Raw genomic sequence first — 57,671 nt, forward strand, 5'->3', positions numbered from 1 at the left:
TGAAAAAGTTACAGTATATGAAGAAAAGAATGGCTGGCTAAGAATTGGAACAGGTCAGTGGATTTATTATGACTCTAGTTATATCGACTATAAAAGACTAAATAGTTAAAAGAACAGATCATATTTGGATATATAACTTACTCTCAGGTTGTGAAGAAGACTTTCTCCACAACCTGTTTTTGTGCCTAGCCCCCTCTTTACCTTCCAATACTGATAAAAAGAGGAAAAGGAAAGATTTATTATGATGCTGTTATCGGAAAATCATGGTAATTACCGTGTATACAATTAAAGGTTAATGTTTTTCTGATAATTAAGTAGAGGTCACCGTACATACCCATCCAGTTAACATTTTGAAATACTCCAAAACGAAAGAATGAGCTGTATTGTTACTAGCCATAACACCCATCGTTTTAATCACTTGTATCAGTTCTTTTACCTCCGCATTTGGATTAGGATGATTGAGCTGTTTCATCCAATAATAGTACGTACTACGAGTAATATTAACGAGTTGAAGTAACTCCTTGACAGGAAATTCATGCCTTAATCCATAAAAGAATAGTTATTTTATGCAGTATTGCGAAAAGAGGAAGAAGGTCGTATTTCCTTTCAGCAAGGGTTTAAAGAGTTTTTTATTATGATTGTCTGTTTTTGGTTTATTATGTTTCTCATGTATGGTGAAAGCCTGTTACAATAGTAAAGAATAAATTGGGTAAAAATTGATAATGAAATGGGGAAATATGCTGGATGAAAGCAACCGGAGTAACTAGAAAAGTGGATGAATTAGGGCGTATAGTGATTCCAAAGGAACTTAGAAATACGCTTGGGATTAAAGAAAAATCACCATTAGAGATTTTTGTAGAAGGGGAAGACATCATTTTACAGAAGTATCAGCCTGGTCATGTTTGTGCAATAACAGGAGAAGTGTCAAATCGTAACATGGCATTAGCAAATGGTAAGATCTCATTAAGTCCAGAAGGTGCAGAACTATTAATAAAAGAAATAGAACAGTACCTTGTCAAATAAGTGCTCCTTTCAAGGGGCTTTTTTTTATGCTTAGCATAATAATTTCACATACTGTAATACTTTAAAAAACTAAAACAATACAATAATAGTCTACATTTAATCTTGTGTAGACTTAATCAGCTAAATGGAGAATATATTGTATATATTTTGGATAGATTTCTTGCGAAATATGTACCTAGAGCAGTATTTCGATTTAAATGTGATACGATAGTGATATATTCGTTTTGCTAGTAAAAGGGGATGAGTGTCGATGAAAAACCACATAAAAGTAAATGGAAAAATCCTTCAAACAAATAAAAAATGGTCACATCTCAAGCAAAGACAAAGACAACATATTTCTAATTGGTTACGTAGAGAATATACACAGTTTGTAAAAACACATTATAGAAAACCTAGAAAGTATGAACATGATGAGATTCTTCATGAAGTGATGAATCAAATACAGGAACGTGAAATTTGGATTCCTAATGGTGAAATAAAAAGATATTATCTAAGCAAAATAGGAAAATGGTTTAGAAAAATAGAAAGTGAATGGGAATCACAAATATCCAACAGTGAAAAGCAGCAGGTATTAGAAGAAAAGTAAATACAAAGAAACAAGGGGAGTTACATTAATTTTAAAGAATGGCGTTCCAGTACGTGGGAAGATTCTTGCAACAGATAAATTTACCATCCTAATGATGATTCGTAATAAACAACAATTAATCTACAAACAAGCAATTTCTACACTTGCTATTTAATGGGTACCGCAGCATTTCGGCTGATCTAGTAACAAACCTAAAACCTAAAACCGTACTAGGAATGTATTAAAAATTGCATAGATTGATAGAACAAAAAAGGAGGTTCCCTTGTAAGACTAGGGTTTCTCCTTTTTCCTTGCTACCGATAATGAGACGTTATGTGAACTAGAAATGAATAGAGTATTCATTAAAAAAACTTTAATACAAATAAGCTTTACCATGATAATCTAATCTTATAAATACATAAAAAGAGAGGACTGGCTATGTTGAACAGTCAAAATTGGATTAATAACTGGAACGAAACGTTTCATCAAATAGAAAAAATTAAAGGGGATATTGAATCTTTCGTTGTTGAAAAATCAGCAACAGAAGAAATTAAATTAACAGAACAACAATTAGGCTATCCTCTCCCTATTAGCTTCAAAGAAGTTTTAGTGAAATTTTCAAAGCAAGTAGAGCTTAGATGGTCCTTTCCAGATGAACTTTCTATACCAGCTGAATTTGATGATATCTTTGCAGGTGAACTATGTTGGAATTTAGATTCGATTGAGGACTTAGCAGAAGTTGCAGATAGCTTAAAGGATGTAGGAGATAATTATGGTGAAAATTTACGACAAAAATTAGCATTCTATACCGTTCCCAACGGTGATTATCTTGCTTTAGATTTGAATTCTAATAACGAAGATGCAGCTGTTGTTTACTGGGACCATGAAGAAGATTCAGTCACTTATGTAGCAGATAATTTTATTGAGTTTATTGAAAAGTTTACTGATTTGCATTTAATTGGGGCTGAGATCTGGCAATGGGAAACCTTCATAGATTCTAAGGGTATAAATACAGATAGTGAAATAGCACAAAAATGGAAAAAACTCTTCACAGAACTTTAAAACATAGGCACTTTTAACTTCCAATAACGAAAACTAAAGACCCAAGAACTAATTAATAAAATATAACTTTTTCTAATAAGTCAACAACCAGTTCCTTAACATATAAGGAACTGGTTAATTTATATACAAAATATGTATAAATGTCTAATTTACTTTATTTACACTTGCGTACTTATTTGAGTATGGTGCTGAATTAATTTTACTTGTATGCGACTATTATCCCGATAATGAGCAATTCACAGTTGTACATCTAATAAAGAAAGAATAATGTTTGTTTCAAGTGACATCTTGATTACCTCTTTCTTTTTAGTGTTATTATGCACATAAATTATCGCATGCTCCTGAAGCTGATATGAAGTAAAGATAATTTTCCTATGAAGTTTTTATGTCTCCACATAAACTCCAGATAGCAAGGTTATAATGACTACCAAAGAAAAGCTCTCTTTGTAGAAAAATTTCACCGTATTTTTTGTACAAAAACCTCATATATTTAAGCATAATTTATTGGGAGGTTGATATGAGCATGTATTTAAAAATACAAGAAAGTGCGAAGCGTATAAATGAATTAACTAACCATCAAAAGAAACTAGAACGCGAAAAAAATATATTAAAAAGTGAGTTTTATAGATTGTTGAAAGAAAATAAAAAATACAAAGATACTCCCGAAGAGATAAGAACATTGGATAATTAATCTCAATTTAAAGTTTCATTTAAATTTTAGTCAACTGCAGAAGTATGAAAATAGTTTAACTTCAGTACTTGGTTACCTATAAGTATTTTGATACTATATTTATTCGTAAATTTGACACAGCCTTTTATGATATATACATGCTATACTTAATTGCATAGTAAATAAATTGTATCCCAGTACATTACTTACTATTACTAGTACCCGAAAAACCTTAATATGATACGGTAAAAGGCCTCTTTTCAACGAGAAAAGAGGCCTTTTTTCATTAATATTTAGTTAAGTATATGCTATGAATTAAAAAGGAAACTTAATATTAATTTACATTTCTTTCATAGAGTTAAGATAAGGATCATATATTATAACAACATGTTACATTGAAAGGGTGAATATATGATTTCATCGTATTCGGTAAGTTATATTTTAGTCACGGGTAATACTGCTATAAAAAAGGTAGCTAAAGTTCATGCATCCTCAGAAGTTTTTGCTGTTAATAAGATTAAAAGAGAATTAGAACGTAGGTTTTCAAAGCCAACAAAAATTGAAGTTTTTCCGGTTTAATAAAACGGTATAAAAAGAGGAATCACTCTTTGTTTTCTTATTAATTAATTTGTAATTATTATGGATTAAACCTCATATTTTTTAATTAAATTTCCAACTACATTTAAAAAGAGTTCTTTTATTTTATTTCCATCAAGCTAACACTTTGATTATCAGTTTACCTATAAATTAGCCGTAGGTTAATTATTAACCCATAAACTTTGCCAGGAATTTTAATAAGAAGCATAAAGGTAACTAGAATTAAGGTGTTTTATGCTAATAAAATTAGAATATCAATAAAACCTTCACTGAAAGATAGCGCCAACAAAAACCAAATTTCTTTCGCTAATCCTATAAATAAAAAGTCGATTTCCTGTACGTTAAGAAATCGACTTTTTAGTGAGTAACTTAATTTCTTTATTAGACACGAGCTTGGTTAAAGTAAATTCAAAATATCTTTTGGTTTATTTAATACAAAATCAGCTTTTTCAAAACCTTCTCACCTGAAATTGATTTTACATAATCTTAGCTTAATAGCTATGTGGCGCTACCCCTAATATAATGTGCTTCACTACGTTACGTTTGAAAAATTCATATTTGATTACCAAACACACTAAATGCTTAAATAGGTCTACGTCCACTCGCTAATAAAAATACATAGAGTTACATCACTTTGTTAAATAAAGTTAGTACCCTTATTTAGAAAACTCTTCAATACTTTCGTAAGCAATTAATACTCTTTTACTTTTTGCCAATCAAAATCATTGCATTTCCTAATACTTTTTTATTTAATAAAAGCTTTGGTAATTTCATTTCTTCAGCAAGCTTGTAGCTATTCAATTTAGATATATCGAGTTTCTCTAGGTTATATAATAACTCTTCTGTATCCCCAAATATTTTTTCATCCATAAATAAATCTAAGAAGATAAATTCACCACCAGGTTTTAATACTCTTATAGCCTCTTTAATTAATTCTATTTTATTGTTTGTATCTTTCACTTCATGAAATGTTAGGCAACTTACAACTATATCAAATGCATCATCCTGCAAAGGGAGCGCAGCGGCACTTGCTTTTAAAAAATTAACCCTATCAGATACACCTTCTATTTTAGCATTCTGTTGACATTGATCTTGTGAGTATTCCCAATTCTTCCCCCAATAATCAATTCCAGTTAAAAAGGATTTAGGGAAAGTCATTGCAAGTTTAATAATCAATGACCCACTACCTGTTCCAATATCTAATATTTTTCCTTCTCCATCCCAATTCACTTTTTTAACAATTAAATCATGTATTTTTGATTGGTAATCCTCTCCGAATGCTGCGAATTGGTAAGTAGAATAAGAAAGTATAAACGTTATATAAATAAAAGGCATCGCTATAACCCCTGATAGGATTCGCAGATAGAAAGTAATAGGCAATAATGTTATCAATAGAAGAATTATTGAGCTTATCAAAAATACAATCAGTTTTTTCATTCGAATCCAAGTCTGATATTTAGTTTTTTTTCTCATTAGCACCATTCCTAGATATTTTTCACATATGGTTTATTCGTTATAAGATACTTTTATCTATCCCCTCCTATAAGATTATTTTTTAGCTATTAACAAATAATTGGTTATAGGTATTAAGCAATGCTAAAGCCACTTCAACTCATTTTCATAGCTCTATATGTTGTCTGGACTTGAGCTCTGCTGAATTTATTTATATTTTCATAGCATTTTATATTATAAATGATATCATCATAATTTAGATTATCCAAAAATTCAACCCAAAAAGAAATTTGCAAATTAGCCCTAGATTGTAACTAAATCTAAAAATCTTTGTACAAGAATTACCTATTTACACAATGGCTGAGTGAATATATATGAAATTGGCTGGTTTCTATTCTAAATATATAATTTATTATATAGATAAATACAAGTGAAATAGGGAGTTACTAGAAATATGAAAGAGATAGAAATTATAAAATCAATAGAAAAAATAACCATTACATGGCAAAGCGCAACAATAAGTATTCCATTAGAAGATATAATTGAGATTAATAATAATAATACGTGTAAGGGTACTAACAAAGCAGTGGAAATCGGTAATAAGTTTAAGCATTCAGAAACTATCTTTATTAGAACAAAAAAATTGGATTATATATTATTTACTACTGATAAATTAACGCTTCTAAATAAAATCGCACCATAAACTTATGATAAGTTATGGTGCGATTTTTTCTAAGTATTTTATAATAGTGCCTGCAAAGATTTCTGAAAATATCACCTATTTATAGGAAACCTTTTCGAATAACTAATGAATGGATATGAGAAAGGTAAAAATAAATAGAAGGTAAATCGTTTTTAATTGTATAAAAAATACATAACTATAAATAGCAACATTCAACTTATTTAACATTAAATTATGAAGGGACAATTTAAAATTCATCTTCTAAAATTAAATTACCGGCATCATTATCTTTCGTCAATCGCTGATTTAGGTAATTTTCTTTTGTAGTTCTATCATTTTTATGACCTACTGCAGCTGCAATAACATGAGGTGGTAATCTCTTGTAATCATACAAGTACTGCACATAAAAATGTCTAAAGAAGTGGGGAGTAATTCCAATATTTACTGTAAAGGATAGCTGGGTATCCTTAATGATTTTAGAAATATATTGTGACAAATAATTCTCTCTATAAGGAGTATGGTTTTTAGTTTGAAATACTCTTCCACCATTTCTATTCCCAATGTCTATAGGTAATCTTCGCCGAATTCGAAATGCTACAATCCGATTAAAAATCTCCTTATTAATAGAAACGATCCGTTCATTATCCCCCTTTGTATCAACCTTTAAATAGTATCGACCTCGTATAGCATCATACTCAAGATCTTCCCATTTTGCATGTGCTACTTCTGCAACACGTAACCCTGTAGTAGCTAGAACTGACAATAAAGCGTAATTGATTTCATTATCCTTGTAGTAATGAAGTAACTGTTTTACTTCCTCATATGATAATTCACGTTTAGGTTTATGTTGTTTATGTACAGTTGTACTTAGTATTTCAACATGTAGAGGATCCTGAATATATTGGATTTCATATAGCCATTTCAAATATGAACGAATAACACCAAGCTTTCTACTAATTGTAGATGGTTTGTATTTATCTTTTGACTGATAGGAGATTGCCTCTTGAGATAACCATTTTTGATAATTACGGATATGCCGTTTTCTAAGGTTTCTCCATACTTGACCAAATTTATAATTCTTTACATCTTTCTGTAGAAATTCCTCACTTTGTTTAATAAAGAAATAAAACTGACTTAAATCACGTGCATATAGGATTCTTGATGCATCCTTGATTCTTTTTCCTTGGTCAAAATGTGTTTGTCGATTCAAGTAGTAGTACAGTATTTCTTCATCTGAAAATCCTTCATATGTATATGAATCTTCTCTTTCGTTATTTTCCTTTTTTAATTCCGCTTCATTTATATAATCAGGGTTCCATAATGCAATTAAATTTGTAAAATTTTGTTTTTGTTTCTCAATGTTATTTAAAGAAGTCTCACTATGAATAATATCTAATTCAAATTTCAATGTAATTCAACCCCTTATAAATTCCTTTTATATTAAATATTATAACGTAATCAATTATAAATTAAATTACATATTAAAATTAAATTTTATGAAGTAATAAGTAAATAGTAACTATAGAAAATCTCCCATTTTCTATGGTTATTATTTAATTTTTAATACAGTATTTATGTTATATAATTTAATCATTAATAAAATCTAATTTTAAAAGAAAATTAAATCAAACGTTATTGTAAATTACAATCTAATGTATGTATTAATATATGATATAATTTATTTAAAATGTAAATACTACAAATTCTAATTTACATAATATTATTATGTAAATCATGAGGTGTGAGGAGGAATTAGAATGATTAGCGTATATGAAATGACTATGACTACAAATGAAGTAAAAGATTATTTAGATATAAGTCACTTTATTTTTAATAATTTAATGAAGCAAGGAAAGCTAACACCAATAAATAAGGATACGTGGCGTTTAGATGGTAGTTTTTTATTTAGTAGAGAAGAAGTAGAAAAGGTAAAAGAAGAACGTAAAATTGAGGGAATTACTTTATACCAAGCAAGTAAAGAGTATCATATTAGTATGAATCAGCTTGAAAAATGGATAGAAGAAGGAAAGTTAGTTTATTCTTTAATAGAATATCGTAATCGACAAACGAAATTTGTGAAGGAGGAGGATGTTCATGAACTTGTTCAACAAGTAGAACAAGCTAATCATATATATACATTTTCGCAGAAATATAATGTAGTATTATTTCAAAAGTTTGTTAAGGGCAATACATTGGCACGTGTTATTTCTATTCCAAAACGTGGTAATATTATAGTTCTTGATGAATTTGGAACTAATATGACACTTAGTGAGGCATTAAAAGCAGGATATGAGTCCGCTTATAAACTGTCGGATAAACCTAGAAGTCATCATCAAAGGTTTGTTAAGTTTCGTTTTCCTAAATCTGCGCAATTACGAAACAACATTTTTCACATAATCGATAATATATTGCAGTACGTATCTCCCAGAAATATAAAGATTTTAGAAGAAGAGACATTTTGGTATTTCGAGATTCGTCAATCATTAATTACATTGCCACCAGGAATTCAAATGGAATGGATTGAAGAGTTAACGCCTTATATAATAGAAGGGAAAATTGTTCCAAGAATGAATCATAGCGTATATTTGGATAGTAATACTGTAACGAAGTCTGTCATTCTTACAAGTAAGGAGTACAAATACTTGAAAGAAATTACAAATGAAACAAATAGCTCTATTGAAGAATTTATAGCCATTGCTATTAGAGACAAGATTAATCAGCACTTACTTAAGTGAAATCGAATTTTTTAACGAATTAAAGCTGGATCTAGGTATTTTTTCTTTTACTTTTATTAAAACGCTTTAGTTGAAACGGAATAATGCTAAAAGTTCCTATTACTAAAATAATAGTTTTGATATAAAAATTAAATATATAGTTTTTATATATTTAATACTTCCTATAAAGTCTGTTATCAGACTTTCGGAAGTATAGAGTAGAGAAAGAAAAAATTCAAAAATAGTTGTATGAATAATGTAGCGACAAATTCTCTCTGTATGTATTATGTAAAAATATCTATTGTGTATGTGAAATAAATTTATATGTATGTTTTAATCATTAATGTTAGAAAATTACCCTATATATTTTGATATTATTTATATTTTTGTTTTAATCCAAACTGCATTACGGCCTTTTGATATTAGTTTAATTAATTTTTCTTCTTGTAAACAAGCAAATGCTTTATTGATTGTACTTGGTGAAACATCTGAAAATACCATTCGTATTGCTTCTTTTGTAAAAGGTAGTTCTTGTTTTAATATATACTCTTTAATTTTATAGGTTTTGTTCCCTTTTAGTTGGTAACTTGTAATATGTACGTCTAGTTCTTTATATGCTTCTAGAATAATATGTAATAGACATTTTAATATAAAGGATACATTGTGTTCTTGAAAATGCCAATTTGCTGAAGATTTATATAAGGCATCATAATAATCTCTCTCGTATTTTTTTATTATTTTATCTAGTGAAATATATTTCACTAGTGAATGTTTACTTTGTAATAGTAATAAAGATATAAGTAGACGTACCATTCTTCCATTTCCAGATTCAAAAGGAAAAATACATATAAAATTAAGTACAAAATTACAAATTAAAAGTAGCGGATCAATCTCTTTTTGATTTAATAAAGAATTGTATTCTTCACATAAATTTTTTACTGCTTTTGGGATTTCTTTAATCGTTAAAGGACGATAGCAATAAAATGAGAAATTAAGTTGCGTATGTTCTTCAAGTAAGATGTCCTGTTTTCTCCACGTTCCACTATCCGAAGTAGCATATTTAAAAAGTTGAAAATGTATTTCTAAGATTGTGTTTGGATCAATAGTAAGCCTTTCATAATTATTATGAATGAGTGATAGCGCATCTACGTAACAAGATATTTCATCTTCAATCATTGTTTTTGGCGACAAATCATATGTAATTAATTCTTTTAACCTTTTATTTGTTATTTTTAAGTTTTTATACATTGCAACAAAATCTTTGGTATGTTGAAGCTGAGTAGATTTTTGCAACTTTTCTAATGTACATGGAAACTCCTTTTCATAGACCTCCAATCTTCCTTGATATTGTTTTATTTTTCCAATTAGGCTAGCCACATCTAAATTTATCAATAAATTTGTGAATTTTTCGCCAAAATACGACATATTTTACCCCTCCTATCATATAAAACTATACATTAATTTAATGGATTTAAAGTGTTTTTTTGTATAATTTTCTTTAAAAAACTAAAAATATTGTTTTTTGTGTGTGAAAATTACAATAATTAGGGTCTTTTTGCCTTATTTTGTGACAAGATTTAACATCAGATTAAATAGTTACATGTTAAAAGATCGAGTTTTATATTGTGTAATTGTTTTTTATTAATAAGTACGTAACTGCATATGGGGAAGGGGGAAGTCCTTACTAATGAAGACTATTGCTTTTTACTTACCACAATTTCATGAAATACCTGAAAACGATTTATGGTGGGGGAAGGGTTTTACAGAATGGACCAATGTAAAAAAAGCAAAACCACGTTTTCTGGGACACTATCAGCCTAGGGCTCCATTACGGGATTATTATTACAACTTGTTAAATTTAGATGTTCATAAGTGGCAGATAAACTTAGCAAAACAGTATGGTTTAGATGGTTTTTGCTATTATCACTATTGGTTCAAAGGGAAAAAATTACTAGAAAAACCACTAGAACTAAGAAATCAATGTAAAGAAATTGATTTCCCATATTGCTTATGTTGGGCAAATGAATCTTGGACAAGATCTTGGGATGGGAAAGACCGAGAAGTATTAATGCGACAAGAATATGGGGATGAGTCTGATTGGAAAGAACATTTTAATTATCTTTTGCCATTCTTTAAAAACAAGAACTATTTAAATATTAATGATAAACCGATATTTGTAATTTACCGACCAGCTTCTATACCAAACTTAAATAAAATGTTGGGTCTATGGAATAAATGGGCTCAATATGAAGGGTTGCTAGGGATACACTTTGTAGAAATGTTAACAATTTTTGAAGATAAATCAGATTTTCCTTTTGATGCTGCTATAGAGTTTGAACCTATGTACACTTTAAAAAAACTAATAGGTAATACAAATTCACTACACCAAGAAAAAAAAGATTTTCACTTAAGTTATGATTTTGTGTGGAAAAGAATATTAAACCGTCAAATTAAAGAACGTGAAAACATATATAAAGGGGCTTTTGTAGATTGGGATAACTCTCCAAGGAAAAAAGAAAGCGCTTTAATTATGGAGGGGGCTAGTCCCGATAAGTTTAAGAAGTATCTTTTACAACATAGTAAGGACACTGACTTTTTATTTATTAATGCTTGGAATGAGTGGGCAGAAGGCACATATCTAGAACCTGATGAAAAGTATGGATATAAATACCTTGAAGCTTTAATGGAGATAAAGAAGAGTCACTTCTAATAAATTGTAACAGCAAGAAGAAGGGGGAAACATTATGACTGATATAAATACTATGATTTCCATTCAAAACATTAAGAAATCATATGGAGATTATACAGTTATTAAGAATTTAAGCATTGATATCCGTAAAGGTGAAATTATAGGATTACTAGGACCAAATGGAGCTGGGAAGACAACACTTATATCGATTCTATCTACCCTTACTCTGCCAGATGAAGGGCATGGTTCAGTATGTAACTACGACTTGTATACTGAACGGAATAAGATTAAAAAAAATGTAAGTGTAGTACCTCAAGATTTAGCGCTATACCCGACTTTAACTGCATATGATAACTTATCTTTTTATGCCGATTTATATGGATTAAAGGGAAATAGGAAAAAAAGACGCATAAAAGAAGCTTTGCAATTCGCACAGCTTGAGGATTGGGCACATAAGAGAATTGATACATTTTCAGGTGGTATGAAAAGAAGAATTAATTTAGTGATCGGTTTGTTAAATAAGCCAAAAGTTATTTTCTTAGACGAACCAACAGTGGGAATTGATCCACAATCAAGAAACCATATTTTTAATTGTATTCGCCATCTCGTAGAAGAACTAGGAATCACTGTCATATATACAACGCATCATATGGAAGAAGCAGAAATGTTATGCCATCGTGTAGCAATTTATGATAAGGGTGAAATATTAGATATTGATACCCCAAAAAATTTAATAACAAAGTATGGGGAAAATTATTTAGAGGTTGTAATATCAAATATTCCAGAAGAATTTATACATAAAACAAAAATGATTGCTGATGTGAAATCCTGCACTTTGGTAGATAAAAAAGTCATTATTCAATGCGTAGATAGCTTTAATGTTACAAGAGAAGTTATGAAATTAATTCAAAAGTATAATTTGAAAATCGAATTATTTAATGTTAAAAATTCTAATTTAGAAAATGTATTTTTACATTTAACTGGGAAAAATTTAAGGTCTTAAATGAAAGGAGATGGTAAAAATGAAAGGTTGGTATATAGCTAAGAAGGATCTACTTATTCTTTTAAAGGATATCCCTGGTCTAATCTATTTATTTATTACACCTATTATAGTTATTGCAGTTGCTAGTTTTGCATTATCAAATGTATTTGATAGTAAGACAGAAAAATTCAAGATTCCTATAGTAGTAAATGATAATGGAGAACTTTCTAAAAGGGTTATTGAGGAATTGAAAAAAATCCCTGCCCTTGAGATAGAAGAAACTTATGAACTAAATGGTAAAAAGAAAGCATATACAGAAGAACAGGTAAAAAAGGAAGTTCAAACTAAAAAAGCGGCAATCGTCATCCCTAAGGATTTCACACAAAATGTATATTCAGGGACAGAGGCCAAAGTCATCATCATAGAAGATGAAGTTGATCGCATTATTCCAAGTGTTGTTTCAAATGCTGTAACTCAAATTGTGTCAGAAATACAAAGAGATATGACTAAAGAGATTGTAAAACAAGCCTCTGCCCAAATGGAAGTAAATGTGAAAGTAGAGTTTAAAGAATTAGCATCAGATAATGAACATAAACCTACTCCATTTGAATCTAATGTACCGGGATATGCCGTAATGTTTGTACTTTTAGGTACTGCTGCAGCTGCAGGTGCATTAGTAGAAGAGAGAGAGAATGGAACGTTAAGAAAAATTCTTACTTTACCTATTAATACATTATCAATCATTTTTGGAAAGATGCTCTCATGCTTTATAACAGCTATTGTTCAATGTGCAGTCCTTTTTAGCGTAGGACATTTTGTATTTGGAATGTGGCTAGGGAAAAGTGTATTAGGAATTATATTGCTAGTGATATGTACTGCATTTGCAGCTTCAAGCCTAGCAATTTTATTAGCCTCTATATGTCAAACAAGATCCCAAGCAAATGGTATTTCAATTTTAATCGTGTTAACTATGTCTGCTTTAGGTGGATCTTGGTGGCCACTTTATATAGAGCCTGAATGGATGCAAAACCTAGCGCATATTACGATCACAGCTTGGGCAATGGGAGGCTTTAACGATTTATTAGTATATAACAAAGAATTCTCCTCTGTTCTTATTCCATCGGCTGCATTAATTGGTATGGGAATTCTATTTTTAACAATCTCCATACAAAAATTTCGACGCTCTTATGAAAAGTAGGTGAAATAAGTGTACTTAGTAAAAAATGAGGTGAATGTACGTTTTGGGGAATGCGATCCTATGGGAATTGCTCACCATTCTCATTATTTTCATTGGTTTGAGCTGGGTAGGTTTCAAATGCTAGATAAGACTGGTATAAACCAGTATTTAAAACAGGAAAAATTGTATTTTCCAATTATTGATATAAGATGTACCTACAAAAAATCAGCTCGTTTTCAAGACGACTTAATTGTAGAAACCTATCTTAAGAATGAAAGTAAAATTTATATAGAATTTGTTTATAAATTATTCCGCAAGAGATGCCGAGTTTTGCTAGCGGAAGGATTTTCAAAACATGTTTTAACACGGTCGAATAATCAATTAATTAGTAGATTACCAGAAGAAATTTTAGAAAAGATTCAATTTGAAAATAGCGGGGGTGTCATATGATTACATTTATTTTTCCAGGACAAGGGTCCCAATCAGTAGGGATGTGTAAAGGGTATTTAGATAAATACCCAGACATATTTGTACCATTATTTGAAGAAGCAAATGATACGCTTGGATTTGATTTAAAGCAATTATGTTTATATGGGCCAAGTGAAAAATTAATAGAAACAAGTGTTACACAACCAGCTATTCTCACGGTAAGCACAGGAATATCAAGGCTTTTACATTTGAACGGTATAAGACCATCTAAAGTGGCCGGTCATAGCTTAGGACAATTTTCTGCCCTAGTAGAAGTAGGTTCTTTACAATTTTCAGATGCGCTATCCATTGTTCGAAAGCGCGGTCAACTTATGAGTAATGTAAAGAGAGAGGGATGCATGTTAGGGGTTGTGTCGAATACTTATCAAACATTATTTGAAGTTATAGAGGAATCTAAACAATATGAAATTGATATTGCTGCCTATAATTCCCCTACACAGGTTATTTTTTCTGGAGAGAGTAAGAGCATTCTTAGGTTTCAAAAGGTATTAGATCAAAAAAATGGTATAAAAACTAAAATACTCTCAACTAGTCATGCATTTCATTCGCGTTTAATGGAAGAAATGGTTCTTGAGTTTAAGGAGTATTTAAATTTATTTTCGTTAAAAAGTGCCCAAATACCAATTGTTTTAAACTGTTCAGGAAAACCAACTACAGATAGAATCAATATTTTACAAGATATAAAAAGACAATGTGTAGATCCAGTTATGTGGCAAGATACTATCTATACTTTATTGAATAATGGTACGAAACACTTTATAGAAGTAGGTCCCGGAAATACGTTAACCAAGTTATGTCGCTCCTTTAAACAGAACATATCTGTATCCTCTACAGAAACACCGATGTATTTAAAAAGAAGTCTTACTATGATAGAGAAAGAATTTAAGGAGGAACAGGTTTATGTTTAATGGAAACGAAGTGGCATTAGTTATCGGAGGATCAAGAGGCATTGGTAAAGCAATAACAATGGACCTAGCCAATCAGGGCTTAACTGTTTACTTTACGTTTCAAAGTAATCAAAAATCAGCAAATGAAATAGCCAACACTATAGAAGCAAAAGGTGGAAAGGCATTTCCTATGCATGTAGATATTACAAATGAAGATTCTATTCATAAATTGTTTCAACACATACGCTCAAAGGAAAAAAGAATAGATATTTTAGTAAATAATGCAGGAGTTATTAATGATGGATTTGCTGCAATGATGAGCGAGGAAAAGTGGGATCATGTGGTTGATTTAAATTTAAAAGGAACCTTTCTTTGTTGTCGACAAGCATTAAGAATCATGATGAGACAGAAAAGAGGTTCTATAGTAAATATCACGTCGACAAGTGGAATAACGGGTGCAAGGGGGCAATGTAATTACTCTGCTTCAAAGGGTGGGGTTATTTCTTTAACCAAGACCTTAGCATTAGAAGGTGGGGAATTCGGCATTAGGGTTAATGCAGTTGCACCTGGTTTTATACAAACAGATATGACAAAAGGAATGGATCAACAAACATTAAAAAGGATGTTAGAACTAGTGCCGCTTGGCAGAATTGGGGAACCTAAAGAGGTAGCACATCTAACAACATTTTTATCCTCTAATTATGCAAGTTATATCACTGGGAAAGTTTTTACAGTGGATGGTGGATTAGTTAATGGCTAAACAATAGATGATTAAATGACGAATTTTGAGTTAAACAAGGAAATGGGGAAAACAGATGTTTACGTATGTAGAAACAAAAATTATTGCTGCAAAAAGAAAACAATTAACTACTAGAATTAAAGAAATTATTACTGAGAGATTAGATTTAGAAATCGAACCGCATTTCATTACTGATGATCAGCCATTATTCGGAAGAGGCTTAGGAGTGGATTCCTTGGATGCATTAGAGCTATTTCTGGCAATTGAAGAGGAATTTGGAGTTGCAGTGTATGACGAGAATATGGCAGTACTGGGTTCCATTAATAAAATTGCTGATTTTATTGAAGAAAATAGGGAGGATGATGTGAAGTGAGACCGGTATTAAATGCAGATCAAATCCGAAATATCTTACCACATAAATGGCCATTCCTTTTCTTAGATAAAGTTATTCAACTTGAGCCAGGAAAGAGTGGAATTGGTATTAAAAATGTAACAATAAGTGAACCCTTTTTTGAAGGGCACTTTCCAAATGAATCAATTATGCCTGGAGTGTTAATTATTGAGGCTTTGGCACAAATGACGGCTGTTGTTTATGTTACAGGAGAACTAGCAAAAATAGATGCACATGGCGCATGTTCACCTAAAATAGATCCCAGTTCATATGTGGGTTATTTAGTTTCTGTACGTAATATGAAATTTTTAAAACCTGTAGTACCAGGAGACCAGCTAGAATTACATGTCCAAATTGGAAGATCACTTGGGGTAATCTCACAAGTAGAAATCACGGCTTATGTAGATAAAAAGAAAGTTGCTACTGGTAGTATTCAAGTTTCTAAAAGAGTTGAGGAAATATGATCCATGGTATAGATGTTCAAGTTCGTGAGTGTACAGAGGCAGATAGTGAAAAGTTAGCTCACTTTTATAATAAATATCAATATGGACCTATTAAATATGGGTATCCTTTAAATAAGCAAGACATCAAGCAATTATTTCGAGAGCGGAAGATACAGTTATATTTAATTGCTGAATATGAAAATGAAATTATAGCCACCTTATTATTTTCTAGTTTGTCAGGTCAAAGAGCAGCAGTTTCAGATGGAACCTGGGCAGGATTCTTTTTAATCCATCCAGAATTTCGTTCGGGAAATATACCAGATAAATTATTTGCTTATGCAATTAAAAATCTTATCCAACAAGATATTAAGTATATTGACACAGAAGTGAATCCGGAAGATAAAGTAGCCATGGCACTCTATAAAAGAGTGGGGTTATATCAAACAAGTAGGTCGTATATAGACTATGATGGCTACTTGAATTTAAGGAGCTATTTACCTTATGTTATTAGTTATCTATTAGATGCATTTAAACCGATTATTTCAAAAAGTGACCAAGATATATGGTTATCTAGAGGTTGGAAAACAGTTAGGGGATTGAAATCCTTACGTTCTATTCAGAGTAACGCCATAACAAAAAATGGAATTGAAGTTGTAAAATATGCTATTAATCTTGGAGCAAAAGATGTGAATTGTTGGGTCGATATAAAAAGTGAAAAGATTACTGAGGTAGAAACAGAACAAGTACGATTCACTAGTTATATTTTAGAAGGAAACAATTTAATCGTTGGAGAGAAGATTCACATCTGTTATGTATATGAACACCATTTTCCGAATCCTCTTGAAGCTAGTATTTCATCGAAGATAGGGAAAGATTACTTAATTGATTTAAAGAAAACTTTTTATCCAAATAAAAAGTACGAGTGGGAAGAAGTTATAACAGTAAATAAGGAAATAGAGGGAGAGCTTGTTACTAAGTTAAAAGCAAAAGAACTAGAATTATCTGTTCATTTTGGAGTAACCATAGCAAATCCGTTAGAAGTAAATGTTGCTAATTATCCTAAGTTAATTAATGGAAAAGAATCTGCATGTATCGTTAATGTAAAAAATAATTCTTTAGATAGATTAATTTACAAACTACTTATTCAACAAGAAAACTCGAAAATACTAGATTTCATACCGCTAGAAAAACACCAAATCTGTATCATAGAGCCGGGTGAAATAAAGGATCACATTATTGTATTGAATCCTAAAAAAATTGGTATCACTAATATGACATTTTCGGCTGTTAGTCATCAAAATAAAAATATTGGGGCATTAAAGGCAATAATTCCGATTCATGCGCATGGGAAAAATCATGTTTATGAAACAAAAGAATACTTAGTTCTAGAAAATATGTATATAACTGTACAAATAAGTAAAAGTACTGGTTGTTTATATATATATGACCTTAGAAAGCAGCAATTATTGGCAAAAGAAGCATGGCCAGATCTAGATTATCCATTTTTAAATGCAGTAAAAGAACCGAAAGTAAATGAGCTGTCATGGGAAATAACATCTGATTCATGTTTTGAAATTACTCATAAGGTCACAAGATTAAAGAGAAGCATTTGTTTTTTGTCAGATAAGATAGTTCAAATAAATGATTTCGCACAGGAAGGAAAATATATAAAAATATATCCTTGGTGCATGTTATATGATGCGAAAATGACGGTACCACTAAAGAGTGGGCTAGTTTCTAAACCTATGGTATATGGTGAGTATCCATATGCACTACATGACTATGAATTTGTAAATCAATTTGATCTACCTAGTCATCCAAACATGTATGAGCGAAATTATACATTGTTTGAATCGCAAAATATTAATATTGGATTTATATGGAAAGGAAATATAGAGCGTATCCTATTTGGATTAAGATGGATGCCAGCGGTAATATTTAAACGGAATGATAAAGAAAAATGTATAACAAAAACGCACTATTATACTTTATGTTCCCATGATAGCAAAGATGAAGTGGAAGAAATCTATAACGATATTACTAGTCATACATCCAAATTCATATCTAATAAGATTCCGTACTCAATTGAGACTGACCAATTTCATATTATAAATGAAAACGGGGAATTTCATATTCATGGAAGTCTAAAAAACTTATTTTCTTCCATATTAAAGGGGAAATTAACATTGTTTTTCCCTCAGACATCTTACGAACAACAATTGTTTATACAAGACATAGAATCTATAAGCAATTTTAATTTTGAATTTAGTGGAAAGGTTAATTGGTCAAAAGCTCATTATGCCGTACTTACGTATCAAGATGAATTAAATAGAAATGCGATAACTAAAAAAATATATCTTTTCCTTAAAGGAAGAAATAAATTAACATATAGCGAAAAAAAACAAGAATATCTAGTTCAAAATAATGTACTAAATTTAAAGATTAAAGTAAACCAAAGTAGTAAAATAACGGAATTCATGTATAAAGATAAAGAGATTTTAAAAGAAAACTCAGTATTAAGTTCTTATAATTTTTTACCCGGTGTAATGATACCAACAGCTAACTCTTATACTCCAGATTGTAGGAAAGATTTGAGCATTAATTCAATATATCTCAATAAAAGTAATCATTCAGTAGTAGCAACGGAAAATACATATAAGGAATTTATTAATCAGATTTTCTGTCAATCTGATGAGTGGAAAGTTAAATATACAACTGTATATGATCTACCTGTTTTACAAATACAATTGAAAAGCCTACAGAAAGATAAAATAAAAACTAGTGTCTTTCACTTATTCTGGGAGAAAAAAGGAAAAACAAAAATTAAAAAGATGTATTATTGGCAGAATGGAGAGCAAAACACGTTAATACCAAATGGCAAACAAAGAAAGATTTATTTAGATAATAAGGTAATTCTCGAATTATCTAATGGGTTATTTGTATCTATTTTAGCATTATCACATAGTACAAAATGTTTTATATACGAATGGCCCAAAAAAGGGATACAAATCGGAATATATGGTAATCAGAATGAATTTAATGATGGAGATATTCGCTTTAATATTGCAGTTGGAGAAACTTTACTTGATAGTGAATACTTTTCGCAAATTTTAGTAGAGGGGAATAAGACATGAAAGTATTGTTTATTGCACCTAGTCATTTTAGCATTGGTGAGTTGCATAATGCCTTATGTCTAGCTAAACAAATTCAAAAAGATGGGGAAGTTTATTTTTTAACAAGTGAAAAATTCTCATGGTATGCCAGTAAATCTGTAGCCAATGTTACATCACTAACAAAGGGGCTAAAACAAAAAGAGGTTATTAAACAGATAATTAATTCTTTTCAGCCTGATGCAATTGTTTTAGCTGATTACCATAATTTATTTTTAGAGTCTCCAATTATTGATCTTGATTATCTATTAAACCTACACATACCTTGTTTCTCTATTGATTCTTTAGCTTGGGGTAGTGAGGACAGATTATTAGAAAATAAACTATTTAAAAATGCAAACTACAATAGCTTAAAGAAAAGGTCAGTGATTGAACTGCCTAAAATCCCGTCTCAATTTAAGCTAATTAGAACGTGTCCAGTGAATAGTCATAAACAAGATAATAAGGAGATTGTTTCTGTCAAGTTGTATAAAGAAGCTTTAGAAGTAGATGAAGAGAGAAAAATGAAAATACGAGCACAACTTGGTTGTAGAGAACAAGATAAATTAATTATGATTGCAAAATCATCATGGGCCAACTTATTAGTAAAAATGAGGCTCATGGAGAAGAAACAGTACAATGATGCAAAGTTTAGCTATGAATTTGTATTACAAGAACTATTAAGTCTATACCTTCAGGACTTTCCGAGTGATACATGTATTAAATTTATTGGGGTTTCAGATGAGACTAAATTTGTTTCTATGAAAAATGGAGGGAAAATAGAATTTGTTTCACTACCATTTCTTCATTTGGAAGAATACGAGCAACTAATATTATCGTGTGATTTATTTATCACCGATAATATTACATCCTGCTCAATGGGAAAAGCGGTATTTGGAAAAATACCTGTGATTAGTCTTGTAAACCATATGGGAAATGAAGAGTTAAGGGCTCAAAGAGATAGCTTTAGCCCTACCTTAAGAGGCATTATAGACAAATGGAATTATATAATACCTAATGGACTTTATCCATTTCTTGTATTTCCAAATGGATGGCATAAAGAATTAGCTCCATTGATGGAGCAAAATGATTATTTTAAATGTGTGTATACTTGTGAAATTTTTGATTTAAAGGAAACCAATCAAACAATATTTAATATGCTGTATAGCAAAACTGAGATTGAGAAATTAAAGAAAATGCAACAACTATATATAGATAATGTCTGTAATTTACCGACAATAAATGATGTGATAAAGAGAGAATTGGGGGCACTTAATCATGAGTAATCAAATTAATATACAAAAAGAAAAAAATGAAGCATATGATGCAGTACGTAGCGGAATAGGTGTAATAGATTTATCGGAAACAGGAAGAATTGTTGTAAAAGGGGAGGACCATGTAGAGTTCCTAGATCGTTTAGTTACGAAAGATATTATGTTTATGGAAGAAGAAACTACACTCTTTACCTTATTGTTACAAGAAGATGGGTCTGTAATCGATATAATTAATCTATTTAAAAATGAGGATTCTATTACAGTTATTACTACACCGAATAAAAAGGACACTGTACTAGCTTGGTTAGAAAATCAAAAGACAAATGGCATTGAGATTATAGATATAAGTCAAACACATTCTCTCCTTGGATTTGAAGGCCCTTATGCATGGAGATTAGCTCAACAATTTTTAGATTTCGAAATATCATCACTACCATTTCAATCATTTGTGTTAAATCAATTATTTGGAAAGGAAATTCTATTGGCAAGAACAGGTGTAACAGCAGAGTATGGTTATCAATTATTGTTTGAAAAATACTTAGAACCAATAGTCGTTGAAACCATAAATTCTTTTAATGATGACGATATTAACTTAAAAAAAGTGGATTGGGAAACATTAGAGACGTTAATGTTAGAAATTCGACATCCATATTTTGAATTTAAACATTTAGAAGAACTAAATATTTTCGAAGCTAGTTTAGAATGGTTTATTGATTTTTATAAAGATGAATTTTACGGAAGAGAATCCTTAGAACAGCAATCGGAAGCTGGAGTAAATAAAAGAATTGTGGGATTCACGACAGGAATAGAGAGTCAAATTACAGTTAATGATGAGATTTTTATAGAAGAACAATTAATTGGTAAAGTTATTGAACTTAAAGAAAGTCCTGTATTAAACATGAGACTCGGGGTTGCTTTATTAGAGGAACCATTTGCTGTTTCAGGAATTGGATTTTATGTAAAGAATAAAGAAAATGCGTTGTATGAGGCACATACTCAATCTTCACCATATATTCTACCTAAATCATGGTCAATCAAAATACTGTAAAGGTGATGGCATATGAACATAAATAATCAACGAATCGTCGTGACTGGCATGGGAATTATTTGTTCAAACGGAAATAGTGTAAAGGAATTTTGGGACAATATTAAATCTGGGAAATCTGGTATTAAAGTAATCCAAAATATCGATATGGCTGAAATGGTAACTGATTATGGCGGAGAGATTGAAAACCTTCAGGTAGATGATTACTTCTTTAAAGATGAAACAAAGGATATGGATCGATGTGGAAAATTAGGTGTCATGGCGGCAAGGGAAGCCGTTGAAAACGCAAAATTAAAAATAGAAAACTTAAATCCATACCGAGTTGGAATATCATTAGGCACATCTTTAGGAGGCATGTTGAGCGGAGAAGAATTTCATGAACAGTGGATCAAAGATGGAATTGAAAAAGCAGATGAAACGTTACTTTTTAAGTATCCAATCCATACCCCTTGTGACAATATTACTCGAGACTTAAAAATAAAAGGACCAAAAATGATTATTTCCAATGCATGTGCCGCGGGTACAAATTCAATTGGTTTTGCGCTGGATACAATTCGAAATAACAAAGCAGATATTATGATAACCGGTGGTGTAGATCCTTTATCTAAATTGTCAATGAGTGGTTTTAATAGTTTACAAGCACTAGCACCAACGCCACCATCGCCCTATAGCAAGAGTAATGGCGTGGTAATCGGAGAAGGTGCAGCCATTCTTGTTTTGGAATCATTAGATCATGCGGTTGAAAGAGGTGCAAATATCCTTGCTGAAGTAGTGGATTACGATTTATCTTCAGATGCATATCATCAGACGGCCCCAGATCCAGGTGGGGAAGGTGCTTTGAGATCCATGCGAGGTGCTTTAAAAAAAGCCAACATAGATGCGAAGGACGTAAGCTATATTAATGGACATGGTACAGGTACACCAGCAAATGATGTATCAGAGCCAAAAGCAATTCGCACATTGATTACTGAAAATAAGACACCAGTTTCTTCAACTAAATCAATGATAGGACATATGTTAGGAGCCGCAGGGGCGGCGGAAGCAGTAACAAGTATCCTTGCTATTCAACATGGATACTTACCCCCAACTATAAACTTTGAAGTTGAAAATCAAAAGTTTAATCTAGATTTTGTACCTAACGTAGGTAGAGTAAGTGATTTGAGTTATGTACTATCAAATTCATTTGCTTTTGGTGGGAACAATGCAAGTATTTTATTCAGTAAGTACAATGAGAACCACGAGTTATCAGCGGAAAAGGAAACGATAATTAAAGAAAAAAAAGTCGTAATTACTGGTGTAGGGGGACTTGCTGGAAATTCTTCAAATCTTAAAGAAATTAAAGATTGTATGTTTAAAGGGAAAAGTGGTACCTCAAAGATTAAAAAGTGGAATGACAATCCTAAGTGCATACAAGCTGGGAAAATACCAGAACAAAACTATCGAAAGCTAATCCATCCTAATTTATTAAGGAAGATGGATTCAATTAGCAAACATGCAGTATTGTCAGTGAAAATGGCGATAGAAAACGGAAACTTAAAGATAGATAAAAATAATAGGGACAAGATAGGAATTATTTTTGCTACAGGTACAGGACCAGTTGGAACGGTAGAATCATTTAACCGGATTATTATCCAAGAGGGTGTTAAGGCTGCCAATGCTAAATTATTTCCAAACACAGTTATGAACGCAGCAGCTGGACATATTTCATTAAACTTTAAAATAAAAGGGCCTACTTCAACTATTTCATGTGGCGGGGTTTCTGGTATTAGTGCACTATACTATGCCTATGCCATGATTCAATCTAGTGATTATGACACATTCATTGTGGTAACGGCAGATGAAGTAAATAATCCAATAATAGAGGGACACTCAAAAATAAAAAGATACTTAACAACTGAGAATATAAGTCCTTTTGATTGTAATAATAGCGGTACCATACTTGGTGAAGGGAGCGTTGCCTTTATTGTAGAAAGTGAGGAGGCAGCGTTAAAAAGAAATGGTAATATTTTAGCTGAAATTAAAGGTTTTGGGTTAACATCTGATGATAGTAAGATAGGGGATTTAAATCATCTAGGAAAGGCATGGGAGGAATCTATGCGTTTAGCAATGAAAGAGGCGATGATTTCTCCAGGAGAGATAGAATATATTTGTGCAGCTGCCAATGGTCATACATATTTTGACCGTATTGAAGAGAGAGTTATAGAACGTATATTCGGAAATGGAGCTCCTGTTAGTGCCACAAAATCTATCTTTGGGGAAACTCATGCAACTGCAGGCCTTCTTTCTCTCATTAGTGTAATATGTGCATTTGATGGTGAAATACCAGCTACGCAAAATGTAAAGAGTCATAGAGGCAGAATAGATCTCGTCACAGAAAATCCTCGTAAGGCTCTGGTGAGCAATGCTTTAATTAGTACATATTCTTATGGTGGTAATTATAATTCTGTTGTAATAGGAAAATATTTAAATTAATTATTTATGTAGGAGGCCACTTTTATTAAGTATGTATCGGTCTCCTGCAAAATAAGCTATATAGTTTTTAAAGCTTAGGCTCTTAATTGAGCATATCAGAAAAATTATGAAGGAGCACAATGCCATGAAAGGTATCATTCTTGCAGGTGGGAGCGGTACTAGATTGTACCCCCTTACCCAAATTGTATCAAAGCAATTATTACCTATCTATGATAAACCCATGATTTATTATCCTTTATCAGTACTAATGTTGGCGGGGATAAGAGAGATACTAATTATTTCAACACCACAAGATATTAATAAATTTGAGCAAATGTTAGGTGATGGTTCAAAATATGGAATTACTCTTTCATATACTGTTCAGCCTTATCCAGAAGGTATAGCACAAGCATTTATAATCGCTGAGGAGTTTATTGGAAATGATAATGTAGCTTTAATTCTTGGCGATAATATCTTTTATGGTCATGGACTAACAGAATTACTAGAAAAGGCTGTTAAGAAGAAAAGGGGAGCTACAGTTTTTGGTTATTATGTCAATGATCCAGAGCGTTTTGGAGTAGTAGAGTTTGATTCTAAAAAGCATGTAATTAATATCATGGAAAAGCCAAAGGAACCAAAATCAAACTATGCAGTAACTGGTCTGTATTTTTATGATAAACGTGTGATAGAAATAGCAAAAACCATAAAACCGTCTAGTCGTGGAGAATTAGAGATAACAGATATAAACAAAGAATATCTTAAGATGGGAGAATTAGAAGTTGAATTATTGGGAAGAGGCTATGCATGGCTGGATACAGGCACACACGAATCATTATTAGAAGCAGCACAATTTATAGAAACGATTGAGAAAAGACAGAGTTTAAAAGTAGCCTGTTTAGAAGAAATTGCATTTAAAAAGAAATATATAACCAAGCCACAACTATTAAAAATAGCAAATTCGGTAAAGGAAAATCAATACAGCCGATATTTATTAAGGGTTGCCCATCAATAGCATTTAAATGAATGGAGAGAGAAGAATGCGTAAAATTCATACAGCATTAGATGGTGTTTTTATTATAGAGCTTGATAAATGCAGTGACAAACGTGGTTACTTCATAGAAACATATAATAAGAAAAAATTTGAACTTTTAGATTTACAGGGAGAATTTGTACAAGATAATCAATCATTATCTGTTCACACAGGCACGATACGTGGGCTGCATTATCAGTTGAATCCTAAAGCCCAAATGAAGGTAGTGAGCTGCATTTCTGGTTCTATTTACGATGTAGTGGTAGATATTCGAAAGGGATCCCCTACGTACGGGCAATGGTTCGGAACAATTTTAAGTGAGTATAATAACCGTCTACTTACCGTTCCTAAAGGGTTTGCACATGGTTTTTGTACAATAGAACCTAATACTATCGTCCAGTATAAAGTAGATGAGTATTATTCCCCTAACCATGAAGAGGGAATTCTATGGAATGATGAAACGATAGGAATATTTTGGCCAACTAATCAACCAATTTTATCAGAAAAAGATAGAAAACTGCCTAGATTAAAAGATACTAATATCAACTTTGTTTATGGGGATGATTTTAATTGAAATTATTAATAACGGGTGGGGCAGGTTTTATTGGTAGTAATTTTATTCGTTACATTTTAAAGAAATATCCTCAATACCAAATTGTAAATGTAGATTTATTAACATATGCAGGAAATTTATCTAATCTCAAGGAAATATCATCAAATCAGAATTATAAATTTATTAAAGGGGATATTTCAAATGAAATATTCATAGATAAGTTATTTAAAAAAGAGAAATTTGATTATGTATTAAATTTTGCAGCAGAATCTCACGTTGATAGAAGTATTAAAAATCCCCATATCTTTGTTCAAACTAACATATTAGGTACACAAGCCTTATTACAATCAGCATATAAAACAAAAGTGAAAAAGTTTGTACAAATTTCTACAGATGAAGTATATGGAACATTATCTCAAACAGGTGCGTTTACAGAGCATTCAATAATAGCTCCTAATAGTCCTTATAGTGCAAGTAAAGCTAGTGCGGACTTAATGGTACGAGCGTATCATGAGACATTCGGTTTACCTATGAATATAACTCGTTGTTCCAATAATTATGGTCCCTATCAGTTCACGGAAAAATTAATACCATTAACAATAACTCATGCGTTAAATAATAAAGATATTCCTCTATACGGTGATGGATTACATATAAGAGATTGGCTTCATGTAGAGGATCACTGTGTAGCTATTGATTTAGTTCTTCATGGTGGAGCAGATGGGCACATTTATAACATCGGAGGAGATAATGAATATACAAATCTAGATATTGTACAAAAAATAATCAAATTCCTAAATAAAGATCAATCGCAAATTACATTTATCTCAGATCGCTTAGGACATGATCGACGTTACGCCATGGATGCTACTAAGCTGAAAGAAGAATTAGGTTGGAAACCAAACTATCTATTTGATGCTGGACTCACTCAAACAATTAAGTGGTATATAGATAACCCTACTTGGTGGGAATGAATTTTATTAACTAAAAATTACATAAGTTAAACGAGGAATTTTAAAATGAAGATACTGATAACGGGAGTAGATGGACAACTAGGACAAACTTTAATGCAAGTACTCAGCAGAACACATCATGAGCTATATGGTGTGAATCGAACCACGTTAGATATTACAAATAAAATAAAAGTTAGCTCTTATCTTGATAGGTTAAAGCCAGATGTAATTGTACACTGTGCAGCATTTACAAATGTAGATGGGGCAGAGAAAAATAAAGGGCTGGTATATGAAGTGAATGTATTAGGTACCAAGTATATTGCTGAAGCTGCAGGGAGAATAAAATGTAAATTTGTATATATTAGTACGGATTATGTATTTGATGGCGAAAAGCATACACCATACAATCTTGAAGATCGTCCTAATCCATTAAATATATATGGAGAAACGAAATTGGCTGGAGAACATTTCGTAAAAAAATACACGAAGAAACATTTTATTATTAGAACGTCCTGGATATTTGGAAAGGGCGATGGTCACTTTATTGCTAAGATAGGAAAAATAGCAAGTCTATATGGTGAAGTACGTGTAGTATCAGACCAATTTGGCTCACCTACCTATGCAATAGATTTAGCAAACTTTATTGAGGAGTTAGTAGAGACGGATCAATTTGGATTATATCATGCGACAAATGAAGGAGTATGTTCGTGGTATGAGTTTGCAGTTGAATTTTTTAAAGACTTCAATACAGATATCAATATAATTCCTTTAGCGACGGAAGAATTCCCGCAAACAGCCAATAGACCTAAATATTCAGTGTTAAGCAAAGAATGCATTATCTTGAATGGATTAAAACCATTAAGACATTGGAAAGAAGCATTAAATGAGTATAAGGATCAATTAAATAGTAGATAATCATTTTAATTTATATAAAATCAGCAAGTAAATATATTTTTATTTTTTTAGTAAGTTTCATTTTAATTATTTTGAAACTTTTCGTTTATAAAGTATTAACTGTAAAATAAAAAACCACTCCTTTAAGTAGTGGTTTTTTATTTTACAACTATGCATTAAATCGTAACAAAAGCCATTATACATTCGCTGAAAGATTAACAGTACATTTACTATTTTAACATATTAACATTCAAATAAATGTTCCAATCTAGTGAACTTTAAAATTTTGCTTACTTTGATATAAAAGCTTTTTATGGTATGAAATAAGTTCATCACGGAGGAAATTTAAATTATAAGTCTTTCTTTGCATATATTTTCAGAGATAGTAGCATTGATATAAGACCAATAACAATTGAAATAAAACAAGGCATCCATGTTAGGACAGTTGGTGAGAATGGAAAGATGATTTTAAAATCGATTTGACTTAATTGTAGACCCCGTATAAGAGTAGGAGCAACAAAAGGTATTAAAAAGGCAGTTAAAAGTGATATGATTTTTTTTTTGTCATAACCAAATTTAAATTGAACAGGAAGGAGCAATGATATTTTTCATTTCTTTCAATGTTAATTCATCATAAAAATATCCCTCATCTAGCACAATACCAATTTTGTTTTTGGACTTTCTTTCATGCTCATCCATATCGTTTCCTAAAAAATTAATTTTTCCAGAATCTTTTAAAATTAGACCAAGGATTGCTTTAATTGTAGTGGTTTTCCCAGAACCATTGGTACCGATAAATCCTGTTATACAGTCGTTATTAATTCTAAAGGTAACATCTTTTAACGAGAAATTTTCATAACATTTATTTAAATTATTCACTTCTAACATAACATTCATTTTTTATTCTCCTCCTCCATATACAAAAAGCATAAAAGATTACAAACAGGTCAAACTCTATATTAATTAAAAACGTTAAGATATTAGAAAGAAGCACTAAAAGAGAATAAGGAGTAAATAATTATTTAAATTAGTTCAATTTCAATTTATTGTAACTCTATAGTTTTTAAATTATTAACTTCAAAACAAAAAAGCCCCTTACTTTAGTGGCTTTTTTGTGGGTAATGAAGATCAAACACTAAATTGAAACACAATCCGTTACGCATTCACTGAAAGGTTGACCGCTTACATTAATTATTTTAGCATAGTTGGATTCAATTGAATGTTCCAATCTGGTGAACTTTCAAATTTGAATTAATTTAAAATATAGCATGGTTTTGTATTTTAAAGGAGCAAAAGTAGGGAAAGGTATGTCTCTAAAAAAGTAATAAATTTACTTATACCAACTTAGATACAAGTAAGTTTAGTTTATGGAGTTATTATTAAATTATTTAATCAAAAATTTAATAATAGTAGCTTATTGAAAATGTGACCAGATCCTCTTTTAGAATTAAGAAGCCTTATATAGAATTTGGTTAATTGACTTTTCTCTGAAAGGGGTCCTGCCGCATCGCTATCAAGCTAAAGAAGTAGGTCACCCCAAAAAAGAGAAAATACGTTAAATTCTCATAGATAACTATCTTATATTAATTACATAATTTAGTGTGATATAATGATATAAAGATATTGTATTTAAAAGGGGGATTCAAATTGGTTAAAAACTTACCTTTACTAATAGTGATTTTACTACTAGGTATCAGTTCTTCTACATTAAGCACGAACGGATACTTTTCTCCAGTTATAGAATGGTCTTTAATGATTATAAGTATTATTTTGAACATTACTGCAGTGATAGGTTTATCATTACACGTCCTTGTATATCAACCTATGAAAAGATTTGATAAAAATTTAAAAGAGACCTTCAAATAAAATAATTATATTTGAGGTAACACCACATCGCTATCGAGCTAAAAAAATGTATCCATAAAAAGAAAAAAACGCTATTCTTTCTGTAGAATCATAGGAAAGAATAGCGTTTTTTTTTCATTTGAAGGGAAAACTTTGTTTTATTAGTTTGATAGCGATTGAGTAGCACCAAAGCGTATAAGAATAAAACTGTACAACAGTTACTTGTTAAGTATTCTATATTTCAGTTAAAAAGAATTTTTAAAAATCAGTACGTTTATAAATTCTCACCGTTAAGAAGTAAGAACCGATAAATATAAGCATGGTAACGATTGAAGCAAGTGCAATTAGTTGATTAATAGTAAATTGTGTAGTAACACTATATACAAGGTCAGTAATATGCACATATGCCTCAAGTGGTCTCCATAAAACAACACATACAGGGAAAATGATGGTGACAGCAGCCATCAAATATTTATTGGTGAAGCGATAGAAAAATGGTAAGTAGATAGACGTAAACAACATGACAGTAAGAATACTAACCATAATTGTCTGTGGAGTTTCAATTTCAACTCCATAATTCGGGGATGCAACTTGAATTACTGCTTGAATCAATAATGAAAATAGAACTACTAGAATTGTAAACAACACTGTACCGATATATTTTGACATAATAATTTTATTTCTACTATAAGGTAGGCTATTAATAAATTTGTGACTATTATTCTTTTCGTCGTAATAATGTAGATTTATCATATAAGAACCAGCCACCAAAACGACTATGAACCCAAAACTTCCAAACGTCCCTATAAAAAAGCATATACCAAGTAGATAGAATAAGATCATTAATTTTTGCAATCGAAAATCCTTTAATATTAAATTATACATATTGAATATTCCCCTTTTTTGTATAGTACATAATATCTTCTAATGTCGCTTCTTCAATTAATACATCATTTCCTAATTGCGTACGTAAACGGCTGGCGTTACTTGTGAGTGCTTCAAATCCCACGTTTGTTTCACGAATCCCGATTAATTGTTCTCTGATTTTCGGCGTAAGCAAGGATTTATCCCCTTTTACAGTTGCATATTCTTCAGAAATACTATGTATATCTTTTTCAAACACAATCTCTCCATTATGAATAAATACAATATAATCAGCAATACGATCTAAATCAGTGGTAATATGTGTGGAGAAAAAAATTGTTTTATCTTGATCGACCATTAAATCATAAAGGATGTCTAAAAGTTCTCTTCGAAATACAGGATCGAGTCCAGATGTCGGTTCATCCATAAGTATAAATTCGGCATGGTGTGAAAGTGCAAACGCTAGGGAAGTCTTCATTTTCATCCCTGTAGACATCTCTTTCATTTTTATGTTAGTTGGTAACTCAAAGCGTTGTAAGTAGGATTGGAACTGATTTTCATCCCATTTTTTATACGCTGGAGCAATGAATTTTTTTAGTTGATGAATTGTCATATCTCCATAATAGATATTGTCATCGTATACGAATCCAATACGCTCTTTAATAGAAACTTGGTCCTTTTGATGATCTTTACCAAACACTGTGATTTCTCCACTATCCTTGCTAATAAGATCCATAATAAGTTTAATTGTCGTACTTTTCCCAGCACCATTTGCGCCAATAAATCCCGTTACAAACCCCTTTTTGATGTTGAACGATGCATTTTTTAAAGAAAATCCCTTATATGTTTTTGAAACATTTTTCACTTCTACAATGTTCTCCATTTTTATTCCTCCTCATAAATATGATTAATAATTTGTATTAACTCATCCCTTAATAAATGATTAGCCTTACTCTCTCGAACGATTGTACTGAACTTTTCACGTATTGGATCACTTGGTTCATCCGCACGTTGTTTCTTTATTTGTTTTGCAACAAACGAGCCTTTCCCTACTATAGAGTAGATGTAACCCGCTTTTTCAAGTTCTTCGTACGCTCTTTTTGAAGTAATAACACTTACCTTCAAGTCTCTTGCTAATGAACGCATAGAAGGTAACGAATCATCTACTTTCAATGTTTTATTTGATATTTGTAATATAATCTGATCAATGATTTGTTGATAAATAGGCGACTTAGACTTATTAGATAGTAAGATTTTCATGATTCAACTCCTTGCCTCTTAAATGCTTATGAACACATTATACACAATGTGTACAATATATACAATATATACATTTGGAACGATGTTAATTTTTCATATAGGATACATTCATATTGATATAAAGGCGTTATCCTTTCCTATGATTTCTCAGAAAGAATAACGCCTTTTTCATTTTAGGGGGGATATTGTCTTGTTAGCTTGATAGCGATGTGGTGCTACCCCATTTATAAAAAAATAGTAGGAAAAAGATTAGAAGAATTAAAAAGTCAGCCATTAGAAATTGATGTAGAAACAATTAAAAGTAATAAAGATAGTCGCTTTCTATTCGAAGGAAAGTTAGTCACTATTAGTAATCCTTTCAATGTTAAACTTGTTAGCCATCAAGGAACACAGGGTGCTAACAGGGGAGAAAAAATTAGTGTAATGGCAAAACGTAATCATGCACTTGTTGCTGTGAATGCAAGTGGATTTGCTGATGAAACAGGAAGGGGTGGAGGAAATGTTACAACTGGCATAGTAACAGAAAATGGGAAAGCTATTGATACGAATATGGATAGAAATACCCCTACAATTATTACGGGTTTAACAAAGTTTGGGCAAATGATAACAGGAAATTATTCTACCCAACAACTTCTGGATAAACAAATCGTTTCAGCAGCAGGATTTATGCCACAGTTAATTGTAAATGGAGAAAAAATGATTACAGAAGGAGACGGTGGTTGGGGTTCTGCTCCGCGAAGTATTATGGCCCAAAAAGAAGATGGTACAATTATGTTTCTAGTCATTGACGGTAGACAGACGCATAGTATAGGGGCTACGTTAAAAGAGTGTCAAGATATTCTATATGAAAAAGGAGCAGTAAATGCAATGGCTATGGATGGAGGTTCTTCTGCTACGCTATATTTAGGAGGAAAGGTTATAAATTCACCTTCTACATTATCACATGAAGATCGTTATTTACCGAATGCTTGGGTGGTAACAGCAAATCCGAAACAAAAAATAAGGATGACAATAGATGGAAAACAGATAAATGCCAATACACTAGATGAATATGATATTAATATTTCAACGGGTGTATGAATTTCTTGAATAAATGAATATTTAATTTAAGTAAAAACTAACATGGTAATAAAACAGAATACTTATTCATGTAAAAAGCAATGAAGAAATGCGTATAAAGAAACTATTTCATATGAATAATTACAAAAAATATACAAATGCAAATACATCGGATTAGAATTTATAACACAAATAATCATATTTAATTATATAAAAAATACATAATTAAATATGATTATTTTTTTGTTTGTAAAGTTAATGATAAGAGATGCCAAGAGGAAAATAATTTAGTATTTATAACTTCTAAAATAGCATTTAGTTAATTATAAGATATTAAGCTCAAGGATGATTTAAAGGGGAAAATACAAGTAGATATCTTAATAAAATTAATACTTCCTCTTCACAATAAGTTTAATTCCTTTTAATGTATGGGAGTGAAGTAGTAATAGAATCCCTTATAGGAAAGGCGATTTTCTTAGGGTTTTTTATTCCTCAAAATATAGTACTGGGGTACATTAGATAGTTAAGATTAAAGTATTAAATTTAAAGAAAAATGTTGGAAAGCTCCTTATTATTATACATAAATATTAACGCTAAAAATTATGCAATTTTGCATAAACTCTTATATTTCTCTAATAGAAATTCTGGTAATTTTAGGTGTAATCATTATCCTTATATTTACGCAGTTAAAAATCACCTTATATAAAAGTAATGAGGTTTTATGGGTAGTGTTATAGAGAATAATGAATAGAAAGGGGTTAGAGAAAAATATTTATTAGGAGTGCGACAACTTTATTCTAAAGGTATTGAGTCTTAATATTTTATGTATGCCTTGTTTAAAATAAAAATATCTTTACATTGGTTACCTGCAACGATTAATGGAAAGATATCTAAGCTGTTGCAGCCTATATTCGTAAGATATATGTTTTCGACTATATAAAAATTACTTGTTTTGTTACAATATCTTTGTAAGATTTTAATAATAAATAAATAAATTGGAGGATTTGAAATGTACAAACATATAATTTGGGATTTTGATGGTACTCTTTTTGATACATATCCAGTGATGGCAAAAATATTTAAAGAATTGCTTAAGAGAGAAGGAATAGACGAGCCATTAAGTGAAATTGTAAAACAAATGAGGGTATCTATGTCATCAGCTTTAAAATACTATGAAAATAAGTATCAAATAGAAAAAGACTTTATAACAAAATATCAATTGCAAAGAAAAGAAATGGAGCTTGAACTATCAAAACCATTTGAAGGAATTGTAGAAATTTGCAAGCATATTCATTCAACTAATAGAAAAAATTATTTGTATACTCATAGAGGAGAATCTTCTATTAAGTTATTGGAAATTTATGGTTTATATGAATATTTTTCTGATTTTATAACATCTCAACAAGGATTTGAGAGAAAACCAAGTCCTGATGCAATTAATTATTTAATTAACAAATATGGCATGATTCATTCAGAAACTATAATGATTGGAGATCGGGATTTGGACCTATTAGCAGCGAAAAACGCGGGAATAAGTGCTTGCTATTTTACTGATGAAAATGAAAAAAATGATAATTCTGATTACAAAATCAATAATTTCAAACAATTATGTTCTATTGTTTGAACATAGATAGGAAATTGAAGTTAGCCAGTATTAATTCAATTAAACTTTACTGTACAGAATTTAATTAGGTAAAATGGGATTAAATACATCAATCTTTCGTTACACTTATGAATTAGCGTAACATTAAGAAAAAAATTTTAGCTTTCAGGATGTTTTTTAGTTAGGTAATAGCGGAGTTTTTTAATGATATTAAGTAATTTGAACAAACAAGGATTTCAATATAAATAAATTATACGAAGAATATATGAATTTTTAGGGGGTGATTATTTTCAGTTAATTCTAACATTAATTGAAAACAATAATATTAAATACTGTTTCTAAACAAAAAGCAGGGAAAATCCCTGCCTTTTTGTTTAGAAAATAGGCATACATGAGGAATTCTATAGTATTGTAAACTAAAGAACAGAAACCTTATTATATCTCTTTCGTTTTAAGATGAGCAATCAATTATTAGCCTTTAATTGATACCTTTCTCCAACAGTATGAATTTTATTAACCTACTTTATCGGTACTATATTCTATTTCTTTTCGTGCATAAATATGTGGAAGTAACAGACATAATAGTACAGCTCCTAAAATTCCTGTCAACCAAATTAGTAACGAAGAGACCCATGCTGAGCTAATACTGACAAGATAGATAATTCCTGTAGAAATTAAAATACTTCCACGATTTGCAAATTTATTAATAGCCATGTAAGAACTTCTTAATGGTTTTTTAGCTAGATCCCCTAAGTAAGTTTGAAAAATAGGTGCAAATAAAATTTCGCCTAAGGTTGCTACAAACATCATAATAATTAATAGAAACGGATTTAAATTAGTTGCTATCAATCCATAACCTATTACAAAAAGTACCAATCCGGAAACAAATGGGATTCTTTCGCGTTTTATTTTAGTTATCTTTTTAGAAAATAAAATTGAGAGGAATACAACACAAATAGTATTTTCTAAAACTAAATTTCCATATAGTTGAGTTCCCGTTAGTTGTATATCAAAAATCTTAAAATCGTAATCTTTAAGCTTAATAGCTATGTACCTAGTGAGATGAGCTTCAAGAGAGAATAACAACATACTGGACACTACAAAAATAATAAAAATGCGATCTTTAAAGACCTCAATGTAATTTTTAATATAACCTTTATCTTTTTTATTTGGTAAACCTGAATTATCTGGAAAATAAGTTTCTTTTATCCCAAATAACGTAACTAAAAATAGCATTAAACTCACAGCAGCAAGAATTGTAAATAAATAAATTAAGTTTGTTTCAAAAAAATAAGTCCCAATTCCAGCACCAATAGCCAAAGACAAATTGTTTATCCAATAGATTATATTATACGTATACTTTCTTTCTACAGTCGTAGTAACATCTAGTAACATAGCTTCAGCAGCAGGACTGTATAACCCATTAAAAAAGCTTCGTAGCAAGAAACATAATACCGTTAGAAGCGGCCAATAATAGGAAGGGGAAGTCCCAAGTAAAAATCCAAAAAAGATTAGTACTTTCACCCCTTCGGATAATACCATTATAAATTTCCTACCATGTTTATCAGCATATCCTCCACCATACAGATTTCCTAGTAATGTTAATATAATAGATGCAGTGAGAACTAAGCTAGTTGCTTTTAGACCAATATGTTTTGCAAAGTATATACTCATGAAAGGAAAAATCATATTTGATGTTAGATTATTAAAAAAGATTATTAATATTCTAAGTTGTATGTTCCGATGTAATCTAAATAAATTCATATATTTTTATCCTTTTATATTGTTAATGTTTTAATATCCCAGATAATATTATTTTCAAGCCATTCGTTAATAATATTGAATCTTTCTTGAACTTGATGCTCGTCTTTACCTTTGATTATAAGTGACATAATTGCTGAAACGCTTGTGTCACCGCCGGAGAATGTTTTTCCAATTTTTTCATCTCTAACTATACAATGTATTATCCAATCAAAAGGGAAGTCGGTATTGATAGACAGTAATGTTCCTTTTTTAGGAGGGATGAGCATCCATCCATATGTCTCACTATCATTTCGAATTTTTAGATTTTTGTGATTGTAATCTTTATCACACTGTGCACGAACACATTCCGAAAGTAAATTTACACCTGTCTTCTGCAAAAAGGTATTATTTATTTTCCCTCCACCTACACGGGAGGCGATTTCACAGAAAACGATTTCATCCTGAGAAGTATAGAAAAATTCAGCATGGAAAGGTATTACATGATTTGGAGTAGGTAAGTTACGTAATACCTTAAGAACGCTCTTATTTAATCTTTCAAATAAAGGATGTGTTTCAGACAACATGACTGATCCCAAATATTTTTCCTCACGGTATGCTAAACAACCATTTATGTAGATAGAGGGTTGGGATATAATTAATTGATTATTGATATAAAGACCATCTACGTGGTACATATCTCCCTCAATAAATTCTTCTGCAATATAAGGGAAATCTGTATATTCTTCAAGGATTTTCTTGAATTCAGATTCATTCGAAATAATTGAAAAACCTGCAGACCCAGCTCCATCTACCGGCTTAATAATAAAAGGGAATCCATTAATTTCTTTAAAAGAAATTAAATCCATTTGTTCTTTAATCTCTAAATACTTTGGAGTTCTTACAGCTTCTTTTACCATATTTTTCATCAAGACTTTATTTCTAAAACCTTGGGCACTATCTTCTGTCTGACCAGGGATATTTAATAAATCTCTTATCTTACCTACTTCTTCCAAGTCAAACTCGTGAGTTGCAACTATTGATGTAACAGGTTTTTTCTTGTGAAGTTCTTGAATATAAAGACGAATATTATCATCTTCATGAAAATGATTAATTATTTTCCTATTAGGAAATAATTCACGAAATACATTTTTGTGCTTTTCTCTTGTAATTAAGATGTATTCTCCATCTATTCCACTTAAAGCTTCTTCATAATTTATAGTATTTTCTGAAAAACGGTTAATAATGATTATACACATGGTGTTCACTCCTTTGTTTTGAATAACACTAGTTCGTTCTTGAAATAATGTTCTGTAAATCTACAAAGATTTATATCCGGAAATCTCCCTAAATGAATTTACAGATTGATTTAATATATATAATTTTCAAAAATTTATTCAGATATAACCCATCATCATACCTCCTTAATTCAAAACTTTATATAAATTAAGTTATCTATTTAGTCCCTTTAGTCAAAGAGTCTATCTTTATTGAATAAATACAAGTAATAACATGTCTAAATCCACTGAAGGGACTAAAGATAAAAATAAGATTACACCAAAAATATACAATTGTGCAATGTTTTTTGAGAATAAAAATTTTATTTGACAAAATTATCGTACAATTGTATATTTTCTAATACAGTGTTGACATTTTGTTCCATAGGTACTATCGTATGGAAATAGGTTGGCCTTTTAAGAAAATAAATAATATTAAGTTTAGTTTCTTGAAAAAAGGTAAACTCAACATGTTATGAATCATGACAGCAATGAAATAATACATAAAATATATAATTTGTTAAATGTTTAAGAAAAAATAGACCTAAAATATCAGAATAATTAAAAATATAATCATTTTATTAAAGGTCAAATGATTAGAAATGCGATGATGTAAAAAAAGATATGAAAAGTTTGATGTTTTAATCCAATAGTATTGAATGGGTTTTAGATGTACTGTTCATAATGGTTACATTGGAATCGATAACATCATATTTTGCGGTAATTTAATATAAAAGATGTTTATCGCACTAAAGAAGGATACAGGTTTTTATCCCTTAACATATGAGGATACAGATATGTTGCTCATAATAAGTATGATGAAATCGATATCATTCGACTTGTGTAATATGCTCGCGTATATGCATTTTAGAGACAAGTTATTTTGAGTGGGTATGAAAAATGTCATTATGTTAAATATTTCATGACTTTGTGTGCCGAGAAATGAAAGGGGTATATTTATGTAAAGATTTCCTTATGAAAGTAATCCTTTGAGGAAGAAAAGGTAATTAAATGAACACTTAAATTCTTTGAAATGTAACCATTATGAACAAGTTTTGGGTATGTAAAAGTTTTATTGTTCGAAGTTAGGAGAGAATAACATGGAATTTTACTGTAATAATAATAGGGATTTTGAAAAAAATAAGAACAGGAATGATGATTACCTCAGGTCAAATGAGATAATCAACGAAGAACAATACTGGTTAGATGTATATAAAGATGAGATTCCAGTATTGAACATGCCTACAGATTATGTACGGCCAAGTATACAAAGTTATGAAGAGAAATTGGTGAATTTAAAGATTGCTGAAAATATAGTATTAGATTTAAAAAAACTTGCGATAGATACCGAAACTACAATGGATACACTTTTAATTTCGGCGTTTTACATACTACTTTCAAAATATACTGGTCAAGAAGACATTATAATTGGTGTTCCAATTTTTGATAGTGCTTCTATAGGAATTCAAGTAGGAATAGATTTGAGTGAAAATATACTTGCTATAAGAAATCAACCAGAGGGTAGCCTAACATACTTAGAATTTTTAGAAGCAGTAAAAGCTAACCTATTAAAAGCATATAGGAACCAGAATTATCAGTTTGAGCAGTTAATAGACAAGCTAAAAATGAAACGAGATATGAGCAGACATCCGTTATTTGATGTAGCATTTAACAGTATTGATAGATCTAATGAAGAAAATATCAATGTAGATGATTTGGCATTAGAAAAGGTTGTTTGTAAAGATAACATCCCAAAGTGTGATTTAATATTTAATGCTATTAGTAACAATAATAACGGTTTAAGCATTGTTATTAATTATAATTCAAACTTATTTACTCATCAAACAATTGAACGTTTTAGTTGTCACTTGGTTCAAATCTTAAAAAGTATAACTAAAAACAAAAAAAATTATATATCTGATATAAACGTAATGACAGAAGAAGAAATAAATCAAATATTATTTGATTTTAATAAAACAGACTATACATATCCGAAAATCAACACAATTTGTGAATTATTTGAAGCACAGGTTAAAAAAAATCCAACTAAAATAGCAGTTGTATTTGAGGATAACACTTTGACGTATATGGAATTAAATAAGAAGGCTAATAGTTTGGCAAGAAATTTAAGAGAACAAGGAGTTAGACCTGATTCTATTGTTAGTTTATTAGTAGAGAAGTCTATAGAGATGGTAGTAGGGATCTTAGGCGTGTTAAAAGCTGGAGGTGCATATTTACCTATAGACCCTAGTTATCCGAAAGATAGAATAGAATATATTCTTAAAGATAGTCGAAGTGAAGTATTACTAACAAACATTAAGTTAAATAATAAGATTGATTTTAAATACAAGATTATTGACTTATTGGATGAAGAATTATACGGACGAGAAACAGAAGATTTAGATAAATTACACACCTCAAGAAATTTGGCCTATGTAATTTATACATCTGGTACAACTGGAGAACCAAAAGGGGTTATGGTTGAACACAAAGGAGTTATAAACTTAATTAATTCATCAAAGAAAAAATTCAATTTAAATAGTAATAAAAAAATATTACAATTTGCTAGCATTGCATTTGATGCATCGGCTTGGGAAATATACATGGGTATTTTACTTGGGGCTGAAGTGCATGTCATATCCAAGAATCTTGCAATGGATATATGTAAACTAAACACTTATATAAAACGAAACGAAATTAACATAACTTTATTACCGCCATTTGTTGCTAACGAAATAGAAATTGAGGATACAGAGCTAGAAGTAATTATAACTGGAGGTAGTGAGTCTAATAGATCTTTGGCTAGCAGAGTTGGAAAAAAACTCAATTATGTAAATGCATATGGGCCAACGGAGAATAGCATCTGTACTACCATGTGGAAGTATGAAGGAACCATAAACAAGAGCGTTCCAATAGGAAAAGCGGTAGATAATAATAAAATATATATCTTAGATAAGTTGAATAATATATTACCGATTGGTATAGCGGGTGAATTATGTATAAGTGGAGATGGTTTAGCCAGGGGCTATCTTAATAAAAATGAATTGACATGCCAAAAGTTTATTGACAATCCATTTGAGGCTGGAACAAAGATGTATAAAACAGGTGACTTAGCAAGATGGTTACCCGATGGTAATATTGAGTACTTGGGAAGAAAAGATAATCAAGTAAAAATAAGAGGTTACCGCATTGAACTTGGTGAAATAGAAAATAAGTTATTAGAAAACAATAACATAAAAGAAGCTGTGGTTTTAGTAAAAGAAAATAAAAGAAAGTATTTATGTGCTTATATTGTAAGTGATAAAACTGTAGAAGAGCTGGACATTAAAGAATATTTGAAAAAAAAGTTACCAGAGTATATGATACCAGCACATTTTGTGTTACTTAAGAGTATGCCTTTAACTCCGAACGGAAAAATTAATAACAGATTACTTCCAGAACCTGACACAAATAATTTGAATGCTAATTATCAAGCACCTAGAAATGAAATAGAGAAAACAATAGCAGAAATTTGGGGTAAGGCATTAGAAATTGAGAAAATAGGAGTTTCGGAAAACTTTTTTGATTTGGGGGGTGATTCTTTATCAATAGTAATTATGCTACATTTACTCAATAGAGAATTTGGTAAAGAAATATTCTTAGATGACTTTTTAAGGAATCCAACCATATCATATTTAGCTACTTTGATAGCAGCAGAGAAAAATAAAGAAGATTTGTTAAAGGAAATTGAAGAATCGCTTCAAGAAAAACTTAAAATAAATGTCAAGTTGCGAATACATGATTACAATTTTAGAAGTGTGATTGTTTTATTTACAAATAGTAATCATGATGAGATCAAGAGGATTATTTTAGACAATTACTCAGAAGCTCTCATACCAGATTATATAGTACCATTAAATGATTTTAAAAATTATAATGAACGAGGAATTTTAGATATATTTGATTCTATTTCTATGAATAGTGAGATAGAGGATAAAATTAATGATGCTTTAAGAGAACAGTATAGAGAAATTAATAAGAAAATAGCACTTAATAAAGTAATAAATCAGTTTCCATGTAGTAGTTCCCAGAATAAATTTTTAATGAAAAAAAGATTTTCAAATATTGTATGTACTATCCCTTTTGATAAAATCATAAGTTCATCAGCTATAGAATATGCCTTAATAAATACGATAAACCAAAATTCTATGTTACGTAGCAAGATAGGTTATGCTGAGGGGCGATATTATAATTTTGAAAGTGATAGAATTCATAATCTGGAAATAAATGTTATAGATTTGAGTAGTTATGACGATGCATCAATTAATCTAGTAAAAAAATATATACAAAGAAATATGGAAAGTATGAATTTTGGCACAGATATAATTGATAAGGTCTTATATAGTTTTATATTAATCAAAGTGAGTGAAAAAAAATATGAATTATTAATGATGTTTAATCATATGATTTTTGATGGTGCAAGTATGTTTATTTTAAAACGGCAGATATATTCACATTTAAATTCATATTTATTCAATAAAAAAACAAAGAATTCCAACGTGAAACCGATAGATTATTTAGAATATGTAGATGAACAAATGAAAAATACAAATAAGGAAAAGATTATTCAATATAAAGAGGGACTGGAATTTAAAGAAATATATGACTTTATCCTGAAGAGAAAAATAGATATAAATGATAACTCGGAATACCTGGTTGATTATTTCTTTGAATATAGTATACAAGAGAATCATGATTATGGAATTATAGTATCAGAAAGAATGGAATGTTTATCGTTTTGGATTGCATTACAAATGTGCAAAATAATATTTGACCGTAACCAATTTGTTTTAAGAATGACTAGAAATGCTAGAAATATTGGAGGAAAAGATTTCGGTGATGTAATTGGGGATTTCCATATTAGTATCCCAGTAAAAGTAGATGCAGATGATCAAGATATTAATACAAGCTATAACAAAGTCGAAAATAGTTACAAGAAAAACTACATTGAAGATAAAGTATTTATTGACAATATTGCATATGGTGAATATGAAGACAAGGAACTTGGAAGGGATATTAAAAAGGTATATGATAGTTTGGATTTTGGCTTTAATTATACGGGAGAGTATTCTGAAAGCGAATATGATAATATCCGCACCATAATTTCTTCAAAGTTTAAAAAACATAAAAGGTATTTTATCACTGCGTTTTCGTACAAAAACAAAATGTGTTTTATTTGTAGGTTACCTAAAAATTACGATTTAAATAAATTACAGAAAATTAAAGAAGTTCAAATGTTATTAAAGTAAGTAAATAACTAACTAAATAAGTATATTTAATTACCTTGGCATGATCTTGAAGTCCAAGAAATCTATTTATTATTATAAATAGAAATAAGGATTAAATCATGCCAGGTAATTAAATTAGTTTTTATAAAATAATTGGAATGGGTAGGCGAAAATGATGAAATTAACAGAAAAATCTTTAAAGTGGATTAAAAATCATATCAATAATCAGGAGTTTATTGATTTACCGATTGAAGCATATTATAAGGCACCTATAGCTTTATACTTGGGTGGAGAAAGTATAGATGCTCAAAGAATTTTATCAAAAATGAAGAATATTGGGGATCTTTATCATTATTCTGATAAACATACTGTTGGAAGAAAATGTGATAATTATTATAACTACTGGCTATTTTTATACCAATATTTTGCGAAAGACCCTAATAAAAAGGAGATATATGAAATAATTAAGGAAAGTTATTCAGAAAAAACTGGCGGCTTTACATCGATAAAAAATGCAGAAGTTTACGAGTTAAGAGCTACAGCCTTTGGAGGAATATGTGCTTTCTTAATGAAAGATTATCAGGTAGGAAAGAGCACAGCAGATTTTATAGTAAACTTATTTAAAAAGAATGAGTTTATAGGGGATCATTTTTATTTAATTCAAGATGAAAATAATGAATTAATTACTAATTACTCAGAAGAGAATCAACGATTTTATAATTATTATGTAAAGAATAGTAAACCTTTATACTATTCAGTGTCTTTAGCAATTGTGAATTTGTGTTTGGCTTACATGGCGTCAGGAGAAGAAATATACATAGAATGTGCAAAGGAATATTATGATATTTTAATTAAAAGCGGCAAAGAGGCAATATTCAATAATTATATAGGGAAATTTGGTATTGCTAGTGTCTTATTGTATATCAATACAAAAGATGAGTTATATGGAGATTATTATAAACGAGTAAACGAATACCTAGCTCAAACACAGAAAGAATTCGGTTTTTGGGAGGACAGTGCTTCGAATTTAACACTTGCTCTTGATAGAACATCTGAATTTACTGCTTCAATATATATTATGAATTATTTAACGTCTCAATTCTCAAATTATAATAGTATTAAAACAGAAAGCTACATGGTTGCATCAAATTAATATATAGGGAAAGATTGTTGGAGGTGGATATACTGAAAAATATAAAGAGAAAATTTATTAGTAACTATGATTTGGGAGATGTTATTGAGACGGAAATTAATAAAGTAGGTTGGGGTACTAACTATATATTTAAGACAAAATTAGGTAAGTTTTTTGTGAAAATTTTTGAATTAAACAAATCGAATAATAATAGCTTACATGAAATATTAATTTGTAATTACTTAAGGGAAAAGGGATATCCAGTTTCAAAATTTGTTAAAAATAGAAAGGGTGAATATATAAGTAAATTAGATTTAAAAAAATCATTTCATGTTCAAGAATTTATTGAAGGTGATATTTGGAAAAAAAACACTGCTCCCAATTGGTTGTTAGAACAAGGATGTAATTATATTGGGAGAATTCATAATGAATTACAACAGTTTGATTTAAATCTTCGACCATCTATAAAACTATTAAATGATAAAAACTATCATATTAAACGTATTGAGGGAATAATAAATCAAATAAAAAAAATGCAAGTATCAGAGGATACTAAGCTCTTTATAGAAGATCTGGAAAACAGACGTGATGTCATAAGTAACAGTGAGATTATTGATATGTCAAAACTTACATTCGTTAATGGGCATTCAGATTATTCGGTAACACAAATTATAACTTCTAATAATAATATAACCGGAATCATTGATATGACGGAAGTTTCTAAAATACCCGCAATATGGGAATTAATGCGATTTTACTTAAATTCTATAAAAGAACGTAATGACGGCAGGATTTGTGTTAATGAGTTAAGTTGGTTCTTGGAAAACTATATGAATATATGTTCTTTATCAAAATATGATTTGCTTATGATGTATAAGTTAAATTATTTATATATGTGTCAAGCCGTATCGGTTTATGAAAAATTTATTTGCACAAAAGATGTTAAATTTGCTAACAGAGCGAAATTAAGAATAAACAAAATAAATAAATTTAAAAATTGTCAAGATGATCTACACAATATAATTAGTAAGTTGAATCACTACTGCAGTAACTAAAGAAATGGAGATATCAAATGAATAAGGCTGCTGTAATTTGGGATTTAGATGGAACATTAATTGATTCATATGAGGTTATTGTTTGTAGTATTTACGAGGTAACTAGTAAATATAAAATACCGTATGATAAAATTACAATTTTGAATTATATTAAGAATAAATCAGTTCAGGAATTTCTTATAATGATTTCAATGGAAAATAATATTGATTATAAAAAAATTAAAAAAGAATATTCAAATCTAAGTAATATGAGAACGTATGAATTAAAACCTTTGTTGAACGCAGAAAAAATACTTAAAGTAGTATTAGAAAAAGATATGATGAATTTTATATATACTCACAAGGGAATCACTACTTTAGAAGTGCTAAAAAATAATGGATTGATTGACTATTTTGATGAAATAATTACCAGTGATAACGGTTTTAAGAGAAAACCGAGTCCTGAAGCACTTAGGTATTTAATTGATAAATATTCATTAAAAAAAGAATCCACCTATTATATTGGCGATAGAAGTATAGATATAGAGTGTGCAAAAAATGCTGGAGTAAAGTCAGTTTTGATAAGTACTGACGAAGAAGAAAATATTGATGCTGAATACGTTGTAGGTGATTTGTTAGAAATTCAGAATATTATTTCACAGCACTAGTAATCTTGTATTATATGGTAAAAAGAGCTTAAAATAGAAGATTGGTAGTAATATTACAATTTAGATAGAACTAACAGGTTCTACAGCTGATAAATTAATATATATTGGGAGGTACTTATGAATAATAATAAGTTGAGTATAGATCAGATAAAATTAGTTATTTTTGATATGGATGGACTAATGTTTGATACAGAAAGATTAGGGATAGAAGGGTGGAAATATGCATTTGAACATTTTGGATTACCAATACCAATGAGTATATTAATTAAGAAAATTGGTCTAAATTCAGTTGATTCAAGAAAACTATTTGATGAAGAAATTAAATATGAATTTGATTATAAATCTGTGAAGGAAGTAAAGAGAGAGTATGTAATTAACTATATTAGAGAGCATGGGACACCAATAAAAAAAGGATTGTTAGAATTATTAGATTTTCTTGATGAAAATAATATAAAAAAAGTAGTTGCGACTTCTAGAAGTGAAAAAATGGCAGGATTTTACTTGAGTGAAGCGAAAATTCAACATAGATTTGATGCAATTATTACAGGTGATATGGTTTCAAAAGGAAAGCCTAATCCAGATATATTTATTCATGCGAGCAAATTGTTTAATTATGAACCAGAAAATTGTATTGTTTTAGAGGATTCTCTAAATGGAATAAATGCTGCTGTAAATGCCAAGATGATCCCAGTTATGATTCCAGATTTAGTTCATCCAAATGAAGAAATAGAAAAGCTAATTTATGAAAAAAATAATACTCTTATCGAGGTTATTGATTTATTTGCTTAAATTTATAGGGAACTAAGAAATTAATTATATATAATTATAGCTAGGAAAGCACCCATAAAATTCAATTTGTGGGTGCTTTCGCTGCCTATCAAGCTAAGGTTTTGTTAGAAAAGTTTAAGAAGTATTTTTTCGCTTTTTCACGGAATAATAGAGTGAATTAATCGAAATTTAACATATGAAATACATCCTAATAAATTATTTTTTAATTAAGCTATTTGAGCATCAGTAATGTTACAATTACAAACCACACAAAATGTATCAAAAATGGTCTATGTGATTTTGTCTATATCGCTCAAGGTTAATCAGAGACTACGAAGAATCTGTTATTTAAAAAAATTGTAAAAGTGATTTTTAATGAATTTCTTATTAACAGGTTTATTAACTGAATATTGAGGTTAAATGACATTTAGGTGCGGAATGTATTGCCCTACTGAAAACCCCCTCCATATAACGTATTCTGAGAATCCGTTTTTGAAATGACTTTAATAGAATTTGTAATTATTTATAGTTTTTTGTTTAAGAAGTTTAGATTTTCATGTCGTTTTAAAATGAAAGAAGAAGAATATAATAACCTTCTTCATCAAACTGTTCCTTAAATTTAAACTTTGTATTTTTTATATAAAAAATACAAAGTAAATACTAAACAAGAATCTACCCTTTACTATTTCCAATTCTTCCTAAACTATCTTTAATAGTTGTTTCTCCTAGTTGAGTGTATAACAAAGCTGTATCTTGACTGGTATGCCCAAGTTGCTGCATCACTTGTAACGAGTCTTTTTCTTCCATATATAATTTATTTGCCAATGTATGTCTTAATTTATGAGGAGACATTCTTTTACCGTACGCCTTAGTATATTTTTCAACGATATCTTGGATAGCTCTAACCGAAAGAGGCTGTGCAGTATGTTTATACTTCGATAAAAAAACATTTTTTAATTCTTTCCCTGGAGCATATTTGTTATCTCTAATTTCCATATACTTTTCTAAATCATTCAATGCAATTGGTGTAATCCATACAGAATCTTCTTTGTTTCCTTTTCGGATTACATCAATCAGTCTTTCTTTTAAGTTTATATCTACCATACGAAGATCGGCCAATTCACTTACACGAATACCGCTACCAAGAAAAAGGGAAAGGATAGCTACATCACGATCTTTATCTCTTAAGAAATAGAATAACTGATGTTTTGTTAAAGACTTTTCATGTTCGTACTTTACGTAATTCAAAAATTCTTGATCGTCATCATTATGGAATATTTTAGATCTCATACGTTTTGCACGAGCATTTAATGTTTCTTTATCTTTATGTATTTCTATTTTAGCCATTACATTTCTATAAAAATAGCATTCTCCATCTTCATTCTCTGATAGGGAGGTGAGGTACTTAAATAAAGACTTTAAGGCCGAAATTTTTCTGTTAACAGAGGAATTCTGCATGTTTTGTTGTAGTTTTAGAAACCTCATAAAGTTCTCAACATCTTTTTTCTTTAAATTCTCCAAATCAAAGAAGGATATGTCTTTAATAGGCTTAAATTCAATAATTTGTTCAGATAATAGCCAATTAAAGAAGACTCTAAAATCATATACATAATTCAGTAGGGTGGAGGGAGAGGCATCATGCAATTCTTTGTACTCCACAAATTCTTCTATGTAAAAGGGCATTTCATTTAAATTCTCGTATAATTTCTTACGATGTACGGATTTTTGACGTTGTTTACTGTAATCCATAAAAATCACCTCATATATACTATAACAGAAAAGAGATACGAACACAAGTTCGCATCAAATTCAATTTTTACACAGACTTATTTACATAATTAAATTATGGGATGCTAAAATGTACTCGAAATTAACTAAGGATAGTGTAGTCATTCTAATAAAATTATAGATAAGCACGTGATAAATTTGTATTAAGCTATAAAAATTAGTACAAAAATCACGTTCACAGGTGTGCAAAATAAAACAATTTTTATATATAAATTCGTACAAAATGAATACACGAAAAATTTTTAACAGTTGTTATAAAATACGAATTTGTTAATTTAATCAAGATTATAAGGAGTTAAATAGATTAACATAAGAAAAACCTTTATAAATTTAAATGTAATTTACTATAAAAATTTTGTTTTGATAATTTCTATATAAAATATGAACACATGCCAATATACGTAGATGCATGCTAATGAGCTCGAAATCCCTAAATCCCGTATTAGATTTTTATTTATACATCTTATTGTTCGTAAAATTGGTATTTCGTGCGAAGTTGTGGTTTGAAGTTTTTTCAATTCTTCTTTTACCCTATTTATGTTTATTTGAGACCATTCTTTTTTTTAGCTGTAATTTCTTTATAACTTATTATATTTTGATTAACATAGAAAAAAGTTCCCTTTATAATAGGAAACTTTTTCTATGTTAATCTACAGCCCTAAAATTTCTACAATCTGACGTGCTTTATTATTATTAATATAATAATGCATCTCTAATCCTTTTCTTTCTGCACGGATTACAATTCCTTTTAACTTTGCTAAATGTTGTGAAACAGTGGATTGTGGAAGTTTTAATATTTCTGTTAACTGTGTAACATTGCACATTTTATGATGTATTAACTCGCTTATAATTTTTAATCGAACCGGATGTGCCATTACCCTTATTACATCTACATCTTCTTCGCGTATTTTAGCTAGGTCATTATTAGATATTACTGTTAACATTTCGCATTCTCCTTTATTATTAATTTCTATTTTCCTATTATCCTTATAAGTAATACTTATAGATAATTACAATTTTTCCTGTTGAGAAAATATATTCTACTCAATACAAAAAAGACACCTATTCCGAAAACAGTTTTTACCGTTCCAATGAATTGTTGTCTTGAAATTTTTTAGCCACACTATATTTAATCATATTATAATCTATACATGATTTTGAACCATGCTTAATATACGTTGCAAAGAAAAAGGAATAATTCTATTCCTTTTTAAACATAACTTTAAATTCAATATTCGCTTTCCTTATTACAAAATTTACAAAGATTCTCTCCTCATCCCACTTTCTATAACTTAAATTATTTATCAACACGATAATATGGAATAAAAATTCCAATAATGGTAATATGGTGGTACCTTCAGTTGTTAACTGTTATCCCTTTTTTTAAAAGCCGTGTCTTTAAAGACACGGCTTTTAAATTTCCTTAACTAAAACTGTCTATTAATTATAAACCTAAAACTTCCACTTAGTCTTATTCTGTAATTTCTTCTCTTTTTGAAGTAAGGCCTTTAACTTTTTTAAATCATATATTTCCCTTTACCTACTAAATATTCCAATAAATTCTTTAACACAAGCAATTCATTTATTTCATTTGTTTTTATTTTATTTCTCAGAATTTCAAATATATCTTTTGAAAAACCCCTGGTATTCCATTCATATTTATCTCTCTTAAATAAATCGTAATACACATTACACCCAACAAATTTATAAGCTTTAATCTTATTTTTAACAAAACCTTCATAATTTTAAATAGACATAACACTTCATGCTGTCAACTCCCCCTATATTGATAAATATGAAACATCTAATTTATTTGACATTTCAATGACTTATGACAGGAAAATATATACATTTAATTAAACCTAATGTATCTTTGGTTTGTAAGTCTTAGTTAGTTGGCCAACTTTTAATACAATTTAATAATTAAAAATAAGGGTGATTTAAAAATGAATCAAGTATTAAGGAAAAGTAAGAAAAAAATGATGTATCTAATCGGTTCACTTCTAATTTCTCTATCAATGTTTTCAACTACAAGTTTTGCAGCTACAGAAGGTGCTATAAAAAGTGTTACAAATAGTAATTATACTGGAATTGCAGCTGATATAAACATACCAAAATCAGTTGTTGTTAAGGATGGATATGTGAATTGGTATTTAGGTATTGGAGCATCTAAAGTTGAAGGTGGTATTTCAAAAACACCAAGTGGATATAAAGTATTTCTTAATTCAGGATATAATGAATCAGGTCAAAACAATAAGTATTGGAACACACAATATGATACATCAATTAAAGATGGTGATCGAGTAAACCTTAAAATAATTAATAACGGCAATGGTACGGTTACTATGTATGTAAATGGAATCCCTAGATATACAAATCAGCCTGTATATGGCTCATTTTCTCAATACGAACCAGTAAAAATGGTTCAGGGCGTTGAAGATACTGGACGTAATTCTTTTAGCCAAGCTAGCTTTTCAAACGTACTTCTAAGAGCAGATACATCTGGATCTATCTACAAGAGTTGGAACAGTTCAATTTCTTCCTCATTTTCTAAACATGGCACTTATAGTAACAATTTCACAGTTTATTCTCAAGTACCATTAAGCGCAAGTTTACGCTAAAGTTGTTCTTGTATACGAAATTTTTTAAAAAAGGTAGCTGTACTTTTGTACAGCTACCTTTTTCATACTTTAATTGCAAAAAGCGTGTCAAAAATAAAAAGATGAAATTGTAAGTATGTTCACTTCTCAATTCCATCTCTTCTAAAAATTGTATATTACCAATTCTCTTGTTCCTCACTATTCTACCAAATTAATAGCAACACATTATGTAGATATAGGTTTATACTATTCTACATTTAAATACATGTAATATTGCCTATACTTTGTTATTTTCATGTGAAACTAATTCACTATATATCTCTTTCTCTATATTTTTCAAGAGAATTTCCAACCTATTTTTTGTAGCTAGATTAAAATGTGGATTTAATTCTTTTATTATAAATTCAAGTATCTCAAAGCTTATGTAATCTCCTAATTCAAGTGAATATTGATCACCCAAGAAAGTTTTTAATTTTTTAGAGATCTCCACTTTATCTTTTTTGGTAATATTTACCCCATCCGATAACAAACCTCTCTTAGATTAGTCTTAAATACTAATTCAAAAAGTTTTTATAACATAATAAAAATATTTTGGAATTAATATAAATCATATAATGAAATTTTTACAAATAAATAAAAAATATACATCATAATCATTAAACAATATATTAAGCATCATAAACATATATTGGCTCATCATAAAGGCGTAAACATTTTGACCAATTTCCACATAACGTTTCCCATTCACCAGCAGGATATACTTCCGTACGCAATATATGAAGTGGTATACGTAAATTCAATAACCGACCACTAAGCGTCGTACGAGTAACTCCCGCTGGCATTAAAAACTTTGCTTCAATTACCTTTTTCAGTTCCATCAACGAGTATTCTGGATAACTCATCAATATTTCATTTGAATGAGGCCAGACCTCAGTATCATTTGAATGACGGCGTACCGTGTACTCATGTTGATATAAACCAACAATACGATGCCATATCTCTAAATGGGTAAATAAATCGCTATTTAAATCCCTTACATATAAAAAATGTTCTTGTTTATTTGCTTCTGTAATCTTTGCAAGCAAACGTTTATTAGTAATAACCTTACCTGACCAAATTATTGTAGGTTCTTTCTTTAAATGATTTACCCATTCCCCCATTGGTAATAAATGATTCCAAGCACGAATTTTTATTTTTTCATCAGGTACTACCTGTACAGCAACGCGTTTACAACCTAATGCCATCATAGCCTTCATACGATGGGCACCATCAAGTAACAGATAATTACCATCACTAAGCTCAGATACTAAGGGAGGATTCCGTAAAACACCTTCGCTTTCCATTACACGACAAATTTGTTCCAATCTTTTGTGTTCATATGATTCATGAAAGCGAATTTGCTTGGGATGTAAGAGATCTAAGGCCGAAATAATTTCACTCATAAAAACAGCTCCTCAAATAATTACATAAATTCTAAGCTTATCAAATAACTAATTTTCTATAATGATTAGTCGTGTTTACCGATATTTAGCAGCTATTAGACAATTATTTCAAACTGCGCTTTAATAATTTTACTAGTCTTCTAATAAAACACCAATTTCCTTTTCCCTAGCCCTTTGATAGTAATAAGCAGCAATGGCTACATCAAAAATGGCCATACCCATTGGATTAAATAATATTGCTTTGTCATAAGGGAAGTTTTGCAGTGCTCCTCGGATTACAACGTCAGCAATTGATACTGTATCTTCTTTTTGTAAACCTCTTTCAAGGTGCATCCTTTCAACATCAGTTTTTTCACGACAGACTTCTTCCCAATTATCAACAACTAGGGATTTTGTATATTCTAAGATATCAGGCTTAAAATCACGAAGAGAAACATTGAGTAGTAGCGCTCCATCTTTAGGTTTCTTATCAATATAACCTTCTGCAGAAACAGTACAAGTAATAAAAATATCAGCATCATTATAGGCTTCTTCATAAGCATTAACCTTTTGAGTTTTAGAATAAATTTCCTCAGGAATTAATTCGTCTTTAATTCCATTGATATCATATAGGTAAACACTTTCGATTTTATTGCCTAATAGGGCAGTTACCATCTTTAAATGCATCTGACCAATAGGTCCAAATCCAATAATTCCAACTTTAACATTATTTAAATCTCTTAACTTGGCAAACTCTCGAATCATTAACCCTGTAACAGAAGCTGTTCGTATAACACTGACCATTGCTGTATTAAGCGTCGCAAATGGTTTTCCAGTCATAGCATCATTTAATATAGTAACTGAATGAGCACGTTGAATACCTTTCTCAATATTCTTCGGAAAACTAGCTATCCATTTGATTCCTGAAACCTTAAATTCTCCTCCAATATAAGCTGGCATAGCAATAATTCTATTAGACGGATCATCGAAACGTAAGTATGGCTTAATTGGCTGAGAAAAATCATCTAAATCAAGACTTTTTACTGCCTTTGAAATGACATTTATTGTTTCTTCCCAATTAACACCCATTTCATTGATATGTTTGGTATTTAAATACATCATAATTGCTTCCTCATTTCTATATCATTTTTATAAAGAAACTAATTGGTCTTCTACTGATTTTTGTGTATTGAGCCATTCTACCCACTCTACGTTGTAAATAGTTGATGTGTAAGCTTGTCCATTATCAGGACACAAGAAAACAACATTAGGTGTATTTTGAACATCCTTATTTTCAAAATACTTTTGGATTGCATAATATGAAGTCCCTGATGATCCACCAGCAAATATTGCATGTTTATTAAATAGCTCATAACAACCTACAACAGTATGAACCTCCGGTACAATCATTACATCATCAATCAATGCTTTTTTAACCATACCAGGTATCATACTGGCACCAATTCCTGGTATGTACCGTTTACGAGGCTTATCACCAAAAATAATGGACCCTTGACTATCTACCGCAATAATTTTAATATTAGGGAATTTTTCTTTTAATCGTGTAGATACCCCAGCGATAGTTCCTCCAGTACTCACTCCAATGAATGCATAATCTAACTGTTTAAAATCATTAGATATTTCTCCACCAATTCCTTGATAATGGGCTTCAAAGTTATCAGCATTATTATATTGATTTGTCCAGTATGCTTTAGGAATAGTATTTAAAAGTTCTTCCACCTTATTTAAACGCGTTAATAAATAGCCACCTGTTTCATCTCGTTCATCCACTTTAGCTACTTGATAGGAAGTTGCTCTCAAAAAATTCTCATAACTATCATTAATATTTGGATCAATAACTGGTATGAATTTCAGGCCGATATACCTACAAAGAGTAGCAAGAGCAACCGCAAAGTTACCAGATGAAGATTCGATAATCGTAGAATTTTCAGTCACTTCACCGCGACTTATTGCTGATTTTAAAATATGGTAAGCAGCACGTACTTTAACACTATTCATTAAATTGTAATATTCTAGTTTTGCATACAAATTAATCTTTTCATGCTCTAATTTAATCATAGGTGTGTTGCCGATTACCCTTTCTAAACTCTCTAATTTCTTGAGCATAATTTGCTTCCTTTCTTGGTTAAAATCTAAAAAAATTAATTAAACATTTGTAAGTTCTAATATAAATCACTTTTAAATAACTTATATTCATGTTTACTTTAAATGTCCTTTCGAATGTAGCTCAAATAGAACTTATAGCTGAAACACAATAAATGCTAAATTCTTTAGTATCGGTAAGCTAAGCACCATTCAAGTACTGCCATAGCACTATTTAGCTTGTTTTCGGCCTGGGTAAATACAATACTTTTCGGTCCATCAATAACTGTTGCTGCTACTTCTTCCCCCCGGTGTGCTGGGAGGTCATGCATGAAAGTAGCTTCCGGATATAAAGTCAAAATTCTCTCTGTCACTGCAAATGGATTAAATGCATCTTTCCATAAAGGATCGATTTTGCTTGTCCCTGTTGTTTGCCACCTTGTTGTATATACAACATCCACTTCACTAGGTAACATTTTTATATCATGACATTCAATAACTTTAGCACCAGATAATCGTGCATATTCTTTTGATTTTTCAAGCACACTTGGAGACACTCCATAACCAGCAGGTGTAAAAAGATATAACTCCGTACCTGGAAAACGAGATAAAGAAAGAGCTAGAGCTGCAGCACTGTTATTACCTTCTCCCATATATAAAACCCGTAATCCAGCTATTTCACCAAATTTTTGTTTCATTGTTGTTAAGTCTGTTAGCGCTTGTGTTGGATGTTCTTCCGTACTCATTGCATTAATGACTGCCATACGACTTTGAGATGCCAGTTTTTCCATTTCCTTTTGACTATCTGCAGTTCTTGCTACTAGTCCATCCAGCATTCGCGAAAGTACTTGAGTAGTGTCTTCTATAGACTCCCCTGTATTTTCTTGCAAATCATTTGGACCATACGTTACAATTTGTGCACCCATTTTTAATGCTGCAACAGAAAATGCCGATCGAGTTCTAGTCGATGTTTTACGGAAGTAAATCCCAATTATATTTCCCGCTAATATTTGATTAGGTTGCGATTTACCTGCGGCAAACTCTACCCCACGAGTTACAATTTGGTTAATATCACTATCAGTAAGATCCTCAAGAGTAATTAAATGTTTTCGAATAGCCATTATTATATTACCTCCCTTTTGAATAAGTGCATGTAACAAAAATGTATTTACACATATATGTAAATCAAAACTATTAAACAGCTAAGGTAAAACATAATAGATTGCAAATATAATTTAAGTGGATCCATTACCACACTTTTCTATATTTGTTTTTAAACTAATGTATAGCAGTTGATATATAGCCTATATGAACTCGAATACTATTTTTACTCATAAATACTTACATATAATTCTATTGTTAGTCTATATTCCTATTTTTTATGATATAGCTCTGCTGAATATATTACACACTACAACGCTAAAAATATACTCAAAATACTGAATTTTCAGCTTTCTCAATTCTTTTATCAATTTTCTGTCAATTCATACTTGAATTCTCTTTTTTACTAATAATATACATACAATGTTGGCCGTTTCTTTTATAGCCCCATCTCTATAAAATCCGCCCATTCAAAAGTATCGTTTTCCGGATTGTCAGTTAAGATGCAAATTACTGCTGCAGTCATTAAAGAGCCCTCTTTAAAAGAGATATACTCCTTCTACTGGCTCGCTATTTATAGTTATGATAATCTCTTAATTGTTACAGCTACAACGCTAACAATTATTATTGTAACCATTGATCTAAGTAAACAAACAATGAATGGCATACTAATATATACACAAAGTAATCTATTAAGCGTAAAATGATTGCATATCCAGCAAGTTTAATTACTTATTCAGATCTTTACTTTTAGAATTTTCAAAATTAAATTCCCGAAAATTTTCTTTCCTTAGGGAAATATCGCTCATTTTAAACTATGTAAGAATGCTTATCTTCTATAAAGTAATTACACAAATCAACAAAATCAATTTCAATTATTGATTCTGGAAAACTGTCTAAAGAAGCACAACAAGAAAGCTTATAATCTTTACCAATAGTAAACTTTTTATAATAAACTTCATTAGATAACATGTCACCATAAAATATTGTATTTTTATTAATAACAAAAGAGTTTAAAGGTATAGTTAGCCCTTTCCCTATCCATTTAACAAAGCTTTCTTTTATAGTCCATAATTCATAAAACACATCTAATTGTTGTTCTACATTTAATGAATTTAAATAATTAAATTCTTCCTCAGTAAATATATTTTTAATCATTGTAGTATCTATGGGCCGAACTTTTTCTACATCTATTCCTACTTCTTCCTCATGAATAGCTCCAACAACCCAACTTTCGGAATGTGATATATTAAAATGAAAATGATTTAACTCATTAACATAAGGCTTTCCGTATTCATTGTATTTATATTTAATATCTTTATTTTCTTTTGAGAAATTTGTAGTAATTAAATATCTTATTATAATGTCTCCAATTAAGGCACTATATTGGTCGGGCTTTCTTTTATATTTCTGTATTTTCATCTGCTTTTCTTTTGAGACCAAACACATAAGTTTCTGCATAATATTATGTTCTATATTTCTTGGCACACGTACCTTATATATATTCATTATTTCCTTCCCACCTAACATCTTATATAAATATAAAAAACTCTCAATGAACAATTCCTATTTATTTTTAATAGTAAAAAACATTTTCAGAGGATAATATTCTATTTTATATTCATATTTTCCACTTATTTTCCAACCTCTTTATATTTATTATTGAATGGTCTCAAAGAAAAAAGTCTCATAATATGTTATACACGAATTTATGAGACTTTTAGAAAACTAATAGTGTACAATTTCAAATAATATTTCACCTATTTACATGTGCTAATAAGAGCATTTGTTTAAAATTCATTTTTATACTCTTTACCAATTCATGAATATGCGGTTTCTCTAACATACTCAGATGGGAACCTGGCACTTGCAAAGCGTATACTTCCCCTGATGTATATTCATTCCATCTGTTATAATCTACTAGTGGGTGAATGTCATTAATAGATGCATTAAATAGAAAGATATCTGCTTTTATTTTTTGTTTACAATTATATTTTAGGTATGCATATCTATTAGCTATCATTACTTTTAACTTATTCATCATTGGATCTTCAAAATTTTGCTGACAACTATTTTCATTCAATGTAAATTTTTTCAGTAAAGATTCTATTAATTGTTCTTCACTCATTTGCTCAAAACTAATTTTCTCAATCCCTAACTGATCATTGAATTTTTCCAATTCTTCAAATGCATTCTTAATATTTAAACTAAGAATCTCCCTACCTTGTTC

The 57,671-nt window shown here is 30.1% G+C and carries 47 protein-coding genes and 5 pseudogenes (1 of these 52 running past the window's edge); 32 read left to right on the forward strand and 20 right to left on the reverse strand.

Annotation, left to right across the window (positions count from 1 at the left end):
* Positions 1-392: 392 nt before the first annotated feature.
* Positions 393-550: pseudogene (locus tag OXT04_RS29930) on the reverse strand (IS3 family transposase); the annotation flags it as partial.
* Between the two features lie 194 nt (positions 551-744).
* On the opposite strand from OXT04_RS29930, the gene OXT04_RS13875 reads away from it, so the two are divergent.
* The 5 genes and pseudogenes from OXT04_RS13875 to OXT04_RS13895 all read left to right on the forward strand — a co-directional run bounded on the left by OXT04_RS13875 (position 745) and on the right by OXT04_RS13895 (position 3,341).
* Positions 745-1,023: an AbrB/MazE/SpoVT family DNA-binding domain-containing protein gene (locus OXT04_RS13875; protein WP_071714021.1), complete on the forward strand. Its 279-nt coding sequence runs from the start codon at positions 745-747 to the stop codon at positions 1,021-1,023.
* A gap of 250 nt (positions 1,024-1,273) precedes the next feature.
* Positions 1,274-1,609: a hypothetical protein gene (locus OXT04_RS13880; RefSeq protein WP_000788511.1), complete on the forward strand. Its 336-nt coding sequence runs from the start codon at positions 1,274-1,276 to the stop codon at positions 1,607-1,609.
* Positions 1,610-1,613: 4 nt separating this feature from the next.
* Positions 1,614-1,763 (forward strand): annotated as a pseudogene (locus OXT04_RS13885) (RNA chaperone Hfq); the annotation flags it as partial.
* 263 nt (positions 1,764-2,026) lie between these two features.
* Positions 2,027-2,650: an SMI1/KNR4 family protein gene (locus tag OXT04_RS13890; RefSeq protein WP_267415310.1), complete on the forward strand. Its 624-nt coding sequence runs from the start codon at positions 2,027-2,029 to the stop codon at positions 2,648-2,650.
* 517 nt (positions 2,651-3,167) lie between these two features.
* A complete protein-coding gene (locus OXT04_RS13895) occupies positions 3,168-3,341 on the forward strand; it encodes a hypothetical protein (protein WP_153601866.1) in 174 nt (57 codons plus the stop codon).
* Positions 3,342-4,619: 1,278 nt separating this feature from the next.
* Here the strand turns inward: OXT04_RS13895 and OXT04_RS13900 are convergent.
* A complete protein-coding gene (locus tag OXT04_RS13900) occupies positions 4,620-5,390 on the reverse strand; it encodes a class I SAM-dependent methyltransferase (RefSeq protein WP_161114556.1) in 771 nt (256 codons plus the stop codon).
* Between the two features lie 433 nt (positions 5,391-5,823).
* Between OXT04_RS13900 and OXT04_RS13905 the strand changes: the two genes are divergently transcribed.
* Positions 5,824-6,072 carry a SunI/YnzG family protein gene (locus tag OXT04_RS13905; protein WP_098014646.1) on the forward strand — a complete coding sequence of 83 codons (249 nt, stop codon included), beginning with the start codon at positions 5,824-5,826 and terminating at the stop codon, positions 6,070-6,072.
* A 226-nt stretch (positions 6,073-6,298) separates the two neighbouring features.
* Here OXT04_RS13905 and OXT04_RS13910 read toward each other — a convergent pair whose 3' ends face one another.
* A complete protein-coding gene (locus OXT04_RS13910) occupies positions 6,299-7,459 on the reverse strand; it encodes a tyrosine-type recombinase/integrase (protein ID WP_098588050.1) in 1,161 nt (386 codons plus the stop codon).
* A 349-nt stretch (positions 7,460-7,808) separates the two neighbouring features.
* Here OXT04_RS13910 and OXT04_RS13915 point away from each other — a divergent pair, with 349 nt between their 5' ends.
* A complete protein-coding gene (locus tag OXT04_RS13915; protein WP_000626744.1) occupies positions 7,809-8,786 on the forward strand; it encodes a hypothetical protein in 978 nt (325 codons plus the stop codon).
* Positions 8,787-9,143: 357 nt separating this feature from the next.
* Here the strand turns inward: OXT04_RS13915 and OXT04_RS13920 are convergent, their stop codons facing one another.
* Positions 9,144-10,190: a Fic family protein gene (locus tag OXT04_RS13920; RefSeq protein ID WP_000119839.1), complete on the reverse strand. Its 1,047-nt coding sequence runs from the start codon at positions 10,188-10,190 to the stop codon at positions 9,144-9,146.
* Between the two features lie 262 nt (positions 10,191-10,452).
* Between OXT04_RS13920 and OXT04_RS13925 the strand changes: the two genes are divergently transcribed.
* The 16 genes from OXT04_RS13925 to rfbD all read left to right on the forward strand — a co-directional run bounded on the left by OXT04_RS13925 (position 10,453) and on the right by rfbD (position 27,932).
* Positions 10,453-11,475, forward strand: a complete 1,023-nt coding sequence (locus OXT04_RS13925; RefSeq protein WP_097853682.1) for a glycosyltransferase WbsX family protein — start codon at positions 10,453-10,455, stop codon at positions 11,473-11,475.
* A gap of 34 nt (positions 11,476-11,509) precedes the next feature.
* The gene (locus OXT04_RS13930; RefSeq protein WP_097853681.1) at positions 11,510-12,457 is read left to right on the forward strand and encodes an ABC transporter ATP-binding protein; all 948 of its coding nucleotides are present in this window, start codon (positions 11,510-11,512) and stop codon (positions 12,455-12,457) included.
* Positions 12,458-12,476: 19 nt separating this feature from the next.
* Positions 12,477-13,634, forward strand: coding sequence for an ABC transporter permease (locus tag OXT04_RS13935; protein ID WP_097853680.1), 1,158 nt, complete (start codon positions 12,477-12,479; stop codon positions 13,632-13,634).
* 9 nt (positions 13,635-13,643) lie between these two features.
* Positions 13,644-14,063: an acyl-CoA thioesterase gene (locus OXT04_RS13940; protein WP_267415337.1), complete on the forward strand. Its 420-nt coding sequence runs from the start codon at positions 13,644-13,646 to the stop codon at positions 14,061-14,063.
* Positions 14,060-15,010: an ACP S-malonyltransferase gene (locus tag OXT04_RS13945; protein WP_000627585.1), complete on the forward strand. Its 951-nt coding sequence runs from the start codon at positions 14,060-14,062 to the stop codon at positions 15,008-15,010. The genes OXT04_RS13940 and OXT04_RS13945 overlap by 4 nt, the downstream gene beginning before the upstream one ends.
* On the forward strand, positions 15,003-15,749 hold the full coding sequence (fabG, locus tag OXT04_RS13950; RefSeq protein ID WP_000481738.1) for a 3-oxoacyl-[acyl-carrier-protein] reductase: 747 nt from the start codon (positions 15,003-15,005) through the stop codon (positions 15,747-15,749). Before OXT04_RS13945 ends, fabG begins: the two co-directional genes overlap by 8 nt.
* A gap of 55 nt (positions 15,750-15,804) precedes the next feature.
* Entirely contained in the window at positions 15,805-16,101 is a 297-nt protein-coding gene (locus tag OXT04_RS13955; RefSeq protein ID WP_000495740.1) for an acyl carrier protein, read from the forward strand.
* Positions 16,098-16,583 (forward strand): 3-hydroxyacyl-ACP dehydratase FabZ, encoded by a 486-nt coding sequence (gene fabZ / locus OXT04_RS13960; RefSeq protein ID WP_001247960.1) that lies wholly within the window; start codon positions 16,098-16,100, stop codon positions 16,581-16,583. The genes OXT04_RS13955 and fabZ overlap by 4 nt, the downstream gene beginning before the upstream one ends.
* Positions 16,580-19,696 (forward strand): GNAT family N-acetyltransferase, encoded by a 3,117-nt coding sequence (locus tag OXT04_RS13965; RefSeq protein ID WP_267415347.1) that lies wholly within the window; start codon positions 16,580-16,582, stop codon positions 19,694-19,696. The genes fabZ and OXT04_RS13965 overlap by 4 nt, the downstream gene beginning before the upstream one ends.
* Positions 19,693-20,997: a DUF6365 family protein gene (locus OXT04_RS13970; protein ID WP_267415349.1), complete on the forward strand. Its 1,305-nt coding sequence runs from the start codon at positions 19,693-19,695 to the stop codon at positions 20,995-20,997. The genes OXT04_RS13965 and OXT04_RS13970 overlap by 4 nt, the downstream gene beginning before the upstream one ends.
* Positions 20,990-22,033, forward strand: coding sequence for an aminomethyltransferase family protein (locus OXT04_RS13975; RefSeq protein ID WP_098251417.1), 1,044 nt, complete (start codon positions 20,990-20,992; stop codon positions 22,031-22,033). The genes OXT04_RS13970 and OXT04_RS13975 overlap by 8 nt, the downstream gene beginning before the upstream one ends.
* A 12-nt stretch (positions 22,034-22,045) precedes the next feature.
* Positions 22,046-24,502, forward strand: a complete 2,457-nt coding sequence (locus OXT04_RS13980; protein WP_267415353.1) for a beta-ketoacyl-[acyl-carrier-protein] synthase family protein — start codon at positions 22,046-22,048, stop codon at positions 24,500-24,502.
* A 124-nt stretch (positions 24,503-24,626) separates the two neighbouring features.
* The gene (rfbA, locus tag OXT04_RS13985) at positions 24,627-25,493 is read left to right on the forward strand and encodes a glucose-1-phosphate thymidylyltransferase RfbA (RefSeq protein ID WP_098255944.1); all 867 of its coding nucleotides are present in this window, start codon (positions 24,627-24,629) and stop codon (positions 25,491-25,493) included.
* 25 nt (positions 25,494-25,518) lie between these two features.
* Positions 25,519-26,085, forward strand: a complete 567-nt coding sequence (rfbC, locus tag OXT04_RS13990) for a dTDP-4-dehydrorhamnose 3,5-epimerase (RefSeq protein WP_001226088.1) — start codon at positions 25,519-25,521, stop codon at positions 26,083-26,085.
* A complete protein-coding gene (gene rfbB / locus OXT04_RS13995; RefSeq protein ID WP_098255945.1) occupies positions 26,082-27,038 on the forward strand; it encodes a dTDP-glucose 4,6-dehydratase in 957 nt (318 codons plus the stop codon). Before rfbC ends, rfbB begins: the two co-directional genes overlap by 4 nt.
* Before the next feature lie 45 nt (positions 27,039-27,083).
* Complete coding sequence (rfbD, locus tag OXT04_RS14000; protein WP_098255946.1) at positions 27,084-27,932, forward strand: dTDP-4-dehydrorhamnose reductase; 849 nt, start codon at positions 27,084-27,086, stop codon at positions 27,930-27,932.
* A 329-nt stretch (positions 27,933-28,261) separates the two neighbouring features.
* Here rfbD and OXT04_RS14005 read toward each other — a convergent pair.
* A pseudogene (locus OXT04_RS14005) lies at positions 28,262-28,510 on the reverse strand (ABC-2 transporter permease); the annotation flags it as partial.
* A pseudogene (locus tag OXT04_RS14010) lies at positions 28,500-28,808 on the reverse strand (ATP-binding cassette domain-containing protein); the annotation flags it as partial. The pseudogenes OXT04_RS14010 and OXT04_RS14005, both read right to left, overlap by 11 nt.
* Positions 28,809-29,558: 750 nt before the next feature.
* Here OXT04_RS14010 and OXT04_RS14015 point away from each other — a divergent pair.
* Positions 29,559-29,777 (forward strand): hypothetical protein, encoded by a 219-nt coding sequence (locus tag OXT04_RS14015; RefSeq protein WP_000240399.1) that lies wholly within the window; start codon positions 29,559-29,561, stop codon positions 29,775-29,777.
* Positions 29,778-30,014: 237 nt separating this feature from the next.
* Here OXT04_RS14015 and OXT04_RS14020 read toward each other — a convergent pair whose 3' ends face one another.
* Genes OXT04_RS14020 through OXT04_RS14030 form a run of 3 tightly spaced genes read right to left on the reverse strand, consistent with a single transcriptional unit; the run spans position 30,015 to position 31,880 of the window.
* On the reverse strand, positions 30,015-30,641 hold the full coding sequence (locus OXT04_RS14020) for an ABC-2 transporter permease (protein ID WP_098828477.1): 627 nt from the start codon (positions 30,639-30,641) through the stop codon (positions 30,015-30,017).
* Entirely contained in the window at positions 30,634-31,503 is an 870-nt protein-coding gene (locus OXT04_RS14025; RefSeq protein ID WP_098828478.1) for an ABC transporter ATP-binding protein, read from the reverse strand. The genes OXT04_RS14020 and OXT04_RS14025 overlap by 8 nt, the downstream gene beginning before the upstream one ends.
* A 2-nt stretch (positions 31,504-31,505) precedes the next feature.
* Entirely contained in the window at positions 31,506-31,880 is a 375-nt protein-coding gene (locus OXT04_RS14030; protein ID WP_098828479.1) for a GntR family transcriptional regulator, read from the reverse strand.
* Between the two features lie 222 nt (positions 31,881-32,102).
* On the opposite strand from OXT04_RS14030, the pseudogene OXT04_RS14035 reads away from it, so the two are divergent.
* Together OXT04_RS14035 and OXT04_RS14040 are read left to right on the forward strand one after the other, a co-directional pair.
* Positions 32,103-32,960: pseudogene (locus tag OXT04_RS14035) on the forward strand (phosphodiester glycosidase family protein); the annotation flags it as partial.
* A 988-nt stretch (positions 32,961-33,948) separates the two neighbouring features.
* Positions 33,949-34,563 carry an HAD-IA family hydrolase gene (locus OXT04_RS14040; RefSeq protein ID WP_098828480.1) on the forward strand — a complete coding sequence of 205 codons (615 nt, stop codon included), beginning with the start codon at positions 33,949-33,951 and terminating at the stop codon, positions 34,561-34,563.
* A gap of 492 nt (positions 34,564-35,055) precedes the next feature.
* Here OXT04_RS14040 and OXT04_RS14045 read toward each other — a convergent pair whose 3' ends face one another.
* Together OXT04_RS14045 and OXT04_RS14050 are read right to left on the reverse strand one after the other, a co-directional pair.
* Positions 35,056-36,306: an MFS transporter gene (locus tag OXT04_RS14045; RefSeq protein ID WP_098828481.1), complete on the reverse strand. Its 1,251-nt coding sequence runs from the start codon at positions 36,304-36,306 to the stop codon at positions 35,056-35,058.
* A gap of 14 nt (positions 36,307-36,320) precedes the next feature.
* On the reverse strand, positions 36,321-37,541 hold the full coding sequence (locus tag OXT04_RS14050) for an ATP-grasp domain-containing protein (protein WP_098828482.1): 1,221 nt from the start codon (positions 37,539-37,541) through the stop codon (positions 36,321-36,323).
* A 1,118-nt stretch (positions 37,542-38,659) separates the two neighbouring features.
* On the opposite strand from OXT04_RS14050, the gene OXT04_RS14055 reads away from it, so the two are divergent.
* The 5 genes from OXT04_RS14055 (at position 38,660) to OXT04_RS14075 (ending at position 46,449) form a co-directional block, all read left to right on the forward strand.
* Positions 38,660-42,847: an amino acid adenylation domain-containing protein gene (locus tag OXT04_RS14055; RefSeq protein WP_267415354.1), complete on the forward strand. Its 4,188-nt coding sequence runs from the start codon at positions 38,660-38,662 to the stop codon at positions 42,845-42,847.
* A gap of 154 nt (positions 42,848-43,001) precedes the next feature.
* Positions 43,002-43,979 (forward strand): hypothetical protein, encoded by a 978-nt coding sequence (locus OXT04_RS14060; RefSeq protein ID WP_141549612.1) that lies wholly within the window; start codon positions 43,002-43,004, stop codon positions 43,977-43,979.
* A gap of 23 nt (positions 43,980-44,002) precedes the next feature.
* Positions 44,003-45,013 carry a phosphotransferase gene (locus OXT04_RS14065; protein ID WP_340637870.1) on the forward strand — a complete coding sequence of 337 codons (1,011 nt, stop codon included), beginning with the start codon at positions 44,003-44,005 and terminating at the stop codon, positions 45,011-45,013.
* A gap of 17 nt (positions 45,014-45,030) precedes the next feature.
* On the forward strand, positions 45,031-45,660 hold the full coding sequence (locus OXT04_RS14070) for an HAD-IA family hydrolase (protein WP_098828486.1): 630 nt from the start codon (positions 45,031-45,033) through the stop codon (positions 45,658-45,660).
* A gap of 117 nt (positions 45,661-45,777) precedes the next feature.
* Positions 45,778-46,449 carry an HAD family hydrolase gene (locus OXT04_RS14075; RefSeq protein ID WP_098828487.1) on the forward strand — a complete coding sequence of 224 codons (672 nt, stop codon included), beginning with the start codon at positions 45,778-45,780 and terminating at the stop codon, positions 46,447-46,449.
* A 651-nt stretch (positions 46,450-47,100) separates the two neighbouring features.
* Here OXT04_RS14075 and xerS read toward each other — a convergent pair.
* Both xerS and OXT04_RS14085 read right to left on the reverse strand, forming a co-directional pair.
* On the reverse strand, positions 47,101-48,177 hold the full coding sequence (gene xerS, locus OXT04_RS14080; RefSeq protein WP_267415363.1) for a tyrosine recombinase XerS: 1,077 nt from the start codon (positions 48,175-48,177) through the stop codon (positions 47,101-47,103).
* Positions 48,178-48,866: 689 nt separating this feature from the next.
* Complete coding sequence (locus tag OXT04_RS14085) at positions 48,867-49,160, reverse strand: ArsR/SmtB family transcription factor (protein WP_000958627.1); 294 nt, start codon at positions 49,158-49,160, stop codon at positions 48,867-48,869.
* 1,002 nt (positions 49,161-50,162) lie between these two features.
* Here OXT04_RS14085 and OXT04_RS14090 point away from each other — a divergent pair.
* Positions 50,163-50,837: a hypothetical protein gene (locus tag OXT04_RS14090; protein ID WP_098854609.1), complete on the forward strand. Its 675-nt coding sequence runs from the start codon at positions 50,163-50,165 to the stop codon at positions 50,835-50,837.
* A 256-nt stretch (positions 50,838-51,093) separates the two neighbouring features.
* On the opposite strand, the gene OXT04_RS14095 is transcribed toward OXT04_RS14090, so the two are convergent.
* From OXT04_RS14095 to OXT04_RS14125, 7 genes are all read right to left on the reverse strand, one after another.
* Complete coding sequence (locus tag OXT04_RS14095; protein ID WP_000947505.1) at positions 51,094-51,345, reverse strand: DUF2164 family protein; 252 nt, start codon at positions 51,343-51,345, stop codon at positions 51,094-51,096.
* A gap of 139 nt (positions 51,346-51,484) precedes the next feature.
* Positions 51,485-52,258: a ParB N-terminal domain-containing protein gene (locus tag OXT04_RS14100; protein WP_267415376.1), complete on the reverse strand. Its 774-nt coding sequence runs from the start codon at positions 52,256-52,258 to the stop codon at positions 51,485-51,487.
* A gap of 132 nt (positions 52,259-52,390) precedes the next feature.
* Positions 52,391-53,359 carry a 2,3-diaminopropionate biosynthesis protein SbnB gene (gene sbnB / locus OXT04_RS14105; RefSeq protein WP_267415378.1) on the reverse strand — a complete coding sequence of 323 codons (969 nt, stop codon included), beginning with the start codon at positions 53,357-53,359 and terminating at the stop codon, positions 52,391-52,393.
* A gap of 27 nt (positions 53,360-53,386) precedes the next feature.
* Positions 53,387-54,364 carry a 2,3-diaminopropionate biosynthesis protein SbnA gene (gene sbnA, locus OXT04_RS14110; protein ID WP_267415380.1) on the reverse strand — a complete coding sequence of 326 codons (978 nt, stop codon included), beginning with the start codon at positions 54,362-54,364 and terminating at the stop codon, positions 53,387-53,389.
* Between the two features lie 164 nt (positions 54,365-54,528).
* Entirely contained in the window at positions 54,529-55,461 is a 933-nt protein-coding gene (locus tag OXT04_RS14115; RefSeq protein WP_001007706.1) for an ornithine carbamoyltransferase, read from the reverse strand.
* A gap of 790 nt (positions 55,462-56,251) precedes the next feature.
* Positions 56,252-56,950: a 4'-phosphopantetheinyl transferase family protein gene (locus OXT04_RS14120; RefSeq protein WP_267415383.1), complete on the reverse strand. Its 699-nt coding sequence runs from the start codon at positions 56,948-56,950 to the stop codon at positions 56,252-56,254.
* Between the two features lie 247 nt (positions 56,951-57,197).
* Positions 57,198-57,671, reverse strand: the 3' end of a protein-coding gene (locus OXT04_RS14125; protein WP_267415385.1) for an amino acid adenylation domain-containing protein. It continues 6,063 nt past the right edge of the window; 474 of the gene's 6,537 nt are visible here — the last part of the coding sequence; its start codon lies off the right edge, out of view; the stop codon is at positions 57,198-57,200.

The sequence above is a fragment of the Bacillus sp. GC_Bacil_1 genome (assembly GCF_026540675.1).
GTDB lineage: Bacteria > Bacillota > Bacilli > Bacillales > Bacillaceae_G > Bacillus_A > Bacillus_A cereus.

Excerpts from the sequence above, each read along its gene's own strand:
- OXT04_RS13875 (WP_071714021.1), top strand. The coding sequence starts at position 745 with ATGAAAGCAACCGGAGTAACTAGAAAAGTGGATGAATTAGGGCGTATA.
- OXT04_RS13880 (WP_000788511.1), top strand. The coding sequence starts at position 1,274 with ATGAAAAACCACATAAAAGTAAATGGAAAAATCCTTCAAACAAATAAA.
- OXT04_RS13890 (WP_267415310.1), top strand. The coding sequence starts at position 2,027 with ATGTTGAACAGTCAAAATTGGATTAATAACTGGAACGAAACGTTTCAT.
- OXT04_RS13895 (WP_153601866.1), top strand. The coding sequence starts at position 3,168 with ATGAGCATGTATTTAAAAATACAAGAAAGTGCGAAGCGTATAAATGAA.
- OXT04_RS13900 (WP_161114556.1), bottom strand. The coding sequence starts at position 5,390 with ATGAGAAAAAAAACTAAATATCAGACTTGGATTCGAATGAAAAAACTG.
- OXT04_RS13905 (WP_098014646.1), top strand. The coding sequence starts at position 5,824 with ATGAAAGAGATAGAAATTATAAAATCAATAGAAAAAATAACCATTACA.
- OXT04_RS13915 (WP_000626744.1), top strand. The coding sequence starts at position 7,809 with ATGATTAGCGTATATGAAATGACTATGACTACAAATGAAGTAAAAGAT.
- OXT04_RS13920 (WP_000119839.1), bottom strand. The coding sequence starts at position 10,190 with ATGTCGTATTTTGGCGAAAAATTCACAAATTTATTGATAAATTTAGAT.
- OXT04_RS13925 (WP_097853682.1), top strand. The coding sequence starts at position 10,453 with ATGAAGACTATTGCTTTTTACTTACCACAATTTCATGAAATACCTGAA.
- OXT04_RS13930 (WP_097853681.1), top strand. The coding sequence starts at position 11,510 with ATGACTGATATAAATACTATGATTTCCATTCAAAACATTAAGAAATCA.
- OXT04_RS13935 (WP_097853680.1), top strand. The coding sequence starts at position 12,477 with ATGAAAGGTTGGTATATAGCTAAGAAGGATCTACTTATTCTTTTAAAG.
- OXT04_RS13945 (WP_000627585.1), top strand. The coding sequence starts at position 14,060 with ATGATTACATTTATTTTTCCAGGACAAGGGTCCCAATCAGTAGGGATG.
- fabG (WP_000481738.1), top strand. The coding sequence starts at position 15,003 with ATGTTTAATGGAAACGAAGTGGCATTAGTTATCGGAGGATCAAGAGGC.
- OXT04_RS13955 (WP_000495740.1), top strand. The coding sequence starts at position 15,805 with ATGTTTACGTATGTAGAAACAAAAATTATTGCTGCAAAAAGAAAACAA.
- OXT04_RS13965 (WP_267415347.1), top strand. The coding sequence starts at position 16,580 with ATGATCCATGGTATAGATGTTCAAGTTCGTGAGTGTACAGAGGCAGAT.
- OXT04_RS13970 (WP_267415349.1), top strand. The coding sequence starts at position 19,693 with ATGAAAGTATTGTTTATTGCACCTAGTCATTTTAGCATTGGTGAGTTG.
- OXT04_RS13975 (WP_098251417.1), top strand. The coding sequence starts at position 20,990 with ATGAGTAATCAAATTAATATACAAAAAGAAAAAAATGAAGCATATGAT.
- OXT04_RS13980 (WP_267415353.1), top strand. The coding sequence starts at position 22,046 with ATGAACATAAATAATCAACGAATCGTCGTGACTGGCATGGGAATTATT.
- rfbA (WP_098255944.1), top strand. The coding sequence starts at position 24,627 with ATGAAAGGTATCATTCTTGCAGGTGGGAGCGGTACTAGATTGTACCCC.
- rfbC (WP_001226088.1), top strand. The coding sequence starts at position 25,519 with ATGCGTAAAATTCATACAGCATTAGATGGTGTTTTTATTATAGAGCTT.
- rfbD (WP_098255946.1), top strand. The coding sequence starts at position 27,084 with ATGAAGATACTGATAACGGGAGTAGATGGACAACTAGGACAAACTTTA.
- OXT04_RS14020 (WP_098828477.1), bottom strand. The coding sequence starts at position 30,641 with ATGTATAATTTAATATTAAAGGATTTTCGATTGCAAAAATTAATGATC.
- OXT04_RS14025 (WP_098828478.1), bottom strand. The coding sequence starts at position 31,503 with ATGGAGAACATTGTAGAAGTGAAAAATGTTTCAAAAACATATAAGGGA.
- OXT04_RS14030 (WP_098828479.1), bottom strand. The coding sequence starts at position 31,880 with ATGAAAATCTTACTATCTAATAAGTCTAAGTCGCCTATTTATCAACAA.
- OXT04_RS14040 (WP_098828480.1), top strand. The coding sequence starts at position 33,949 with ATGTACAAACATATAATTTGGGATTTTGATGGTACTCTTTTTGATACA.
- OXT04_RS14045 (WP_098828481.1), bottom strand. The coding sequence starts at position 36,306 with ATGAATTTATTTAGATTACATCGGAACATACAACTTAGAATATTAATA.
- OXT04_RS14050 (WP_098828482.1), bottom strand. The coding sequence starts at position 37,541 with ATGTGTATAATCATTATTAACCGTTTTTCAGAAAATACTATAAATTAT.
- OXT04_RS14055 (WP_267415354.1), top strand. The coding sequence starts at position 38,660 with ATGGAATTTTACTGTAATAATAATAGGGATTTTGAAAAAAATAAGAAC.
- OXT04_RS14060 (WP_141549612.1), top strand. The coding sequence starts at position 43,002 with ATGAAATTAACAGAAAAATCTTTAAAGTGGATTAAAAATCATATCAAT.
- OXT04_RS14070 (WP_098828486.1), top strand. The coding sequence starts at position 45,031 with ATGAATAAGGCTGCTGTAATTTGGGATTTAGATGGAACATTAATTGAT.
- OXT04_RS14075 (WP_098828487.1), top strand. The coding sequence starts at position 45,778 with ATGAATAATAATAAGTTGAGTATAGATCAGATAAAATTAGTTATTTTT.
- xerS (WP_267415363.1), bottom strand. The coding sequence starts at position 48,177 with ATGGATTACAGTAAACAACGTCAAAAATCCGTACATCGTAAGAAATTA.
- OXT04_RS14085 (WP_000958627.1), bottom strand. The coding sequence starts at position 49,160 with ATGTTAACAGTAATATCTAATAATGACCTAGCTAAAATACGCGAAGAA.
- OXT04_RS14090 (WP_098854609.1), top strand. The coding sequence starts at position 50,163 with ATGAATCAAGTATTAAGGAAAAGTAAGAAAAAAATGATGTATCTAATC.
- OXT04_RS14100 (WP_267415376.1), bottom strand. The coding sequence starts at position 52,258 with ATGAGTGAAATTATTTCGGCCTTAGATCTCTTACATCCCAAGCAAATT.
- sbnB (WP_267415378.1), bottom strand. The coding sequence starts at position 53,359 with ATGATGTATTTAAATACCAAACATATCAATGAAATGGGTGTTAATTGG.
- sbnA (WP_267415380.1), bottom strand. The coding sequence starts at position 54,364 with ATGCTCAAGAAATTAGAGAGTTTAGAAAGGGTAATCGGCAACACACCT.
- OXT04_RS14115 (WP_001007706.1), bottom strand. The coding sequence starts at position 55,461 with ATGGCTATTCGAAAACATTTAATTACTCTTGAGGATCTTACTGATAGT.
- OXT04_RS14120 (WP_267415383.1), bottom strand. The coding sequence starts at position 56,950 with ATGAATATATATAAGGTACGTGTGCCAAGAAATATAGAACATAATATT.